Annotated in this window: 57 protein-coding genes, 3 tRNA genes, 1 other RNA gene and 1 other annotated feature (2 of these 62 only partly in view); of the genes, 53 read left to right on the plus strand and 8 right to left on the minus strand. The window is 38.5% G+C overall.

What is annotated here, in order from left to right; all coding sequences use genetic code 11:
* A protein-coding gene (locus KHA93_RS17540) for a hypothetical protein (protein WP_213111911.1) crosses the window boundary here: on the plus strand, window positions 1-113 show its 3' portion. Its footprint begins 85 nt before the window's first position; only the last 113 of its 198 coding nucleotides appear in the window; its start codon lies off the left edge, out of view; the stop codon is at window positions 111-113.
* Window positions 114-338: 225 nt separating this feature from the next.
* On the opposite strand, the gene KHA93_RS17545 is transcribed toward KHA93_RS17540, so the two are convergent.
* Window positions 339-1,289: a YaaC family protein gene (locus KHA93_RS17545; RefSeq protein WP_233711216.1), complete on the minus strand. Its 951-nt coding sequence runs from the start codon at window positions 1,287-1,289 to the stop codon at window positions 339-341.
* A gap of 109 nt (window positions 1,290-1,398) precedes the next feature.
* On the opposite strand from KHA93_RS17545, the gene guaB reads away from it, so the two are divergent.
* The 6 genes from guaB (at window position 1,399) to KHA93_RS17575 (ending at window position 7,936) form a co-directional block, all read left to right on the plus strand.
* Window positions 1,399-2,865, plus strand: a complete 1,467-nt coding sequence (gene guaB, locus KHA93_RS17550) for an IMP dehydrogenase (RefSeq protein ID WP_213111912.1) — start codon at window positions 1,399-1,401, stop codon at window positions 2,863-2,865.
* Window positions 2,866-3,105: 240 nt separating this feature from the next.
* Window positions 3,106-4,398 (plus strand): serine hydrolase, encoded by a 1,293-nt coding sequence (locus KHA93_RS17555; protein ID WP_213113013.1) that lies wholly within the window; start codon window positions 3,106-3,108, stop codon window positions 4,396-4,398.
* Between the two features lie 278 nt (window positions 4,399-4,676).
* Window positions 4,677-5,558: a pyridoxal 5'-phosphate synthase lyase subunit PdxS gene (gene pdxS / locus KHA93_RS17560; RefSeq protein WP_213111913.1), complete on the plus strand. Its 882-nt coding sequence runs from the start codon at window positions 4,677-4,679 to the stop codon at window positions 5,556-5,558.
* Window position 5,559: 1 nt separating this feature from the next.
* Window positions 5,560-6,192, plus strand: a complete 633-nt coding sequence (gene pdxT / locus KHA93_RS17565) for a pyridoxal 5'-phosphate synthase glutaminase subunit PdxT (protein ID WP_213111914.1) — start codon at window positions 5,560-5,562, stop codon at window positions 6,190-6,192.
* 24 nt (window positions 6,193-6,216) lie between these two features.
* Window positions 6,217-6,429 (plus strand) — a binding site (T-box leader).
* 50 nt (window positions 6,430-6,479) lie between these two features.
* A complete protein-coding gene (serS, locus tag KHA93_RS17570) occupies window positions 6,480-7,754 on the plus strand; it encodes a serine--tRNA ligase (protein ID WP_213111915.1) in 1,275 nt (424 codons plus the stop codon).
* Window positions 7,755-7,843: 89 nt separating this feature from the next.
* Window positions 7,844-7,936: transfer RNA gene (locus KHA93_RS17575), tRNA-Ser, on the plus strand.
* 181 nt (window positions 7,937-8,117) lie between these two features.
* Here the strand turns inward: KHA93_RS17575 and KHA93_RS17580 are convergent.
* The 3 genes from KHA93_RS17580 to KHA93_RS17590 form a co-directional block, all read right to left on the minus strand.
* Window positions 8,118-8,768, minus strand: a complete 651-nt coding sequence (locus tag KHA93_RS17580) for a deoxynucleoside kinase (RefSeq protein WP_233711217.1) — start codon at window positions 8,766-8,768, stop codon at window positions 8,118-8,120.
* On the minus strand, window positions 8,768-9,391 hold the full coding sequence (locus KHA93_RS17585; RefSeq protein WP_213111916.1) for a deoxynucleoside kinase: 624 nt from the start codon (window positions 9,389-9,391) through the stop codon (window positions 8,768-8,770). The genes KHA93_RS17580 and KHA93_RS17585 overlap by 1 nt, the downstream gene beginning before the upstream one ends.
* Window positions 9,392-9,473: 82 nt before the next feature.
* Window positions 9,474-10,757: a glycosyl hydrolase family 18 protein gene (locus KHA93_RS17590; protein ID WP_213111917.1), complete on the minus strand. Its 1,284-nt coding sequence runs from the start codon at window positions 10,755-10,757 to the stop codon at window positions 9,474-9,476.
* A gap of 257 nt (window positions 10,758-11,014) precedes the next feature.
* On the opposite strand from KHA93_RS17590, the gene tadA reads away from it, so the two are divergent.
* The 7 genes from tadA (at window position 11,015) to KHA93_RS17625 (ending at window position 15,331) form a co-directional block, all read left to right on the plus strand.
* Window positions 11,015-11,500 (plus strand): tRNA adenosine(34) deaminase TadA, encoded by a 486-nt coding sequence (gene tadA / locus KHA93_RS17595; RefSeq protein WP_213111918.1) that lies wholly within the window; start codon window positions 11,015-11,017, stop codon window positions 11,498-11,500.
* A gap of 89 nt (window positions 11,501-11,589) precedes the next feature.
* Window positions 11,590-11,855, plus strand: an RNA gene (gene ffs / locus KHA93_RS17600) — signal recognition particle sRNA large type.
* A gap of 262 nt (window positions 11,856-12,117) precedes the next feature.
* Entirely contained in the window at window positions 12,118-13,803 is a 1,686-nt protein-coding gene (gene dnaX / locus KHA93_RS17605; protein ID WP_213113015.1) for a DNA polymerase III subunit gamma/tau, read from the plus strand.
* Window positions 13,804-13,829: 26 nt separating this feature from the next.
* On the plus strand, window positions 13,830-14,147 hold the full coding sequence (locus KHA93_RS17610) for a YbaB/EbfC family nucleoid-associated protein (RefSeq protein ID WP_233711586.1): 318 nt from the start codon (window positions 13,830-13,832) through the stop codon (window positions 14,145-14,147).
* A gap of 11 nt (window positions 14,148-14,158) precedes the next feature.
* Window positions 14,159-14,755 carry a recombination mediator RecR gene (gene recR / locus KHA93_RS17615; RefSeq protein WP_213111920.1) on the plus strand — a complete coding sequence of 199 codons (597 nt, stop codon included), beginning with the start codon at window positions 14,159-14,161 and terminating at the stop codon, window positions 14,753-14,755.
* A gap of 18 nt (window positions 14,756-14,773) precedes the next feature.
* Window positions 14,774-14,989 (plus strand): YaaL family protein, encoded by a 216-nt coding sequence (locus KHA93_RS17620; RefSeq protein ID WP_213111921.1) that lies wholly within the window; start codon window positions 14,774-14,776, stop codon window positions 14,987-14,989.
* A 78-nt stretch (window positions 14,990-15,067) separates the two neighbouring features.
* Window positions 15,068-15,331, plus strand: a complete 264-nt coding sequence (locus KHA93_RS17625) for a pro-sigmaK processing inhibitor BofA family protein (protein ID WP_213111922.1) — start codon at window positions 15,068-15,070, stop codon at window positions 15,329-15,331.
* Window positions 15,332-15,555: 224 nt separating this feature from the next.
* Here the strand turns inward: KHA93_RS17625 and KHA93_RS17630 are convergent, their stop codons facing one another.
* Window positions 15,556-16,407: an aldo/keto reductase gene (locus KHA93_RS17630; protein ID WP_213111923.1), complete on the minus strand. Its 852-nt coding sequence runs from the start codon at window positions 16,405-16,407 to the stop codon at window positions 15,556-15,558.
* A gap of 298 nt (window positions 16,408-16,705) precedes the next feature.
* Between KHA93_RS17630 and KHA93_RS17635 the strand changes: the two genes are divergently transcribed.
* Both KHA93_RS17635 and KHA93_RS17640 read left to right on the plus strand, forming a co-directional pair.
* A tRNA-Ile gene (locus tag KHA93_RS17635) sits at window positions 16,706-16,779 on the plus strand.
* A 17-nt stretch (window positions 16,780-16,796) separates the two neighbouring features.
* Window positions 16,797-16,869, plus strand: a tRNA-Ala gene (locus KHA93_RS17640).
* 255 nt (window positions 16,870-17,124) lie between these two features.
* On the opposite strand, the gene KHA93_RS17645 is transcribed toward KHA93_RS17640, so the two are convergent.
* The gene (locus tag KHA93_RS17645; RefSeq protein WP_213111924.1) at window positions 17,125-17,394 is read right to left on the minus strand and encodes a hypothetical protein; all 270 of its coding nucleotides are present in this window, start codon (window positions 17,392-17,394) and stop codon (window positions 17,125-17,127) included.
* Between the two features lie 206 nt (window positions 17,395-17,600).
* Between KHA93_RS17645 and KHA93_RS17650 the strand changes: the two genes are divergently transcribed.
* The 15 genes from KHA93_RS17650 (at window position 17,601) to KHA93_RS17720 (ending at window position 29,476) form a co-directional block, all read left to right on the plus strand.
* Window positions 17,601-17,774 carry a sigma factor G inhibitor Gin gene (locus KHA93_RS17650; protein ID WP_432806325.1) on the plus strand — a complete coding sequence of 58 codons (174 nt, stop codon included), beginning with the start codon at window positions 17,601-17,603 and terminating at the stop codon, window positions 17,772-17,774.
* A 218-nt stretch (window positions 17,775-17,992) separates the two neighbouring features.
* Window positions 17,993-19,411, plus strand: a complete 1,419-nt coding sequence (locus KHA93_RS17655) for an aminotransferase class I/II-fold pyridoxal phosphate-dependent enzyme (protein ID WP_213111926.1) — start codon at window positions 17,993-17,995, stop codon at window positions 19,409-19,411.
* A gap of 660 nt (window positions 19,412-20,071) precedes the next feature.
* Complete coding sequence (gene tmk / locus KHA93_RS17660; RefSeq protein WP_213111927.1) at window positions 20,072-20,719, plus strand: dTMP kinase; 648 nt, start codon at window positions 20,072-20,074, stop codon at window positions 20,717-20,719.
* A 101-nt stretch (window positions 20,720-20,820) separates the two neighbouring features.
* Window positions 20,821-21,150, plus strand: a complete 330-nt coding sequence (gene darA, locus KHA93_RS17665; RefSeq protein WP_213111928.1) for a cyclic di-AMP receptor DarA — start codon at window positions 20,821-20,823, stop codon at window positions 21,148-21,150.
* Window positions 21,151-21,209: 59 nt separating this feature from the next.
* The gene (gene holB / locus KHA93_RS17670; RefSeq protein WP_213113016.1) at window positions 21,210-22,211 is read left to right on the plus strand and encodes a DNA polymerase III subunit delta'; all 1,002 of its coding nucleotides are present in this window, start codon (window positions 21,210-21,212) and stop codon (window positions 22,209-22,211) included.
* The gene (locus tag KHA93_RS17675) at window positions 22,204-23,031 is read left to right on the plus strand and encodes a PSP1 domain-containing protein (RefSeq protein ID WP_213111929.1); all 828 of its coding nucleotides are present in this window, start codon (window positions 22,204-22,206) and stop codon (window positions 23,029-23,031) included. Before holB ends, KHA93_RS17675 begins: the two co-directional genes overlap by 8 nt.
* Before the next feature lie 13 nt (window positions 23,032-23,044).
* The gene (gene yabA, locus KHA93_RS17680) at window positions 23,045-23,410 is read left to right on the plus strand and encodes a DNA replication initiation control protein YabA (RefSeq protein ID WP_213111930.1); all 366 of its coding nucleotides are present in this window, start codon (window positions 23,045-23,047) and stop codon (window positions 23,408-23,410) included.
* Between the two features lie 240 nt (window positions 23,411-23,650).
* Entirely contained in the window at window positions 23,651-24,394 is a 744-nt protein-coding gene (locus KHA93_RS17685; RefSeq protein WP_213111931.1) for a tRNA1(Val) (adenine(37)-N6)-methyltransferase, read from the plus strand.
* Complete coding sequence (locus tag KHA93_RS17690) at window positions 24,381-24,665, plus strand: GIY-YIG nuclease family protein (protein ID WP_213111932.1); 285 nt, start codon at window positions 24,381-24,383, stop codon at window positions 24,663-24,665. Before KHA93_RS17685 ends, KHA93_RS17690 begins: the two co-directional genes overlap by 14 nt.
* Window positions 24,643-25,521 carry a 16S rRNA (cytidine(1402)-2'-O)-methyltransferase gene (gene rsmI, locus KHA93_RS17695; protein ID WP_213111933.1) on the plus strand — a complete coding sequence of 293 codons (879 nt, stop codon included), beginning with the start codon at window positions 24,643-24,645 and terminating at the stop codon, window positions 25,519-25,521. Before KHA93_RS17690 ends, rsmI begins: the two co-directional genes overlap by 23 nt.
* A gap of 130 nt (window positions 25,522-25,651) precedes the next feature.
* Window positions 25,652-26,104, plus strand: coding sequence for an SRPBCC family protein (locus KHA93_RS17700; protein WP_213111934.1), 453 nt, complete (start codon window positions 25,652-25,654; stop codon window positions 26,102-26,104).
* Between the two features lie 183 nt (window positions 26,105-26,287).
* Window positions 26,288-26,938, plus strand: a complete 651-nt coding sequence (locus tag KHA93_RS17705) for a class I SAM-dependent DNA methyltransferase (protein ID WP_213111935.1) — start codon at window positions 26,288-26,290, stop codon at window positions 26,936-26,938.
* Window positions 26,938-27,405 (plus strand): S-ribosylhomocysteine lyase, encoded by a 468-nt coding sequence (locus KHA93_RS17710; protein ID WP_213111936.1) that lies wholly within the window; start codon window positions 26,938-26,940, stop codon window positions 27,403-27,405. The genes KHA93_RS17705 and KHA93_RS17710 overlap by 1 nt, the downstream gene beginning before the upstream one ends.
* Before the next feature lie 14 nt (window positions 27,406-27,419).
* Window positions 27,420-28,349 (plus strand): PLP-dependent cysteine synthase family protein, encoded by a 930-nt coding sequence (locus KHA93_RS17715; RefSeq protein ID WP_213111937.1) that lies wholly within the window; start codon window positions 27,420-27,422, stop codon window positions 28,347-28,349.
* Window positions 28,346-29,476 carry a bifunctional cystathionine gamma-lyase/homocysteine desulfhydrase gene (locus tag KHA93_RS17720; RefSeq protein WP_213111938.1) on the plus strand — a complete coding sequence of 377 codons (1,131 nt, stop codon included), beginning with the start codon at window positions 28,346-28,348 and terminating at the stop codon, window positions 29,474-29,476. The genes KHA93_RS17715 and KHA93_RS17720 overlap by 4 nt, the downstream gene beginning before the upstream one ends.
* A 70-nt stretch (window positions 29,477-29,546) precedes the next feature.
* On the opposite strand, the gene abrB is transcribed toward KHA93_RS17720, so the two are convergent.
* The gene (abrB, locus tag KHA93_RS17725; RefSeq protein ID WP_213111939.1) at window positions 29,547-29,825 is read right to left on the minus strand and encodes a transition state genes transcriptional regulator AbrB; all 279 of its coding nucleotides are present in this window, start codon (window positions 29,823-29,825) and stop codon (window positions 29,547-29,549) included.
* Window positions 29,826-30,597: 772 nt separating this feature from the next.
* Here abrB and metG point away from each other — a divergent pair.
* The 15 genes from metG (at window position 30,598) to KHA93_RS17800 (ending at window position 46,390) form a co-directional block, all read left to right on the plus strand.
* Entirely contained in the window at window positions 30,598-32,562 is a 1,965-nt protein-coding gene (metG, locus tag KHA93_RS17730; RefSeq protein ID WP_213111940.1) for a methionine--tRNA ligase, read from the plus strand.
* A gap of 176 nt (window positions 32,563-32,738) precedes the next feature.
* Window positions 32,739-33,506, plus strand: a complete 768-nt coding sequence (locus KHA93_RS17735; protein ID WP_213111941.1) for a TatD family hydrolase — start codon at window positions 32,739-32,741, stop codon at window positions 33,504-33,506.
* A gap of 227 nt (window positions 33,507-33,733) precedes the next feature.
* Window positions 33,734-34,945, plus strand: a complete 1,212-nt coding sequence (locus tag KHA93_RS17740) for a resuscitation-promoting factor (protein ID WP_213111942.1) — start codon at window positions 33,734-33,736, stop codon at window positions 34,943-34,945.
* Between the two features lie 205 nt (window positions 34,946-35,150).
* Window positions 35,151-35,708: a ribonuclease M5 gene (gene rnmV, locus KHA93_RS17745; RefSeq protein WP_213111943.1), complete on the plus strand. Its 558-nt coding sequence runs from the start codon at window positions 35,151-35,153 to the stop codon at window positions 35,706-35,708.
* Window positions 35,708-36,592: a 16S rRNA (adenine(1518)-N(6)/adenine(1519)-N(6))-dimethyltransferase RsmA gene (gene rsmA / locus KHA93_RS17750; RefSeq protein ID WP_349772312.1), complete on the plus strand. Its 885-nt coding sequence runs from the start codon at window positions 35,708-35,710 to the stop codon at window positions 36,590-36,592. Before rnmV ends, rsmA begins: the two co-directional genes overlap by 1 nt.
* Before the next feature lie 268 nt (window positions 36,593-36,860).
* Window positions 36,861-37,721, plus strand: a complete 861-nt coding sequence (gene yabG / locus KHA93_RS17755; RefSeq protein WP_213113017.1) for a sporulation peptidase YabG — start codon at window positions 36,861-36,863, stop codon at window positions 37,719-37,721.
* A gap of 370 nt (window positions 37,722-38,091) precedes the next feature.
* Window positions 38,092-38,361, plus strand: a complete 270-nt coding sequence (gene veg, locus KHA93_RS17760; RefSeq protein WP_213111945.1) for a biofilm formation stimulator Veg — start codon at window positions 38,092-38,094, stop codon at window positions 38,359-38,361.
* A gap of 551 nt (window positions 38,362-38,912) precedes the next feature.
* Window positions 38,913-40,178 (plus strand): group II intron reverse transcriptase/maturase, encoded by a 1,266-nt coding sequence (ltrA, locus tag KHA93_RS17765; RefSeq protein ID WP_213109101.1) that lies wholly within the window; start codon window positions 38,913-38,915, stop codon window positions 40,176-40,178.
* Between the two features lie 331 nt (window positions 40,179-40,509).
* Window positions 40,510-40,686: a small, acid-soluble spore protein, alpha/beta type gene (locus KHA93_RS17770; RefSeq protein WP_213111946.1), complete on the plus strand. Its 177-nt coding sequence runs from the start codon at window positions 40,510-40,512 to the stop codon at window positions 40,684-40,686.
* Window positions 40,687-40,842: 156 nt separating this feature from the next.
* A complete protein-coding gene (ispE, locus tag KHA93_RS17775) occupies window positions 40,843-41,697 on the plus strand; it encodes a 4-(cytidine 5'-diphospho)-2-C-methyl-D-erythritol kinase (protein WP_213111947.1) in 855 nt (284 codons plus the stop codon).
* 145 nt (window positions 41,698-41,842) lie between these two features.
* Window positions 41,843-42,685, plus strand: coding sequence for a pur operon repressor (gene purR, locus KHA93_RS17780; RefSeq protein ID WP_213111948.1), 843 nt, complete (start codon window positions 41,843-41,845; stop codon window positions 42,683-42,685).
* A gap of 22 nt (window positions 42,686-42,707) precedes the next feature.
* Entirely contained in the window at window positions 42,708-43,082 is a 375-nt protein-coding gene (locus KHA93_RS17785; RefSeq protein ID WP_213111949.1) for a RidA family protein, read from the plus strand.
* 170 nt (window positions 43,083-43,252) lie between these two features.
* Complete coding sequence (gene spoVG / locus KHA93_RS17790; protein WP_213113018.1) at window positions 43,253-43,546, plus strand: septation regulator SpoVG; 294 nt, start codon at window positions 43,253-43,255, stop codon at window positions 43,544-43,546.
* 496 nt (window positions 43,547-44,042) lie between these two features.
* On the plus strand, window positions 44,043-45,416 hold the full coding sequence (gene glmU / locus KHA93_RS17795) for a bifunctional UDP-N-acetylglucosamine diphosphorylase/glucosamine-1-phosphate N-acetyltransferase GlmU (protein ID WP_213111950.1): 1,374 nt from the start codon (window positions 44,043-44,045) through the stop codon (window positions 45,414-45,416).
* A gap of 14 nt (window positions 45,417-45,430) precedes the next feature.
* Window positions 45,431-46,390, plus strand: coding sequence for a ribose-phosphate diphosphokinase (locus KHA93_RS17800; RefSeq protein ID WP_213111951.1), 960 nt, complete (start codon window positions 45,431-45,433; stop codon window positions 46,388-46,390).
* Window positions 46,391-46,779: 389 nt separating this feature from the next.
* On the opposite strand, the gene KHA93_RS17805 is transcribed toward KHA93_RS17800, so the two are convergent.
* Entirely contained in the window at window positions 46,780-47,838 is a 1,059-nt protein-coding gene (locus KHA93_RS17805; protein WP_213111952.1) for a DUF4037 domain-containing protein, read from the minus strand.
* Window positions 47,839-48,329: 491 nt separating this feature from the next.
* On the opposite strand from KHA93_RS17805, the gene KHA93_RS17810 reads away from it, so the two are divergent.
* From KHA93_RS17810 to KHA93_RS17840, 7 genes are all read left to right on the plus strand, one after another.
* Window positions 48,330-48,965: a 50S ribosomal protein L25/general stress protein Ctc gene (locus tag KHA93_RS17810; RefSeq protein ID WP_213111953.1), complete on the plus strand. Its 636-nt coding sequence runs from the start codon at window positions 48,330-48,332 to the stop codon at window positions 48,963-48,965.
* A 225-nt stretch (window positions 48,966-49,190) separates the two neighbouring features.
* Window positions 49,191-49,751, plus strand: coding sequence for an aminoacyl-tRNA hydrolase (gene pth, locus KHA93_RS17815; RefSeq protein ID WP_213111954.1), 561 nt, complete (start codon window positions 49,191-49,193; stop codon window positions 49,749-49,751).
* 73 nt (window positions 49,752-49,824) lie between these two features.
* Window positions 49,825-50,049, plus strand: a complete 225-nt coding sequence (gene fin / locus KHA93_RS17820) for an anti-sigma-F factor Fin (RefSeq protein WP_432806354.1) — start codon at window positions 49,825-49,827, stop codon at window positions 50,047-50,049.
* Window positions 50,050-50,184: 135 nt separating this feature from the next.
* Window positions 50,185-53,697 carry a transcription-repair coupling factor gene (gene mfd, locus KHA93_RS17825; RefSeq protein ID WP_213111955.1) on the plus strand — a complete coding sequence of 1,171 codons (3,513 nt, stop codon included), beginning with the start codon at window positions 50,185-50,187 and terminating at the stop codon, window positions 53,695-53,697.
* A gap of 180 nt (window positions 53,698-53,877) precedes the next feature.
* A complete protein-coding gene (gene spoVT, locus KHA93_RS17830; RefSeq protein ID WP_213111956.1) occupies window positions 53,878-54,414 on the plus strand; it encodes a stage V sporulation protein T in 537 nt (178 codons plus the stop codon).
* 203 nt (window positions 54,415-54,617) lie between these two features.
* Window positions 54,618-55,535 (plus strand): nuclease-related domain-containing protein, encoded by a 918-nt coding sequence (locus KHA93_RS17835; RefSeq protein WP_213111957.1) that lies wholly within the window; start codon window positions 54,618-54,620, stop codon window positions 55,533-55,535.
* 944 nt (window positions 55,536-56,479) lie between these two features.
* Window positions 56,480-57,671: the 5' portion of a putative polysaccharide biosynthesis protein gene (locus KHA93_RS17840; protein ID WP_213111958.1), read on the plus strand. 428 nt of this gene lie beyond the right edge of the window; 1,192 of the gene's 1,620 nt are visible here — the first part of the coding sequence; the start codon lies at window positions 56,480-56,482; its stop codon lies off the right edge, out of view.

Genomic DNA, 57,671 nt, shown 5'->3' on the forward strand with positions numbered 1-57,671 from the left:
GACGTTGCCAGGCAACTAAAGACATTATTAGTGGATGTCTTTTTTTTTATTTGAAAGGGATTGATGACTTAAACATCACTGATTTGAATCCTAAGTCCTCTATCATCGGATAGTGCCCTAAGTCTCACTACTTTCGCAATGATAAGGTCACTAATCTGATTATTGACGCCCTAAGACCTGCTGTTTTCCACTTTAAAAGTCATCAATCCGGCTAGTGAAGCCTTAAGTACTACCAAGGTTTAAGATGAAGGTATAACCAATAATAGTTTAGCAGCCCTTTATGGCTAAAAAATGCGATTATTGAATCTTTCATCCTACAGTACTTGGAAATCCCCCTGTTACAATAGCTTCCTCCGTAAATACTCCTCTACTAGAAATGGGCCTTTTTTTTCAGTGATCTCTAGGAACGATTTAATTAAAGGGAAATCGGAGTTGGGTGATGTTTTTATTAAATCAATCCACCATTCCGTTTCGTATCGGGAAATCATGCTTAAATTATAAAGTAATAGATAATGTACAATCATATCTGGAAGTACCATATTAGGATATAGTTCTGCAGGCAGATAAAGATTTTGCTTAAAAATATGATAGCGAAAAGGAGGAGAAATGATTTTTTGTTTTTCAAAAGCAGGTAGCGCTAGCCTATCTTCTCTCCAAACTATTTTGCCTGCATATTTTCCCATCAAAAATTCCTTTAGTCTTTTTCCGTCCATAAAATACGATTCATGAATTGTTTTTGGGATTCTCCATTCTTTATCACAAATTTCAAGAGAAATCATATTAGGTTTCCCCAAAATATGCTGCATAGCATCGTCCAACTCGACAATGATGGATAGGAGATCTCCCATGATAAATTTTTCTCCTTCGAGGTGTTTCACGTGGAACAGTTGTTCCGAAAAGAACGTACATAGTCCATTTTTTTGTACTTTTATTTCATCATGTAAAAATTTATAATGGCGTTTTTTTCGTTTCCTCGTTGATACTCCATGTGCTAAAACAGTTGTTGAATTTGGGTAATACGGATCAACTGTAAGAAGACATGCCTTTATTAAGTGAATGAGGCCGTAAAATAACAAAATGGGTCTGATGGATAATGGCGATAAAGATGCTTGTTTATAAAATACTTCCCCTTGTTCAAGATAGAACATAAATGCATAGCAATTGTCATAGCTTTTTGATTCACTATCATCCATCTCCAACGCTACATAGCATTTTTTTAAGTAATGCTGAGTCGTTTCAGCGGATTGAAAGATAGTAAAGTGCTTCCAAATATCGTCTTCTATGTACAAGGTTATAACCCCCAAATTATTTGAAAAATGGAACATCACGTTATATTCTTGACAGTATTTTGTCCAATTGATAACCTACTAATAATATTTTGGGCAGGAGGACAAAAAAATGTGGGAATCAAAGTTCGCTAAAGAAGGTTTGACATTTGATGATGTGCTATTAATTCCAGCAAAATCGGAAGTTTTACCTAAGGACGTAAGTTTGAGAGTAGAGTTGACGAATACGTTAAAATTGAATGTTCCTATCATCAGTGCAGGAATGGATACTGTTACCGAATCTGAAATGGCAATTTCAATGGCTCGCCAAGGTGGCCTCGGAATTATTCATAAAAATATGAGCATCGAACAGCAGGCTGAGCAAGTGGATAAGGTAAAACGTTCTGAAAGTGGCGTTATTACGGATCCTTTCTTTTTAACTCCTGAACATAAAGTGTATGATGCCGAGCATTTAATGGGAAAATATCGAATTTCTGGTGTTCCTATTGTTAATAATGAAGAAGATCGAATTTTAGTAGGGATTATTACGAATCGCGATATGCGCTTTATTCAAGATTATTCTTTATTAATTTCTGATGTTATGACGAAGGAAAATCTTGTAACTGCACCAGTTGGTACATCACTTTCTGACGCAGAAAGTATTTTACAGCAGCATCGTATTGAAAAATTACCTCTTGTTGATGAAAAAGGTGTTTTACAAGGATTAATTACGATTAAAGACATTGAAAAAGTCATTGAATTCCCTAACTCTGCTAAAGATGAAAAGGGTAGATTATTAGTAGGTGCAGCTGTCGGGGTTACAAAGGATACGCTGAAACGAGTGGACTTGCTTGTTAGATCGCATGTTGATGTTATCGTTGTCGATACTGCTCATGGACATTCAGCGGGCGTTATATCGACTGTAAAGGAAATACGTAACCAATATCCAAATTTAAACATTATTGCAGGGAATGTTGCGACAGCTGAAGCAACAGCGGAATTATTTGATGCTGGGGCGGATATTGTCAAAGTTGGAATTGGACCAGGATCTATTTGTACAACTCGTGTTGTAGCGGGTGTTGGTGTACCACAAATTACAGCGGTATATGATTGTGCGACAGAAGCAAGAAAGCGCGGAAAAGCGATTATAGCGGACGGTGGAATCAAATACTCCGGAGATATCGTAAAAGCATTAGCCTCTGGTGGACATGCGGTCATGCTAGGAAGCATGCTTGCCGGAACGTCCGAAAGCCCTGGAGACACAGAAATTTTCCAAGGACGCCGTTTTAAAGTATATCGTGGTATGGGCTCAGAAGCCGCAATGGAAAAAGGTTCTAAGGATCGTTATTTCCAAGAGGATGCGAAAAAATTTGTTCCTGAAGGAATTGAAGGTCGTTTGCCATATAAAGGACCACTTGCAGATACACTTTACCAATTAACGGGTGGTCTTCGTTCTGGAATGGGTTATTGTGGAGCGGCAAGTTTGCAAGAACTCCGTGAAAATTCACAATTTATTAGAATGACAGGGGCAGGATTGCGTGAAAGCCATCCTCATGATGTGCAAATTACGAAAGAAGCTCCAAACTATTCAATCTCCTAATTTTTGTCGAAAAAAAGAATTTTATATCATTTTGATAACTCAATATTTTAATGGTAGAACCATGTGCTCCCATGCTCATGGGATTCTACCATTTTTTTGTTAGAGATGAATTACCATTGTCGTCTACAAAAACATCACTATCTATGTTAAAATGACAAAGGTGTACATATAAAGTTGGAGGGCTAACTTGTGAAAAAGAGATCGTACAAAATAATTATTGCTTTATCCTTGGCTATATTAATGCTATTAAGTTCGATACAATTACCAAATCGCGCTTTTGCGCAGGATTCTTTAAATATAAATGCTGATGCTGCTATTCTCATAGAAGCAAGTACAGGTAAAATTTTATACGCCAAAAATGAAGATACGGCCCTAGGCATTGCGTCTATGACGAAAATGATGACTGAATATATTATGTTTGAAGCGATCCATGATGGAAAAATTAAATGGGATCAAGAACAAACGATTAGTGATTATGTAAATAAAGTATCAGTTGATACAAATCTGTCCAATGCACCGCTTGAAAAAGGGGAAAAGTTTACGATTCGAGAGCTTTATGAAGCGATGGCGATTTATTCTGCAAACGGTGCAACAATTGCCATTGCTGAAGCGATTGCTGGTTCGGAAACAAAATTCGTTAAAATGATGAATAATAAAGCAAAAGAACTTGGGTTGAAAAATTATAAATTTGTTAACTCTACTGGTTTAAATAATCGTGATTTAAAAGGAATGCACGCTGAGGGTACGGGTCCAGAAGATGAAAACGTAATGTCCGCAAGGTCTACTGCGCAATTAGCCGCATATTTATTAAGAGACTATCCAGAAGTATTGGAAACGACTAGCATTACGAAAAAAGAATTCCGCACGATGCCTGGTAAAATGAATAACTGGAACTGGATGCTTCCAGGATTGGTTTACGGGTATGAAGGAGTCGATGGACTTAAAACGGGTACGACTGATTTTGCAGGATATTGCTTTACAGGTACAGCAAAACGCAAAGATTTAAGGGTAATCACCGTTGTCATGAACGCAAAAAATGCACAAGGACAAGGTGATTACAAATCTCGTTTTGATGAATCAAAAAAAATGATGGAATATGCTTTTACTAATTTCTCCATGAAGGAACTTTATCCAAAGCATTATACAATCAAGAAAAGCCAATCATTGCCTGTTACGAAAGGGAAGGAAAAGTCTGTAAATATTTACACAGACAAACCTGTAAAAGTAGTTGTCAAAAATGGTGAAGAAAAGTTATATAAACCAGTTTTTAAGGTTGAAAAAAAGAAACTGAATAAAGAAGGACAATTAACAGCTCCGATCAAGAAAAATGAAGAAGTAGGTACACTTGATCTTAAATATAGTGGCGAAAATGATTTTGGTTATTTATCAAAGAATTTTGCACCAAAAATTAAAGTGGTCACTCAAGATAAGGTCGAAAAGGCCAATTGGTTTGTTTTATCGATGAGAGGAATTGGTGGATTTTTCTCTGATATTTGGACAAGTGTCACGAAAACAGTGAAGGGCTGGTTCTAACCTAGTAGCAAAGCAGCTAATTTCAAACCTATGCAGGGATTGAAGTTGGCTGCTTCCCTATATTGACACAAAAGTATTTTTATAGTTAACTAAAGTTGGTATCATATAATTCCGATAGTTTAACTTAATATAGAAAAAGACGCGATTATATATAATCTTATACTTGCACATATTAAGTTAAAGCTGTCAGTAAATAGATGACGAGGCGCCAGAAAATTGGCGTCATATATTTTAAAAAGAAAAGAATGAACATTTAAACTTTAAAGGGGAGACTGGAAATGAAAACTGGAACAGATCGAGTGAAGCGCGGCATGGCAGAGATGCAAAAGGGCGGCGTAATCATGGACGTAGTCAATGCGGAACAGGCAAAGTTAGCAGAGGAAGCTGGAGCGGTAGCCGTTATGGCGCTTGAGCGTGTTCCGTCTGACATTAGGGCAGCGGGTGGAGTAGCTAGAATGGCCGATCCAACCATTGTTGAAGAAGTAATGAAGGCAGTTTCTATTCCAGTTATGGCAAAAGCGAGAATTGGTCATATTGTGGAAGCTCGCGTTTTGGAAGCGATGGGTGTTGACTATATCGATGAGAGTGAAGTTCTAACCCCTGCAGATGAAGAATTCCATTTAAATAAAAAGGAATATACTGTTCCATTTGTGTGCGGCTGCCGCGATTTGGGCGAAGCTGCTCGCCGTATCGGTGAAGGTACTTCGATGCTTAGAACAAAAGGAGAACCAGGAACAGGCAATATTGTTGAAGCGGTTCGCCATATTCGTAAAGTAAATGCGCAAGTGCGTAAAGTGGTAAATATGAATGAAGATGAATTGATGACGGAAGCGAAATTACTTGGCGCTCCGTATGAACTTTTACTTGAAATTAAGCGACTTGGCCGCTTACCGGTTGTGAATTTCGCAGCTGGTGGGGTAGCGACTCCTGCGGATGCAGCTTTAATGATGCAGCTTGGAGCTGATGGTGTATTTGTAGGATCAGGAATTTTCAAATCGGAAAACCCTGCTAAATTCGCTCGTGCCATTGTAGAAGCGACAACTCATTATCAAGATTATGAATTGATTGCAGAGCTTTCAAAAGGATTAGGTACTGCTATGAAAGGTATTGAAATTTCTACACTATCCAAAGAAAATCGTATGCAAGAGCGCGGGTGGTAATATGATTACGATCGGCATACTTGGATTGCAGGGAGCGGTTCGTGAACATGTAAACGCCGTAGAACAGTGTGGAGCGAAAGCAATCATTGTAAAAACGGTCGAACAATTAGCCGAACTTGACGGATTAATTCTTCCTGGCGGTGAAAGTACAACAATGCGCAGATTGCTCGATAAATATCATTTTATGGAGCCTTTAAAAGAATTTGCGGCAAGTGGAAAGCCGATGTTTGGTACATGCGCGGGGTTAATCCTACTAGCAAAGCGGATCGGCGAGGCTAATGATGTCCATTTAGGTCTCATGGATATCACGGTTGAACGGAATTCTTTTGGCCGCCAGGTAGACAGTTTCGAAGCTGATCTTACAGTAGCGGGAGTAGCAGACTCCATGACAGCCGTTTTCATTAGAGCGCCGCATATTGTTGAAGCTGGTGAAAATGTTGAAATTCTTGCTAAATATAACGGAAGAATTGTAGCGGCGAAAGAAGGACAGTTCCTTGGGTGTTCCTTCCATCCTGAATTAACGGATGATACACGTTTAACCCAGTATTTCATTGATATGTGTAAAGATGCTAAAGAAAATACTGAAAAAAATATTGATATCGATATAAATGTTGCAATCGACGTTTCGATATAGTATAGTATGAAGAAATTTATCATAAGTAATGCGATGAGAGGAAATAGTAGCAAGTATTGCAGTCTTAAGAGAGCCGATGGTTGGTGAAAATCGGCGGTGCATATTGTGAATCCATCCTCGAGCAAAATGCCGAACGCTATATGCCTGTAAGCATTTTCGGTTCAGAGCCGTTATCTAATAAGTGGAAGGCGCAAGCTTTCAATCTGGGTGGCAACGCGGGTAACTCTCGTCCCTATTTGGGGATGGGAGTTTTTTGTTGTTTTCGATAAAATAAAGGAGGAAATAAAATGCTTGATATTAAATTGTTGCGAAGCAATTTGGATGAAATTAAAGCTAAGTTACACCATCGTGGAGAAGATTTAACTGATTTGGACAAATTCGAAGAATTGGATCATAAGCGTCGTGAAGCCATTGTAAAAGTAGAACAGTTAAAAAGTAAGCGTAATGAAGTATCCCAACAAATTGCTTTGATGAAAAAGGAAAAGCAAAATGCGGATGATGTAATTGCAGAAATGCGTGCAGTAGGTGATGAAATAAAAGAGCTTGATACAATGATTCGTGAAGTGGAAGAAGAGTTGGATCATTTGATGCTATCCATTCCGAATATTCCTCATGAAAGTGTACCCGTTGGTGAGACGGAAGATGATAACGTGGAGATTCGCAAATGGGGAGAGGTTCGAGCGTTTGAATTTGAACCAAAGCCACACTGGGAAATTGCCGGAGAACTTGAGATTTTAGATTTCGAAAGAGCAGCGAAAGTGACTGGTAGCCGCTTTGTTTTTTATAAGGGCTTGGGAGCACGTTTGGAGCGTGCGCTAGTTAGCTTTATGCTCGATCTTCATATTGAAGAGCATGGATATGAGGAAATTATGCCGCCTTATCTCGTGAATCGCACAAGCTTGACAGGAACTGGGCAGCTTCCAAAATTTGAAGAAGATGCATTCCTTGTAGAGAGTGAAGATTATTTCTTAATTCCAACAGCGGAAGTACCTGTTACAAATTATCATCGGGATGAAATTTTAAGTGCGGATCAATTGCCTTTAAACTACGCTGCATTCAGCGCTTGCTTCCGTTCTGAAGCTGGATCTGCTGGTCGAGATACACGTGGTCTCATCCGTCAGCATCAATTTAATAAAGTGGAGTTAGTAAAGTTTGTAAAACCAGACGACTCTTATGCGGAGCTTGAGAAATTAACAAGTCATGCGGAAAAAGTGCTGCAGCTTCTTAATTTGCCATACCGAGTGTTAAGCATGTGTACAGCAGATCTTGGGTTTACAGCAGCTAAAAAATATGACATTGAAGTATGGATCCCAAGCCAACAAACGTATCGTGAAATTTCTTCTTGTTCAAACTTTGAAGCATTCCAGGCTAGACGTGCAAATATTCGCTTCCGCCCAGAGCCAAATGCGAAACCACAGCATGTTCATACATTAAATGGTTCTGGTTTGGCGATTGGAAGAACAGTAGCGGCTATTTTGGAGAACTTCCAGCAAGCTGATGGCACTGTAGTGATACCGGAAGTACTTCGTCCATATATGAGAAATAAGGAAGTAATTGGTTAATAAGAGAACCCTGTGAAAAAATCTCACAGGGTTTATCTTTTTAGGTTGACTTTATACTTTATCGTTGGTACAATATTTTTTGTTGCTATGGAGGAATACCCAAGTCTGGCTGAAGGGATCGGTCTTGAAAACCGACAGGCGGGTTAAACCGCGCGGGGGTTCGAATCCCTCTTCCTCCGCCATAACTAACATGCATAATATTGGAGATAGAAAACCCGTTGTGAACAGACAACGGGTTTTTTTTATTTTCTTATTAAAAAGGCTATAGTCTAGTACCAAGACTTTGTCCCTTTTCCTAGGATAAGTCAACATCGACAGACCAATATCCCTGCACCAAAAACTATGTAGATGAACAATGCTTTTCTAATGCTTTTGGATTTTATTTGAAATTTGTTCCACAATGGACTCCAAAGAAGTTTGATCATTTAGTAAATCATAATCCTTAATATTCAACTTCATCACTGGGCATAAATCGAAGCAACGAATCCAGTTTTCATATCGATTATGTAATTCAATCCAATATTCATCTGATGTTTTTGTTTCCATAGGCCTTCCTCGCAAGTGTATGCGCTCTAAAATATATTCAAGCGGACCATCGAGATAAATGAGCAAGTCTGGCTGAGGAAAATAAGGGGTAAGCACCATCGCTTCAAATAAATTTACATATGTCTGATAATCAATTTCCGTCATCGTCCCATTTTCGTAATGCATTCTTGCAAAAATATCGGCATCTTCATAAATGGAGCGGTCTTGAACAAATCCTCCACCTGCATCATATATCCGTTTTTGCTCCTTAAAGCGTTCAGCTAAAAAATATATTTGTAAGTGGAAACTCCAACTTTTAAAATCCTCGTAAAACAGATGAAGATAAGGATTCACGTCTACTTGTTCAAAAGAAGTTTGAAATTGTAGAGCATTAGCTAGTCGTTTCGTCATCGTCGTTTTCCCTACACCGACTGTTCCGGCAATTGTAATAATGGAGTTTTCAGGTATATGGTATTTACGTATATCCATTAAATAGAGCTCCTTTTTTCTATTGCTGGTTGCATGAATGAAAATATCGTTTTTAGATCATCTGGATTCCCTACAAAGTCTATATCGGTTACATCAATTCGAAGTACTGGTGCAGGGAACTTTTCCATAAACTCTTCGTAATCAACTGATAGCTGTTGAAGATAAAACGGATCCATATTATGTTCAAAGTGCCTTCCTCGCTTTTTTATTCTATCCATTAATATATTTATGTCTGCGGTCAAATAAATAATCAAATTAGGTTTAGCAAAATCATGGGTGAGGATATGGTAAATTTGTTCGTATTTTTGATATTGATTGGGATTTAACGTTCTTTTAGCAAAAATGATGTTTTTTAAAATGTGATAATCGGCAACAACAGGGCGTCCGACACGTAAATAATCCTTTTCCATATCACTTAGCTGTTTATAGCGATTGCAGAGAAAAAACATTTCTGTTTGAAAAGCCCATTCGTTAATATTTTCATAAAACTTATGCAAGAATGGATTTTCTTCCACAATTTCTTGTAAAAAATAATAACCAAATTGTTTGGATATCGTACTTGCTAAAGAAGTTTTCCCAACCCCAATAGGTCCCTCAACAGCGATAAAAGGAATTCGTTCCATTAAAAAACCTCCCCATGTTTTATATACATGATATCATTGGGAGGAATTGGGAGAAACGATTGTGAATGAATCTCCCTCAATATTATTTTTTGACTACGTTAAAATTATCCGTAATTAATAGCCAGTTTTGTGGGAAGGATAGTCCAAGCTTCCAATAACTTACCCCTCGAAGCTTTAGCTCTTTTACGAGGTCAAATTTAGCTTGTATCGATCTTGCATCTTCGAACCATACTTCATGCTTTTTCCCGTCCTGTGCTGTATACGTAAAAAAGGGTGCCTGGGCTTTTTGATCGTATTGGATAGAGACATTGTTGGCAGCTGCTATTTCAATTGCTCGTTGCGGACTAACTGCTTTGGCCGTTGTTCCTTGTACAAACGGGAGTGTCCAATCGTATCCGTATAAATTTTGTCCCATAAATATTTTGTTCGAAGGGATTTCGGTAATTGCATATTCCAATACATCACGGACTGGTCCTATAGGAGAGACCGCCATCGCTGGCCCACCACTATAACCCCACTCATACGTCATGATGACAACATAATCTACAATTTCCCCATGTGCCTTATAATCATGTGCTTCATACCATTCCCCTTTTTGAGTGGCGCTTGTTTTTGGAGCAAGTGCAGTCGAAATCATTAAACCCTCATTATGGAATCGGTCTCGGGCAGTACGTAAAAAACGATTATACGCTTCACGATCCGTAGGTAAGATTCGTTCCAAGTCAAAGTGGACATCACCGAAGCCAACACGTTTTGCTTCTTTAATAATATTATTTAAAAATGTGTTTTGAACCTGTTGATTCGTAAGGAGAACATGACCTAATTCAGAACTGAATTGCCCAGCTTCCTGATTGGCAACGACCATTACTAAAGTGTTCCGATTTGCACTAGCGATGGATGGGAAATTATTCAGTGGAGGGGCTGTCAATGACCCATCCTTCTTTGCTAAATACCCAAAAGGTGATAAATACGTTAAATATGGAGCAGCTTGCCTTGCACTCGTTTCTAGAGTTGGAGAGACCGTTTTACCTAATGGTTCAACATAGGCATTGAATTCTCGATCTGATTTTGGTTTTTCAGGAATGTATAGACGTAAGCCAACATAAATCGGTTGATTCACTTGAATTCCATTAATACGGGCTAATTCTTCGTAGGGAATTCCAAATTTGCGCCCAATCGACCAGAGGCTGTCCCCACTTTTGACCCAATAGAAACTACCTACGATTGGAATGACTAAAGCCTGGCCAACGACAAGTTTATCTGGATTCGGAAGATCGTTTGCTTCTGAAATAGTGTTGGCTGGTAGACTGTACATTGAAGCAATGGATGTCAATGTCTGATTAGCCTCAACAATATGAATTTGCATGGAATACCTCCTTTAACATAGAAAAGTGCAAGCGCCTTGCTCATCGACGTACAAACCCACAGGATGTAGGTCCGTCGATAGGCGCTGGAGCTAGACACTACAACTTAAATTAACAATAAAAGCTATTGTAGATTTTATTATCCTTAGAACCAAAGTAATGGTTATAACCATTTTATGAAGGGAAAATTGGGAATAGACATGATTTCAATAAAGATGTTTTGTAAAATAAAGATATTGACCGTATAAGGAGAAACTAAATGGAATTAATAGATGAAAAGTTGATGAGAGCGGCGATAAAGGAAGCTGAAAAGGCGAGAGACAGTCATGAAGTACCAATTGGAGCTGTTATTGTGTTAGATGGAGAAATTATAGCAGCCGCCCATAATTTACGGGAAACGGAGCAAAATGCTACTGCTCATGCTGAGATTTTAGCGATTGAGGAAGCTTGTAAAAGATTAGGAACATGGAGATTAGAAAATGCTGAGTTATACGTGACTCTTGAACCATGTCCGATGTGCAGTGGGGCGATCATTTTATCAAGGATAAAAAAAGTCGTATATGGGGCAGCGGATCCAAAAGCCGGTTGTGCAGGAACATTGATGAACTTACTCCAAGACAGCCGTTTTAATCATCAGAGTGAAGTTGTGGAAGGTGTATTGAAGGATGAGTGCGGGGCACTTTTAAGTCGATTTTTCCGAGAGTTGAGAGAAAAAAAGAAAATGGAAAAACAAAACAATCAGTAATCCCGTTGAAACATTGATTTTTTAGAGGGAAAATAGTATACTAAATTATGCGCTAACTACTTGCGCAATTGAATATGGTATCAATTTTGCCGTGCTAGACGGGGAAGTAGCGGAGCCCTGTAACCCGCAATCCGCTCCAGCGGGGTTGAATTCCTTCCCGAGGCTGTTGTACTGTAGGGTCTGCCTCAAGTAAGTGGTGTTGACATCTGGGTCCTGCGCAATGGGAATCCATGAACCATGTCAGGTCCGGAAGGAAGCAGCATTAAGTGGAACCTCTCATGTGCCGCAGGGCAGCCTGGATTGAGCTAACTGCTTGAGTAACGCTTATGGTACACAGTCAGAGGAAGGTGTGCGGCAGTTTAAATTGTATATAAAAACCCATTCACTTGTGAATGGGTTTTTTTGCATATTAAAGTAAAATAAATTGTCATTCCCCGGGAAATAAACTCGAAAAATGGTGAAAATGTGAAATTACTGATGAACATAATTGAAAAATAGGGGTTATAATAAAAAGATTCTTTTCAACATCATTGGGATATTCATTTTGTAAATACCTCCATGGATAAGGTATAATAAAAGGACGAGAACAGAATGGAACGTAAAAAGAGGAGGGGAGTATCGTGTACCAAGCACTATATAGAGTATGGAGACCACAATCATTTGCAGATGTGATTGGACAGGAACATGTAACGAAAACATTGCAAAATGCTCTCCTCCAACAAAAAACTACCCATGCTTATTTATTTTCGGGGCCACGAGGTACGGGTAAAACGAGTGCAGCTAAAATTTTAGCTAAGGCAGTCAATTGCGAAAGAATGCCAATAGCTGAACCTTGTAATGAATGCTCTGCTTGTCTTGGGATTACAGATGGGTCGATTCCGGATGTAATTGAAATTGATGCTGCCTCAAATAATGGGGTCGAAGAAATACGGGATATCCGTGATAAAGTAAAATATGCGCCTAATGCTGTACCGTATAAGGTCTATATCATCGATGAGGTGCATATGCTTTCCATCGGTGCATTTAATGCCCTTTTAAAAACATTGGAAGAACCACCAAAACACGTGATTTTTATATTGGCGACTACAGAGCCTCATAAAATACCGCTGACGATTATTTCCCGATGCCAACGCTTTGATTTTAAACGGATTACAGCTCAAGATATTGTTGGGAGAATGGCTCATATTGCTACAGAATCCGGCCTTCAGTATGAAGATAAAGCGTTGCACATTATTGCGCGAGCTGCAGGCGGTGGAATGAGGGATGCGTTAAGTCTACTCGACCAAGCTGTTTCTTTTAGCACAGATCGTGTCAAGGTGGAAGATGCTTTAACGGTAACAGGTTCCGTTTCTCACCATTATTTGAATAAAATAGGCAGAGCTGTTTATGAAAAAAATATTCCAGAGGCTTTGGCCTCGCTCGAGGAATTAATGCTAGAAGGAAAAGATCCGGCTAGATTTGCTGAAGATTTGATTTTGTATTTTCGCGATGCCCTCCTTTACAAAACGGCTCCAAACCTAGAGGAATCGTTGGAGCGTGCCATGCTTGATGAGGATTTTACGAAGCTTGCGAATGGAATTCAACCGGAGCAAATATATGATTATATAGATATACTAAATCATACTCAACAAGAAATGAAATTTTCCAACCATGCACGTATTTACTTGGAAGTCAGTTTAGTCAAGCTATGCCAAGCGGAAACAAAAAAAGCAATAGAAGTGGTTGGAATTCAAGAATTGCATGCTAAAATAGAGTCACTTGAAAAAGAACTTACTTTATTACGAACAAATCACAAGCCCATGGAGGAAGAATCAAAAGCTCAGTCTCCTAATAAGAAAGCAGCTCGTCAGTCAAAAGAATTCCGAGTAAATACGAGGATGATAAGGGAAATATTGACTGGCGCGACGAGAGAGGATTTAAATTCTGTTAAGAGCCATTGGGGTGAATTGCTGGAGGCACTCAATAGTAGGCAAATGCGCTCCCAGTCAGCCTTATTAAATGATGCAGAACCGGCAGCTGCTTCACCAAATGGATTCATATTAAAATTTAAATATGAAATACATTGTAAAATGGCGATGGAAAATCAAACATTCCTTGAGATTACATCAAATATCCTTGAAGAAATTACTGGGAAACGGCTTCAATTTGTAGGAGTTCCAGAAGACCAGTGGACGGAAATTCGTGAAGAATTTTTACAAAACCATAGTCAGGATGGAAAGAAAAACGATGAAGAACACGAAGATCCACTTATATCTGAAGCGATGAAGTTAGTAGGTGCCGATCTTATTGAAATTAAAAATTAATGATTATTTGGAGGTAGTGTAAGATGATGCGTGGAATGGGAAATATGCAAGGTATGATGAAGCAAATGCAAAAAATGCAAAAGAAAATGGCTGAGGCTCAAGAAAAACTTGGAGAAGAGCGAATTGAAGGTACTGCTGGAGGCGGCATGGTAACGGTTGTTGTATCTGGCCATAAAGAAGTTATTGAAGTAAATATTAAAGAGGAAGTAGTAGATCCTGAAGATATTGAAATGCTACAAGATCTTGTTCTTGCTGCAACGAATGACGCATTAAAGAAAGCTGAGGATTTAACAAATCAAACAATGGGACAATTCACTAAAGGAATGAACCTTCCAGGGTTTTAGGAGGTTTTTTGATGCATTACCCAGAACCGATATCGAAGCTGATCGACAGCTTTATGAAGTTGCCGGGAATTGGGCCGAAAACAGCTGCCCGCCTGGCGTTTTTTGTTCTTACTATGAAGGAAGATACTGTGTTGGACTTTGCTAAGGCTCTTGTCAATGCGAAACGGGATTTAGGCTATTGTTCTGTTTGTGGTCATATCACTGATCAAGATCCATGTTATATTTGTAAGGACCCGCGCCGTGACCGTAGTGTCATTTGTACAGTTCAAGAGCCAAAAGATGTCATCGCGATGGAAAAGATGAAGGAATTTAATGGCCTTTACCATGTTTTGCATGGCTCTATTTCTCCGATGGAAGGAATCGGCCCTGAAGATATTAACATTCCGGATTTACTAAAAAGGCTTCAAGACGAAACTGTTCAAGAGGTTATTTTAGCGACAAATCCGAATATTGAAGGGGAAGCGACAGCCATGTATATCTCACGTCTTTTGAAGCCATCAGGCATTAAAGTAACAAGAATAGCTCACGGACTACCGGTTGGCGGAGACTTAGAGTATGCGGATGAAGTCACCCTTTCAAAAGCACTAGAAGGCAGAAGAGAAATCTAGAGGCGGAGGAATCTTAGTGTGTTTAAGAAAAAGCAAAAACTCCGTAAGGAATATGATCGAAAATTGATTGAGCTGATGGATACAACAAAAAAAGACTGGATGATTCAATCCCAGCTCATAGACTTGAGTTTCGAGAAAAGTGATGATTTACAAGCAATTACTCAGCTAGCAAAAGCGAAATATTTTTTCTTATTTCAAGAAGCAAAGGTAAGAAAAATTGCCATCAATAAATAACGGTTTCAAACAAAAAGTTCTTTTCGGACAAACCTTTCATACAATGAATTAAAAGGATAGATCCGGGAGGGACGGGATTTGAATTCAGTTATTATCATATCCGCAATTTGTGGGTTGATTATTTTCTTGTTAATGGCTGGTTTACCTGGTAAGGCTTTAAGGTGGATCGGCCAAGCATGTATGAAACTTGTGATTGGGGCATTGTTTTTATTTTTCTTGAATGCAATTGGAAATCAATTCGGGCTTTTTGTACCGATAAACTTTGCCACTTCCGCTATATCAGGATTTTTAGGAATACCTGGTGTAGCCGCTTTAACCATGATTCAATTATGGATTTTATAATCTTCCACTCCATCGAGAGTGGATTTATTTTTTGCTTTGAAAAGGGGATAGTTGTCTCCCTGACATTTTGCTTCCAAAGCCTTTTTCCTAGAAATTAGTCAAAATATTAATTCCGCTAGGTTAATGGAATTAGAACTGAATCATTTAATTTTAAAAAACAGCCAGATATGTAACCTGGCTGTTTTTTAAAATTATATAGTCTTGTATAAGAAGGATCATTAATATTAAATATCAAGTTTACGGGTGCCAATCCATTTAACAATTTCAGGGTCGTTATGTGAAAAGAATAAGCTTTTTTTTGTATCTAAAGAGGCGATTTTCTCCATATCATCTTGGCCTAATTCAAAGTCAAAGATATTGAAGTTTTCGATGATTCTTTCCTTACGAATAGACTTTGGAATTGCAACGATTCCTCTTTGAGTCAACCAACGTAAAATCACTTGGGCAACTGATTTGTAATGCTTTTCAGCTATTGATATTAATACTTCATTCTCGAACATGTTGTTTCTTCCCTCAGCAAAAGGTCCCCAGGATTGTATCTGAACATTGTTCTCTTTCATAAATGTAGCGCTTTCTATTTGTTGGCAGAAAGGATGTGTTTCAACCTGGTTTACGGCAGGAATTACTTCATTGTGAATCATTAAATCCACGAGACGATCCATCTGGAAATTACTAACTCCAATAGCCCGAATTTTCCCCTCATGGTACAATTCTTCCATTGCACGCCAAGAACCATATATATCGCCGTATGGCTGATGAATTAAGTACAAATCCAGATAGTCCAATTGCAGTCTTTCCAGTGATCTTGCGAATGCTTTCTTTGTGCTCTCATAACCAGTATCCTGAACCCAGAGTTTTGTTGTAATAAACAATTCCTCTCTTGGAATACTACTTTGCTTAATTGCTCTTCCGACTGCTTCTTCATTTAGATAAGAGGCAGCTGTATCAATTAGACGATAGCCTGCCGTAATAGCTTCATAAACACTTTTTTCACATTCACTAGCATCTTGAATCTGAAAAACACCAAAGCCAAGAATAGGCATCTCCACACCATTATTCAAAATTACTTTCTGCATATGTAAGCCTCCAGTTAATTCTATATTATTAGTCTAATTCAGAGTTAGTTCATGGTGTTCTATTAATTATGCAACAAGTGAAAAATTTTCTAGTATCACATTCGTATCAAATGATTGCTTATTTCTCTCAGAACTATGGCCAAACGATAAATCATTGCTTGGGGAGGGAACAGAATATTTATATTCCGGTTGTTTTTTTGAAATGAATATAATAGGTACAACAATTATTTAACAGAGTAATTGACACGAAATTTCTACCGTGTTAGACTATAAAAGTCGTTTGTAGACTTTCTAATGTGGGCCTGTAGCTCAGCTGGTTAGAGCACACGCCTGATAAGCGTGAGGTCGGTGGTTCGAGTCCACTCAGGCCCATCACTCCACATTATAACGGGGCCTTAGCTCAGCTGGGAGAGCGCCTGCTTTGCACGCAGGAGGTCAGCGGTTCGATCCCGCTAGGCTCCATTCATTTTTGCAATAAGCATTAAAAGACATGATTTGGTGAATGCCATATCATGTCTTTTTTATTGGAAAATGACTCTATATCTATTTAATCGTCGGGATGTACTATTCGGTTATGCCGTTTGGTTGCAAATCACAGGTAAACACTTCGTATCCTGGTTTTGATAAATCAATTTAATAATATTTTTGGTTTTCTTCAGTGCAAATAGAATTCCAAAAGTCTCCAATGTATTTTTCTTCAAACCTAAACATCACATATTAGTCTTCAGGAATTATAAAAGCAGTCATAACATCTGGGATGAACTTTACATCATTCCTTTCAATTGCAACTACAGAAATTAATTCAGGCAATATGACCAAATATTGATTCGCTGTCTTTTTTGTTAAAAGGTCATTCACTTTTTCGTTCAAATCACTGAAAAGAGTATGTTGGTCATCTAATCTGCCTTGAAAACCAATTAATTGGATAGATGGAAGCCATTCCGTACGCACTTGTAAAATATCTTGAAGAATTACTTTGCAGTGCATAAAAACCCTCCTCGTATACTACAAAATGATAATACAGGGTTCCTAATCCGAATAATTATTCCCTCCTTTTTAATGTCAGTACAAACACAGCAACTGTCCCAATTGCATAGAATTAGAATGCAGGAGTTTCAAAATATGAAAAATGTTGAAAATAGTGTATACAAATAAAGGGAAATGCGCAAACTGATATGTATGGAGGTGGAGTCGTGGAAAAATGTATAATTTGTGAGGAAACGGGGAAACAAGGTATTCATCTTTATACATCTTTTATTTGCACAGATTGCGAGAAAGCTATGATTGCCACAAGTACAAAGGATCCAATTTATAAATATTATATTAAACAATTAAAAGCGATTACAGACACGAAGATATTTTCATAAGGCTCTTGGCTCTTTTCTAAACATTGTTGCTATTAAGAGCTACCTACTTCATAAGAACAGCCAAACTTGCTATTAAGGTGTAAAAGCAGGCTTTTGGGCTCAAACTTTAAGAAAATGTCCTTTCATAAACTTCTTCCTTAGGCTAAAAAGACAGCCTGTTTTTTTTCTGTCTAAATAGTACAATATAAGGAAAGACATGAAGTAAGAGAGGTTTTTACATGCATCAAAAGAATATGCCTCTATATCAAAGCTTGGTCGCCCACATTTCAAAAAAACCGATTTCCTTCCATGTACCTGGACATAAGAATGGTGAAATATTTGGAGAGGATAGCCCGTTTAAGGACTTTTCCAAATATGATGTCACGGAACTTACAGGATTGGATGATTTACATGATCCGCAAGAAGCTATTAAGGAAGCTCAGGATTTACTGACAGAATTATATCGGTCTAGGAAAAGCTATTTTCTTGTAAATGGAAGTACGGTTGGAAATTTAGCGATGATTTTAGCTTCTTGTCATGAAGATGATACAGTGCTAGTACAGCGAAACTGTCACAAATCCATCTTGAATGGCCTGATGCTTGCAAAAGTAAAACCGATTTTCTTTTCACCGGAAATCAATAAAAAGCTATCAATTCCATCCGGACCAAGTAAGAAACTTATCCAGTATGCCATAGAGCAAAATCGACATGCAAAAATATTGATACTCACTTACCCCGATTATTACGGACAAGCCTATGATATTAAGGAAATCATTGATTTTGCACACGAACATAACATAATCGTACTTGTAGATGAGGCTCATGGTGCCCATTTTCAATTAGGGGATCCATTTCCACCATCTTCACTTCAGCTTGGGGCTGATATCGTTGTGCATTCCGCTCATAAATCATTACCAGCGATGACGATGGGATCATTCTTACATATTAATAGTGAAAGAATTTCGGAGCAAACAGTTGAATTTTATTTACATGCCCTGCAATCAAGCAGTCCTTCTTATCCGATTATGGCTTCACTTGATTTTGCACGTTATTATATAGGTAACTACACAAAAGAGGATATAGCTTTTTTCACCCAAGAGAGACAATCGTTTATTAGAAAATTGCAGGAAGTTTCTGGACTCACTGTCATCACAAGCGATGATCCACTTAAATTAATTTTACGCCACGAAAGCTTATCTGGCTTTGAATTACAGGAACATCTTGAAAAGGTAAGTGTATTTTCTGAACTGGCTGACCCTTATCAAGTTTTGCTCATCCTTCCTTTAATAAAACAAGGGATGAGTTTTCCATTCGAGGAAGCCATTGAAAGATTACGTCAGCTTTCTTCAAAATCACCTAGGGCATCAAAAGAAATCAATATTCTTTTAGAAATAGAAAATCCTATTGATTTAATAGAATTAACCTATTCTTATAAAGAAATGTTCAATATGCCGTATGAGTGGGTATATATAGATCAATCTATAGGAAGGATAGCAGCCAAAATGATTATTCCGTACCCACCAGGGATTCCATTATTTTTACCTGGTGAAAAAATTACGGATGAGCATATTATCCATCTTCAAAAACTCATTCATGCCGGTGCGCGTTTTCAAGGTGATACGGAGTTAAAACAAGGGAAGATTGCCGTTTTTTCTTGAAAGATAAGGAAGAAAGCATAAAATATTTAGTATACATTTTTTCAATAAGAGCTCATTTGTCTAGCGTAAGCAGTTGTCGACTAGCAAACTTCTTGTCCTTTTCCCTACGATAGTCAACATCGATTCGCCTTGACAGGCTTATCGTGTTTCCTTTATCTCAGTCGAAGTCCAAGAAGGAACGTCGACTAAAACCGCCGCGTTCTGTGGCAACGTCGACGGACAGGCGCTTTCGCTTTTCTTATTGTCTAGCTCCAGCGCCTATCGACTAGCAAACTTCTTGTCCTTTTCCCTACGATAAGTCAACATCGATTCGCCTTGACAGGCTTATCGTGTTTCCTTTATCTCAGTAAAAGTCCAAGAAGGAACGTCGACTAAAACCGCCACGTCCTTATGTCTTCGTCGACGGACCCACATCCTGTGGGCCTGTACGTCGATAGACAGGCGCTTTCGCTTTTCTTATAGTCTAGCTCCAGCGCCTATCGACTAGCAAACTTCTTGTCCTTCTCCCTACGATAAGTCAACATCGATTCGCCTTAACAGGCTCATCGTGTTTCCTTTATCTCAGTCAAAGTCCCTGAAGTTTGTACGTCGATAGACAGGCGCTTTCACTTTTCTTATAGTATACTTAAACACATCTAGCACTGCTTTTGGAGGAAAATAATGCAGGGATTATTTATTACAATTGAAGGGCCTGAGGGGGCCGGGAAATCAACTATTCTTCAAAAACTTGCAAATGAAATGGAAGAGCGTAAGTTTGATGTCGTGTTGACTCGGGAACCGGGCGGAATTCAAATATCAGAACAAATCAGACAAGTTATTCTTGATCCGAAACATACAGCGATGGATAGTCGTACAGAGGCATTATTGTATGCAGCGGCGCGAAGGCAGCATTTAATAGAAAAGGTTGTTCCTGCGTTGGAACGTGGTGCCATTGTGCTATGTGATCGATTTATTGATAGTTCGCTCGCTTATCAGGGTTACGCAAGAGGACTTGGGATTGATGAAATATTTACGATTAATCAATTTGCTATACAAGATCTAATGCCGGATAAGACTTTATATTTTGATGTTGAACCAGAAGTTGGATTGAAGAGAATTGAAAAACATAGAGGACGGGAAATAAATCGTCTTGATTTAGAAAAATTAGATTTTCACTATCGAGTAAGGGAAGGGTATAAAACTCTATTAAATATGTTTCCTGATCGCATTGTGGAAATAGATGCAAGTCAATCATTTGAAGCGGTTTATACACATGCAAAAAGGTTAGTAGAAGAGCTTATTGCAAAAAAAGATAAAATAGGTCATTAAATTCGTTAGAAAATTCATGAATATCGATGTAACATACTGAGAATTGCTGATATAATAAGTAATAAGAAGATAGTAGCAAATTTATGGAGGGGTGAATGTTTATGAAATTAATAATGGCAGTTGTACAAGATCAGGATAGCAATCGTTTAATGAGTGCGTTAGTTGAGAATAACTTTAGAGCAACTAAATTAGCAACGACAGGCGGCTTTTTAAAATCTGGAAACACGACGTTTATGATTGGAACGGAAGATGTTAGGGTTAACAAAGCTCTTCAGGTCATTCGAGATAATTGTAAATCACGTGAACAGCTGATGGCTCCGGTATCTCCGATGGGCGGCAACGCAGATTCATACATTCCCTATCCCGTAGAGGTTTCAGTCGGAGGAGCAACAGTATTTGTTCTTCCAATCGAGCAGTTCCATCAATTTTAACTACAATGATTGGATTTTATTATAGCTATATTTTAAAAGTTAGCGAGTGAATGGATGGCATGAATTGGCAAGACTTTGAACAAGAGCAGCCCTTTGCAGCGAAAATGTTAAAAAGCAGCATTGAAAAGAATCGTGTAGCCCATGCCTATTTATATGAAGGGGAACGCGGTACTGGCAAGCGTTCTGCAAGCACATTAGTAGCTGCAAGTTTGTTTTGCGACAATCTACAAAGTAATTTCATTCCGTGCGGCGACTGTGTGAATTGTAAAAGGATTAAAAATGGCAATCATCCTGATATTCATATAGTAGAGCCGGACGGATTATCAATAAAGATTGAACAAATTCGTTCACTGCGGACGGAGTTTAGTAAATCTGGAGTAGAATCAAAGAAAAAATTATATATCATCATAGATGCAGAGAAAATGACAATTCCAGCGGCCAATAGCTTGTTGAAATTTCTAGAAGAACCAAATGTGGAGACAACAGCTATTCTCGTTACAGAACAACCTCAGCGCATTCTTCCGACCATTTTATCGCGCTGTCAAACGGTATCTTTTAAAGCAATACCAGTTGAAGTATTTACTAAAAAACTAAAGGAAGCTGGAATTAACAATACAAAGGCCCCGCTTTTAGCGACAATTACCAACCATTTACAGGAAGCTTTGGCGTTAGATGGGGATGATTGGTTTGCACAAGCGAGAAAAATAGTGTTAAACTTATATGAAGTCCAGAAGAAGGGTGCGCTCTACGCCATGACTTCTCTCCAGGATGAATGGATACACCATTTTAAAGAGAAAGCCCAAATAGATTTGGGACTAAATCTTTTGCTTCTCATATATAAAGATATACTTTATATTCAATTGGGAAAAGAAGAAAGGCTTGTCTTTCCCGATTGGCGGGAAAAATTTGCGGCGGATGCGTTGCAAACCTCTTCAAGAAGGTTGTCTGAACAAATGAGTGCAATTTTGGAAGCCAAACGGAAATTAAATGCAAATATGAATCCCCATCTTTTGATGGAACAGCTTGTGCTGAATTTGCAGGGGGGACCTTCTTGTGTATAATGTTGTAGGTGTCCGGTTTAAGAAAGCCGGTAAAATATATTATTTTGATCCAGGCGATCACCCAATTCGTAAGAATGACTTTGTGATTGTGGAAACGGCTCGTGGAATTGAATACGGAAAAGCTGTTACAGAAAAAAAACAAGTACATGATCATGATGTTGTTCTTCCACTAAAAAAAGTGGTACGGATGGCGGATCAAAAAGATCAATTAAATGTTGATGAAAATAAAATGGCGGCAGCGGAGGCATATCAAGTTTGCAATGAGAAAATCATTGAGCATAGTCTTGATATGAAACTTGTAGATGTCGAATATACATTTGATCGTAATAAAGTCATTTTTTATTTTACAGCTGATGGAAGGATCGATTTTCGCGATCTCGTAAAAGACTTAGCGGCTATTTTTAGAACGAGAATTGAGCTAAGACAAATCGGTGTAAGGGACGAAGCGAAAATGTTGGGTGGTATTGGCCCTTGTGGTCGAATGCTATGTTGTTCCACGTTTTTAGGTGATTTTGAACCAGTTTCAATTAAAATGGCGAAAGATCAAAATTTGTCTCTAAATCCAACTAAAATCTCTGGGCTTTGCGGGAGGCTCATGTGCTGTTTAAAATATGAAAATGATGAATATGAGGCAGCTAAAGCAGAATTACCGGATGTTGGTGACAATATTAATACGCCTGATGGATCAGGGAAGGTCATTGGGTTGAATATATTAGAGCGCATCATTCAGGTAGAATTACCAGAGCAAGATCGCATATTGGAATATACACTAGAAGACATTTCTGGTGAAAGTGCAACATCTATCCCGGCTAGGGAATAATGAGGTGTAAGTCATGGATAAAAAGGAGTTCTTCGATTCAGTCAGTAGCATGGAAATGCAAATTGGCCATTTATATCAGCAGCTTGGTGAACTAAAACAATATCTAGCTGAATTAATTGAAGAAAACCATGTGTTGAAACTTGAAAACGACCATTTGCGCAAAGCTATGGAAAAAGAAACTCCAGAATCAGATGCCTCATCTGACCAAGGGAATAGTCCGGGAAAAAGTGTGTACGATAAGATATCTGAAATTGGCGAAGGCTATGATAATTTGGCTAGACTCTATCAAGAAGGCTTCCATATTTGCAATGTCCATTTTGGCAGCCCCCGTCGTGATGAAGATTGTTTGTTTTGCTTATCTTTTTTGAATAAAAAATAATACAAGGTTAAGCCTTCCTCTTCTATATGAGGAGGGTTCTTTTATTTAAAGATCATAAAATATAAAATGTTATAAATGATAAGTTATGAAAAGCGAAAAGTGTTTTTGATTTCCAGTTGCAGTCGCCAGCCCCCTCGAGGTCAAAAACTAGCGTCGATAAAGTCAAAGAGCGACTTTTTTTCCTCAGAATATTTGGGACTAATCAGGCGCCTTCCGCTTTTCTATTTGGAGAGTGTGTTAATGGTAAATCTTTATGAAGATGAACGGTTAGATTATTTACTGGCGGAAAATTTGCGGATTATTCAAAGTCCATCTGTATTTGCTTTTTCGTTAGATGCTGTTTTATTGGCACGCTTTACATATTTGCCGATTCAAAAAGGGAACATCATTGACCTATGCAGTGGAAATGGTGTTATTCCTCTTTTGCTTAGTCCTAGAACGAAAGCTAAGATTATAGGAGTAGAAATCCAGGAAAGGCTATATGATATGGCCATTCGCAGTATATCTTATAACAAGTTAGATGACAGAATTGAAATGATCCATGGTGATATAAAAGATATGCCAAAGCAGCTCGGACATGATCAATATGATGTCGTAACATGTAATCCTCCGTATTTTTTATCACCGTCGCCTGATGTGATCAATTCAAATGAGCACTTAGCCATTGCTCGTCATGAAATTCTTTGTACACTTGAAGATGCCGTTAAGACGAGTAGCCAACTTCTTAGGCAAGGTGGTAAAGCGGCGTTTGTACATAGGCCAGAACGATTAATGGACATTTTAACATTAATGAGGGAATATCGCTTGGAGCCGAAAAGACTTCGATTCGTATTTCCAAAGGCAGGGAAAGAAGCAAATACGATCTTAGTTGAAGGGATTAAGGATGGGAATGCAGGATTGAAGGTATTGCCACCTCTGTTTGTTTATAATGAAGAGAATGAATATACAGATGAAGTGAGAGACATTTTATATGGAAGCGAATGACCATTATTTTTACGTATTGGAATGTAATGATGGGTCTTATTATGGCGGATACACGATCGACCTTTCTCGTAGACTTGCCCAGCATAATAGTGGGAAAGGGGCAAAATATACGAGAGTGCGAAAGCCTGTGAAGATGATTTATGCTGAAAAATACGAAAATAAAAGTGAAGCGCTTCGGGCGGAATATGCGTTTAAACGATTGCCAAGAAAGAAAAAAGAACAATTTTTAAGTGAAACGGGTGAGTGGGATGCAAATTCAGAAAAGTTTTAGCCAATCGGAAAAAGGAATTCTGTATTTGGTGCCGACTCCAATTGGAAATCTTGAGGATATGACATTCAGAGCAATACGTATGATGAAAGAAGCGGATGTAATTGCCGCTGAGGATACGAGGAATACAAAAAAGCTTTGTAATTATTTTGAAATTAGCACTCCTTTAGTCAGTTACCATGAACATAATAAGGATAGCAGTGGTAAAGAGCTCATAAGACGGTTAGAGGTAGGAGAAACGGTTGCTTTAGTGAGTGATGCAGGTATGCCTTGCATTTCCGATCCAGGATTCGAGCTTGCTGCAGAAGCGATTAAAGTAGGTATTACAGTCGTTCCTTTACCGGGAGCGAATGCGGCTTTAACCGCCTTGATTGCCTCAGGCATTAAGTCCCAGCCTTTTTATTTTTATGGTTTTTTACCGAGAGGAAAAAAAGAGAAGAAGCAAGAATTGGAAGGATTAAAAAAACAACATGCTGCTCTCATTTTTTATGAAGCACCGCACCGTTTGAAAGAAACATTGAAATCGATGCATGATATATTAGGAAATCGTAATGTCGTTCTCTGTCGGGAGCTGACCAAAAAATTCGAAGAGTTTATACGAGGAACACTGGAAGAGGCCATCACTTGGGCAGATACAGGGGAAGTTCGCGGTGAATTTTGTCTGATACTAGAAGGAAGCGCCGAAAATAATGAACTCGAGGAAGAGTCAGAATGGTGGTTTTTCATGGATGTGAAAACCCATGTGCAACATTATATCGATGAAAAAAATCTGACTTCCAAAGAAGCTATTAAAGAAACAGCAAAAGACCGTAATCTGCCAAAACGTGAAGTATATCAAGCATTTCACGTGGATGAATAATGTTAATCTTAAGAAAGAATGTCCGGCATAACCGAACATTCTTTTTTATTAAAGCTCTGTTAAAGAACCGATACTTATGATAGTCTGCGCTATCTGTCTTCAATACTAATAAATGAAAGGTAAACAAAATATGCCTATTATTAAACACGATATTTATATCAATGCACCAATCAATGTTTGTTTTGACCTTGCGAGAAACGTAGAAGTACACACAGAAACAACAAGTAAAACAAAGGAAAGAGCAATTGATGGTGTTACAGGTGGACTGATGGAAAATGGCGATACAGTTACTTGGGAAGCCACCCATTTCGGAGTAAAACAAAAATTAACAGCTAAGATAATAGATATGGAAAAACCATATAAATTTACAGATATTATGGTGAAGGGAGCATTCCACTCTTTTACACATACACACGAATTTATAGAAAGTGGCAAAGGAACTATTATGAAAGATACCTTTTCTTATAAATCTCCTTTTGGCATTCTTGGAAAAATAGCTGATACATTATTTTTAGAAAAATATATGAGAAATTTTATTTTAAATCGTGCTAAAGGGTTAAAAAAGATAGCTGAAAAAAAGTAATGGAACCACTTCATTATTTTTTTTTGAGTAAAATCATGTAACAGAGCCTTTTTATTTAAAAAACGATCAACGGGTTTCCTATTTCTGGGAATGCTCATTTTTATGATTGTCATTTTAGGCAACAAATGATAAATTAAGTAATATAATAATTCCGAGTAATTTTATCCGAAAAGGAGGATAAATATGTCCACCGATTTTACTGCATTATTTGATGAATGGTCTGATTCCTATGATGAAACGGTAGCGGGGCATGATCCAGAATATAATGAAGTTTTTCGAAATTATCTTCATATATTAGAAGAGGTCGTGAAAAAATCAAAGGGAAATACAATCGAATTTGGGGTTGGAACAGGAAATTTAACACAATTGTTAGTAAAGAGCGGGAAAAGAGTATGTGGCATTGAACCTTCAGCGGGAATGAGAAAAGTGGCAAAGCAAAAATTACCGGAAGTAAAGATTTTACAAGGAGATTTTCTATCGTTTACACATCCATTTCAATTTGTCGATACGATTGTCAGCACGTATGCCTTTCATCATTTGACAGATGATGAAAAGGAAACAGCGATAAGAAATTATAGTTCAATTTTGGGGAACGATGGCAAAATAGTATTTGCTGATACATTGTTTGAAGATGAAAATGCTAAAAGTAATATGATACTAAAAGCGGAGAATAGTAGATTTCATCGATTGGCAAATGATTTACGTACAGAATATTATACAACTATCCCTGTTATGAAAGATCTTTTCGAACAAAACGATTTCACGGTTACTTTTACGCAAAAAAATGATTTCGTATGGATAATCGAAGCAAAAAAACGAAGGAGAGAATCATAATGACAGTGAAAAAAACGATGAACGTGGAGAGCTTTAATTTAGATCATACAAAGGTAAAAGCCCCTTATATTCGCCTTGCGGGCGTGAAAACGGGATATAACGGAGATGAAATTCGTAAATATGATATCCGTTTTTGCCAGCCAAATAAAGAGCATATGGAAATGCCGTCCTTACATTCATTGGAACATATGATGGCGGAATTTAGTAGGAATTATTCGGATAGCATTGTCGACATTAGTCCAATGGGGTGCCAAACAGGTTTTTACCTATCAGTCGTTAATCATGATGACTATGACGATGTATTGTCCCTCGTGGAGAAGACGTTACAGGATGTACTGACGGCAACGGAAGTTCCAGCTTGCAATGAAGTTCAATGTGGCTGGGCAGCAAGCCATAGTCTAGAAGGGGCAAAGGAAATTGCTGAAAAAATGCTTTCAAGACGAGATGAATGGACAGAAGTTTTTTAAGAAGGGATACTAATATGAAATATGCTAGGAGTATTCATGAATTAGTTGGGAATACGCCGTTATTGGAAATAACATCTTTTACACTTCCTGATGGAGTGAAGCTTTTTGCAAAATTGGAGTTTTTCAACCCTGGAGGAAGTGTTAAGGATCGACTTGGTCAATATATACTTAAGCAAGCGATTCAAGAGGGCCGCTTACAAAAAGGCGGCACTATCATTGAACCAACTGCAGGCAATACTGGAATTGGACTCGCTCTTGCAGCGATTAAATATGGCGTTAAAGCTATCTTTGTAACTCCTAAAAAATTTAGTAGGGAAAAGCAAACGCTAATGCGCGCACTTGGAGCGGAAGTAATCAATACGCCTACAGAACTCGGGATGGAAGGTGCGATTCAAAAAGCGAAGGAGCTTCTAGCAGAGATTCCGGATGCTTTTTATCCTGGCCAATTTCACAATCCCAATAATCCAGCTACGTATTATGAAACGATAGGTCCCGAATTGTATGAAGCACTGGATGGCAAAATTGATATTTTTGTCGCTGGAGCGGGTTCGGGTGGAACCTTTATGGGGACTGCTACATATTTGAAAGAGCGGATTCGTGAAGTCAAATGTGTGGTCGTTGAACCTGAAGGGTCGATTCTAAATGGAGGGGAGCCAGGCTCTCATCGAACGGAAGGAATTGGCATGGAATTTATTCCTCCTTTTATGGATACATCCATATTTGATGAAATATATACGATTTCCGATCAGGAAGCCTTTTATACTCTTAAAGAGGCAGCAAGACTGGAAGGATTATTAATAGGAAGTTCATCAGGCGCGGCACTTGCAGCGTCGTTAAAAGAAGCAAGAAAAGCAAAACCAGGTACAAATATTGTAACGATTTTTCCGGATAGTAGTGAACGATATATAAGCAGTGATATATATGACGGAGGTGAAGTTAGTTGAAAAAGAAAACGAAATTGATTCACGGTGGAGTTGGCAGGGATCCGTATACAGGTGCTGTTTCAATTCCAATCTACCAAGCTAGTACATTTAAACAAGATGGAGTCGGAAATTTCAAATATGAATATGCGAGAACTGGAAATCCAACACGGGAAGCATTGGAAAAATTAATAGCGGATATTGAAGGTGGAGTTAGAGGGCTGGCGTTTGGCTCAGGTATGGCAGCCATTACGGCGGTTGTCCAGCTTTTTTCTGCAGGCGATCATCTCATCTTAACGGATGACGTATATGGTGGAACATTTAGAGTCATGACGAAAGTGTTCAACCGTTTTGGAATTGACGTTTCATTTGTAGATACTACTGATTTAGATAAGGTAGAAAAAGCAATATTACCAAATACAAAAGCCATTTATATTGAAACTCCAACGAACCCATTATTGAAAATTACGGATTTACAAGCAGTTAGTACAATCGCTAAAGAACAAGAGCTATTACTTATTGTCGACAATACGTTTAGCACTCCTTATTGGCAAACTCCTATCGAACTTGGTGCCGATATTGTTCTTCATAGTGCAACGAAATATCTCGGGGGACATAGTGATGTAGTCGCAGGTCTTGTCGTTGCTGCGAATGATAAACTGGGTGAAGAGCTGCACTTTATTCAAAATTCAACAGGTGGTGTTCTTGGGCCGCAAGATAGCTGGTTATTAATGCGTGGAATCAAAACGCTAGGGATAAGGATGGAAGAAATCGAAGCAAATACAAGAGTAATTGCGTCTTTTCTAGTAGAACATCCTTCAGTCGGAAAAGTATACTACCCAGGATTTGAAGATCATCCAGGTCATACTGTTCACAAAAAGCAAGCAGGGGGCTTTGGAGGAATGATTTCCTTCACGGTCAAAAGTGAAGAAAAAGCATTGGATTTATTAAAAAGGGTCCAATATTTTACCCTTGCCGAAAGCTTAGGTGCAGTAGAAAGCTTAATATCGATACCAGCATTGATGACACATGCTTCTATTCCACGAGAAAGAAGACTAGAGCTAGGAATTGAGGATGGCTTAGTGCGGATTTCTGTTGGTCTTGAGGATGTGGAGGACTTATTGGACGATCTTGGAAAAGCAATGGAATAAATAAGTACTGTTTTATTTAATTCTATAAAAATACTAAAATGCCAGCTCATATCGAGCTGGCATTCATTGATTATTTTTTAAATGCATTTTGAATTTCTGAAATAAGCTCATCAGCACCTTCGCGGCTAAGTACTAATTTTCCTCCCGCTAGGACTACGTTGTCTTCTGAAACATTACCTGTAATATGGCATGTCATGCTTGGTTTATATTTCTTCAAGATGATTTTATCATCATCAACATAAATTTCCAACGCATCTTTTTCCCCTATTCCTAAAGTGCGTCGAAGTTCTATTGGAATTACTACACGGCCAAGCTCATCAACTTTACGGACAATACCAGTGGACTTCATATACTTCTGTTCCTCCCCATATATATTGGATGTCTATTTTTTTAGTTTTTTCGTCATTTTTCGACAAAGTTCTTCTTTCTTTATGATAACAGTTCTTCCAATTAAAGTCAATCAGAAAGCGGATCGCCTTGCTCATCAACATCCGAATTTCGGGGTCTAGAACTTGCGATAAAGGACACACAATGAGTACTCGAAAAGCGGATGGCGCCTGAAGTGAAAGGAAGGCTACAGGCGCAATTTTTTGTTGCAGGGTTAGGCAGCACGTGCTGTCGCTTCGCCTGCACTAGTACATCCGTGTACGTCGCAACACCTTCTTTCATTGTATCCTGCGGTTATTCGACAAGCGCATCTTCTGAGGATGAAAAAAGTCGTTTTTTGACTTATTATCTCGATGGATTGTAGGTGAATCGATTCTGACTTATTGTTGGAAAGGGGACAAGAAGTTTGCGAGTCATATGCACTGGAGTTGGACAAATAAGTACGTTTAAAAAGTTGTTTTCTATAAATAACTTATACATTCTTCAACAATTGAAAAAATGAGCATGCCTAAGTTGCGTAAATACTATTTTTCACGTATATTTTGATGATATAAGAGGTAATCATGCGTATATTGGAAGGAAAGTGAAAGGCGTCTGATCAGCCCTGACAAGCAAATGTTCTAAGTTAAAAAAAGTCCGTATTTTGACTTTTATTGACGCTGGCTTTTGACCTCGAAGGGCAGGTTCTGCAGCTGGACAGCGAAACTCAAAAAACTTGATGGAGGGGAATTTTCATGAAAGAAAAATTAAAAACATTTTATATAACAACCCCGATCTATTATCCAAGCGGGAATTTACATATAGGTCATGCCTATACATCAGTAGCGGGAGATGCGATGGCGCGTTATAAGAGAATGCGTGGATACGATGTCATGTACTTAACCGGAACGGATGAACACGGACAAAAAATTCAACAAAAGGCAGAAGAGAGTGGCTTAACCCCTCAAGCCTACGTGGATGAAATTGTCAGTGGCATTCAAGACTTGTGGAAAAAACTCGATATTTCATATGACGATTTTATTCGGACAACTGAAACTCGACATAAACAAGTGGTGGAGAAAATATTTAAGCGCCTTCTTGATCAAGGTGACATTTATTTAGATGTTTATGAAGGTTGGTACTGTACACCATGTGAATCTTTCTTTACTGAGCGTCAACTAGAAAATGGGAATTGCCCCGATTGTGGTCGTCCAGTAGAAAAAGTGAAGGAAGAATCGTATTTCTTCAAAATGAGCAAATATGTCGATCGCCTTTTGAAATATTACGAGGAAAATCCTCAGTTTATCCAGCCAGAGTCTCGTAAAAATGAAATGATTAATAATTTCATTAAGCCAGGATTAGAAGATTTGGCAGTTTCAAGAACGACCTTTGACTGGGGAATTAAAGTTCCAGGAAATCCAAAACATGTTATATATGTGTGGATTGATGCACTTACAAACTATATTACAGCACTTGGATATGGAACAGATGATGATTCTAAATATGTTAAATATTGGCCAGCTGATGTTCATCTTGTCGGTAAAGAAATTGTTCGTTTCCACACGATTTATTGGCCGATTATGTTAATGGCACTTGATTTACCGTTGCCTAAAAAAGTATTTGCCCATGGTTGGCTGCTTATGAAGGACGGAAAAATGTCTAAATCTAAAGGAAATGTAGTGGATCCTGTCACACTAATTGATCGTTATGGACTTGACGCACTTCGATACTACTTACTGCGCGAAGTTCCGTTTGGAGCAGATGGAGTGTTTACACCAGAAGGTTTTGTCGAAAGAATCAATTTTGATTTAGCGAATGATTTAGGAAATTTATTAAATCGAACTGTGGCGATGATCAATAAGTATTTTGACGGAGAAATTCCAACTTACGAAGGCTCTATTACAGCATTCGATGATGATTTACAAAAAGTAAATAAAGAAACCATTACACAATATGAAGAAGCAATGGAAAATATGGAGTATTCTGTCGCCCTTACTTCTGTTTGGCAGTTAATTAGTAGAACGAATAAATATATAGATGAAACTCAGCCTTGGGCTTTGGCGAAAGATGAAGAAAAGCGCAAAGAATTGGGCAGCGTCATGGTTCATTTGGCAGAATCGTTAAGAAGAGTATCAATTTTATTGAAGCCATTTTTAACAGAAACTCCGAATAAAATCCTTCGTCAGTTAAATATTACAAATGAACAATTTTCTTCATGGGAAAGTTTGGAGACATTTGGCTCCATTCCGGAAGGTACATCCGTTGTCGAAAAGGGAGAACCGATTTTCCCACGTCTAGATATGGAAGAAGAAATAAGCTACATCAAAAATCAAATGCAAGGTGGTTCTGCACCTGCTGAAGAACAAAAAGCGGAGGAAGTTGAAGAGGAACGGCTCCCAGAAATTACAATTGATGATTTTAAGAAGATTGAATTACGCGTTGCAGAAGTCATTCACTGTGAGCCCGTAAAAAAAGCGAATAAACTTCTGAAGCTTCAACTAGATCTTGGATTTGAAAAGCGCCAAGTTATTTCGGGTATCGCTGAATTTTACAAACCTGAAGAGTTGATTGGAAAAAAAGTGATTGTCATCGCCAATTTGAAACCAGTAAAGCTGCGTGGTGAATTATCACAAGGGATGATTCTTGCAGGAGAGAAAAACGGAGTTCTATCTGTTGCAAGCGTGGATCAAAATCTAGAAAACGGAGCAATTGTAAAGTAAATTTAATATTTCTGTTCATTCGGAAGATTGAACAAATGCAGATAACATAGAGAGAATTCAACGATAAAGCGGTTTTAATATGCTCTCTATGTTATTTCATTTTGTAATCCAAATGTTAGTTAGCTGTGATAAATGTTACGAAATAAAAGAGTATACTCATTAAAGGAGTCTAAATTATGCTATTTGATACACACGTTCACCTAAATGATGACCAATATGCTGAAGACTTGGATGAAGTCATCGCCCGCGCGAAAAATACGGGTGTTGAATATATGGTTGTAGTGGGGTTTGACCGAAAAACAATCCAAAAAGCATTGGAGATCATTAGTGAGCACGAATTTATTTATGCTAGTGTTGGATGGCATCCAGTTGACGCAATTGATATGACAGAAGAAGATCTTATATGGCTTGAAGAGGTTGCGGCACATCCTAAAGTGGTGGCCTTAGGCGAAATGGGGCTTGACTATCATTGGGACAAATCGCCAAAGGAGATCCAGAAGGAAGTATTCCGTAAACAAATCAGGCTAGCTAAAAAAATAAACATGCCAATCATTATACATAACCGAGATGCTACGCAAGACATCATCCAAATTTTACAGGAAGAAAATGCAGAAGAAGTTGGGGGCATTATGCATTGTTTCAGTGGAAGTGCTGAGGTGGCGAAACAATGTCTGGATTTAAATTTTTATATTTCTCTCGGTGGTCCTGTAACATTTAAAAATGCGAAAAAGCCGAAGGAAGTTGCAATTCAAGTCCCACTAGACCGTCTATTGATCGAGACGGATTGCCCGTATTTAGCACCGCATCCTTACAGGGGCAAAAGAAACGAGCCTAGTTATGTAAGGCTTGTTGCTGAGCAAATTGCCGATTTAAAAGGATTAAATTTGGAAGAAGTAGCACAAATCACAACAGCAAATGCAAAAAAAGTATTCGGCATCGATTGACAAAATCTAGTAATGGCAAATGCTAGAGTACTTCCAGTTTTTTAATAGGGGTTCCAGTAATTTCTACAAAACTTTACTTCTTCCTAGACAGGGGTTGTCGATAACTCTCTCTTTTCATTTCGGTTCTATCTGTGCATAATAGAGCTTACCTCGTGAAAAGGAGTGAGGGTTGACAATTTGCAAACGATGTTTGTATAATCTCTCGAAGAAGAAGGAGGCGTGTTTGTATGAACACAAAACCCGCAATATACTCTTATTTTTCTTCAATTACCCGAAAGAAATTAGGCCTTTTTGTTGCTAGTTTTATAGTCTTTATAGCCACTTTAACGATACTTGCGTATGAAGGAACAAAGAAAACGGTCGCTCTTTCGGTTGATGGAGAAAAAATGATAGTAAAAACCCACGCTGATACAGTAGGGGATATGCTGAAAGATTTAAACGTCGTAGTCGAAAAAGATGATTATATATCACATTCTTTAAATACTGTTGTAAAAAATAAGCTAAACGTGGTGTGGGAACCGGCAAAGACAGTTACAATTCAAGACGGCGACCACGAAAAAGCTGTATATACTACAGCTAAATCCGTAAAAGATTTTATGAAAAGTCAGGGGTTACTCATAGAGGATCACGATAAAATCAATTATTCTCTTGATGATCCGATTTATGAAAATATGAAACTGGTAATTGATCGAGCTTTTCTCCTTGTATTAAAAAACGGGAAACAAGAGGAAAAAGTATGGAGCACTTCGACTACGGTCGCTGACTTTTTAGCGCAACAAGGGATTACACTAGGCAAATTAGACCGTGTGGAGCCAGATTTAAACAAAAAAGTGAAACCAAACGGTAAAATAAAAATTGTCCGAGTTGAAAAGGTCACCGATGTAGTGGAAGAACCAATTGATTACGCGGTAGTAACGAAAAAAGACTCCACTATGGCAGAAGGTACTGAGAAAGTCGTACAACAAGGCAAGGAAGGCATGTTGAAAAAAGAGTTTGAAGTAACGAAGGAAAATGGCAAAGAAGTTAAGCGGAAATTAATTGCGGAAACAAAAATAAAAGATAGTGTAAACAAAGTAGTTGCTGTCGGTACGAAAGTAATGGTTGCACAAGTATCGCGCGGCAAATCGGCATCAGCTGCACCGAGCGGTGGTAAAGAAATGTATATGAATGCAACAGCATATACTGCCTATTGCAACGGTTGTTCTGGTATTACGGCTACGGGCATTAACTTACGGGCAAACCCAAACCTTAAAGTGATTGCTGTTGATCCTAATGTTATCCCACTTGGTTCTAAAGTGTGGGTAGAGGGTTATGGATACGCAGTGGCAGGAGATACAGGCGGCGCAATAAAAGGCAATCGCATCGATATCTTTGTTGCTTCTAAAGAAGAAGCCTACCGTTTTGGCAGAAGGCAAGTTAAAATTCGAGTTTTAAATTAGCTATATGATTTATGCAGGGGAAGTGTCCTCTGCTTTTTTCTTTTTATTAAATAAGGATATAATGATTAAGATTAAAAAAGCGTCGATCATCTCCTGAACCGTTTGTAGAGATGCAAAAGATAATCGACAAAGAAGATAGGGGAAAACTATCTTACTTTATTAGACGTTCTTATTACAAAAATGTTTCAATTATTTTGGAGGAAAAATGAAAATAAAAGAAATTATCGTGGTCGAGGGAAAAGATGATACACAGGCCATAAAAAAATCGGTAGATGCTGACACCATCGAAACGAATGGTTCGGCCATTTCGATGGAAACAATTGAAAAAATAAAGCTCGCCCAACAAGTAAGAGGAGTCATTATTTTTACAGACCCTGACTTTCCGGGTGAAAAAATCCGTAAAACGATCGCAGAGCATGTGCCTGGGTGCATGCACGCTTTTATTGATAAAAAATTTGCGAAGCGCAAAAATGGTCGTGGTCTTGGGGTGGAGCATGCTTCTCGAGAAGCCATTCGAGAAGCTTTGAAAGAAGCGCAAACAATGACTGAAATGACCGATGAATTAATATCAAAAGAAGATTTAATCGATGCAGGTCTAATCGGAGGCCCTAAAGCGAAGGGGCGTAGAGAGAGACTGGGAGAATTGCTTAAAATTGGCTATACGAATGGTAAGCAGCTGCATAAGCGATTAATGATGTTTCAAATAACGAAGGAAGATTTTATTGAGGCGTTAAAATGCGTCTTACAGGAGGAAAAGTCATAGTGCAAAAAGACATTGCCACACCAATACGTACGAAAGAAATTTTAAATAAATATGGATTTTCGTTTAAAAAAAGCCTTGGGCAAAATTTCTTAATTGATCCGAACATTTTACGCAATATTACTAAATTTGCTGGTTTGACAAAGGAAACAGGAGCGATTGAAATCGGGCCGGGGATCGGTGCGTTGACAGAGCATTTAGCCAGAGAAAGTAAAAAGGTTGTTGCATTCGAAATCGATGGTAGATTATTTCCTATTCTTGAGGATACCCTTTCTCCTTACGATAATGTTGAAATTCTCCATCAGGATATTCTAGAGGCGAATTTACAAGAAATTATTCCGGAGAAGTTTTCGACGATACAAGATGTAATGGTTGTCGCAAACCTTCCGTATTATGTCACGACACCAATCATTTTAAAATTGCTAGAAAATAACCTTCCGATCCGTGGAATGGTCGTAATGCTGCAAAAAGAAGTGGCAGATCGAATTGCCGCAAAGCCTGGTACAAAGGATTATGGGTCACTGTCGATTGCGATTCAATATTACACAACGGCTGAAACGGTCATGATTGTGCCAAAAACAGTTTTCATGCCGCAGCCGAATGTAGATTCCGCTGTCATTCGATTAATAAAAAGGGAACAACCAGCAGTGGAAGTTTTGGATGAGTCATTTTTCTTCCACATAATCCGAATATCGTTTTCTCAGCGCCGAAAAACGATTTTGAATAATTTAACGAATGGACTTGAAAAGGGGAAGGAAAAAAAGGAAGATATTCTGAAAGCTTTAAATGTGGCAGGGATTGACCCTTCGAGAAGAGGGGAAACCCTTTCGATTCAAGAATTTGGATTGTTGAGCGATACTCTTTTGCCAATATTTAGTGGGAATTAAAGAAAGTACAAGTTTTTTATATTGGTCAGGAAGGCATTGCAACTGGACGTTGCGCTTTAGCCTTCCTTCTTTTTTTGGCTCATCATCGTTCCTTATCCTAGTGGAAGCCTGAGATTGAGCGTTAATGAGTAAGGGGCTAAAACTTTTCTTAGCACTAGATCGCTATTCGCGAATAGTCACATGGATCAAGTCGTCTGCATAGCCTAATCCATGAGGAATCTAATTTATTTGCTGTTTATTGGAGTTGACGACCGTGATTGAAATCAATATGATTGTCGGCCGCTTGTCCTATCAATGTGACATTTTATTTAGAGTCATCGATATCATGGAGATTGACGGTCAAAGGACTGCTATATTATCCGGCGAAGATTACCGTCTTGCAGCAGACGCACCTATTGATGACTTAGTCCCTATAAGTGAATCAGAACGTTTTGAGAGGACGTCAGAAGTACGTTCTCTTGAGGAGCAATCATTTGAATTGTTTAGGCAAGATATTGATCTAATTCGGCATGAACAAGAATACAAACTAACGTCAGGCTATAAACGGGATTTCAATTACTTTCAAATGCCTGGGCGTGTCCTTCATCTTGATGGTGATCCCAACTATTTGAAAAAATGTCTAGATTTATATGAGAAGCTTGGTGTATCGGTAATCGGCATCCATTGTAATGAAAAAGAAATGCATCTCCGTGTCGGTCCATTAATCGAAGAATATCGCCCTGATATCCTCGTGATTACTGGGCATGACTCTTATTCAAAATCGAAAGGAAAAAAAATTGATCTGAATGCCTATCGACATTCGAAGTTTTTTGTAGAAACTGTTAAAGAGGCTAGGAAAAAGGTTCCTAATTTGGATCAGCTCGTCATTTTTGCGGGTGCCTGCCAATCGCATTTTGAATCACTTATTTTTGCTGGATCCAATTTTGCCAGTTCCCCACTCCGTGTTAATATCCATGCCCTAGACCCTGTTTATATCGTTGCTAAAATCAGCATTACGCCATTTATGGAAAGGATTAATGTGTGGGATGTTTTGCGTAATACTCTCACTGGGGAAAAGGGACTTGGCGGGGTGGAGACAAAAGGTGTGTTGCGTACGGGAATGCCTTTTAAACCGCCAATTGATGACTGAAGCATTGGAGAATCACATCCAGTGCTTTTTCTATAATTCGGGATATGTCTTTAATGCTCTCGAAAAATTTGTTAGGAAATCGTTTATTATTAGCCATCGACTAGCAAACTTCTCGCCTTTTTCCACACTACGAAAGGTCAACAGCACTGAAGTTTGAGCGCTGATAGAGGCGCTTTTACTTTGTTCTGAGTAATATTCTAAATCTATACATAATTATTTTAGAACGGTGCATAATAAAAAATGTTGGAAAAGAGAACAAAATGTAGATAAAAAACCGTTGACAGATAGCAGGGTTCACTGATAAAATAAATAATTTATTTGACTTTAGCTGTTCGCCGTGTTACAATAAATTACAGTGAGGTGGAACGCAATGCCAAAAACATTAGCAAGCATTAAAAAATCCCTTGATTCTAACTTGGGTAAAAGATTAATGTTAAAAGCCAATGGAGGCCGCAGGAAAACAATTGAACGTTCTGGGGTTTTGGCAGAAACTTATCCATCGGTTTTTGTCATCGAATTAGACCAAGAGGAAAATTCCTTTGAGCGAGTTTCCTACAGCTATGCAGATGTACTTACTGAAACGGTTGAACTTACATTTTTTGAAGATACAGCAGGAAATCTAGCGCTGGGACAGCAGTAAACATACATTGTTTACTGCTGTTTTGTGTGCCAGGCATGTTCATCAACTAGACGGTGAAAGTCCGTTATGGGCGTAGGGATATGCGAACCATTAGTCGAAGGCAAGGGTGTCCACGGCGACGTGGAATCTGAAGGAAGCTCTAGGCAAATCCTCGGTCTGAGGTATACGAATCACATTCGAGGTTATTATTTCAGGATGAGTCTGCAAAACAAGATAAAGTCCAAAATATCCCCAGATGAAATAATAATAAATGTGGCAGATATATGAGGAGAAAGTTGATGTACTTACCCTGGGAGATCTCTTAGTACCTCGTACAAGAGAACCTATTCAGCGATGAATAGTTGAACTAAGAGAAGTCAGCAGATGTCGTAGTACCAACACATAGAGTTGGGAAGGACGGAACGAAAGGAGAGACTATGTTAGGGTCATTTACGAGATAACCATGACACAGCCAACCTCTAGGACTATTGAGAGGCAGAATGTTCGGAAAACAGGAGCACCCTCAATAGAGTGGAGTTATCCTCGTACAACCCCCATAACATAGGAACAGTATGCAATTTACTAAAACTCTGATAGAGATAATTCTAGATAGAGATAATCTAAACCAAGCCTTTGAAAGGGTTAGAAGAAACAAAGGAGCAGCAGGAGTCGATGCGAAAGATATTGAAGCTACTCGCCATTATTTAAAGGAAAATGGTGCGGAAATTATCCAATTAATTAAAGCTGGAAAATATAAACCTCAGCCTGTTAGAAGAGTTCAAATACCAAAGCCCAACGGTGGAATTCGAAACTTAGGAATTCCTACTGTAACTGACAGGGTCTTTCAACAAGCGATAGTTCAAGCTCTAACTCCAATATTCGAACCGCAGTTTAGTCAATATAGCTATGGATTTAGACCGAATAAAAGTGCTCATCAAGCCATTGAGCAAGCTAGACAATACATTGAGAATGGCTACAACTTCGTCGTAGACATAGACCTGGAGAAATTCTTTGACAGAGTCCAACATGACAAACTGATGTCCCTTGTGGCAAAGTCCATTACAGACAAGCCTGCTTTGAAACTAATTAGACGGTATCTTCAAGCAGGAGTCATGGAAAACGGAGTGGTTACAGTTAATCGAGAAGGAACACCGCAAGGTGGTCCACTAAGTCCTCTTCTAAGTAATATCATTCTTAATGAATTGGATAAAGAACTGGAGAAGCGCGGACACAGGTTTGTCAGGTACGCAGATGATTGTAATATCTACGTTAAAACTCAAAAGGCTGGAGAAAGAGTTAAGAAAGGTATTACAGAGTTCATTGAAAAGAAACTAAAGCTCAAGGTTAATGAAGAGAAAAGTGCAGTGGGAAAGCCGAGGGCACGTGTATTCTTAGGAGTGAGTTTCTACAAAATTAAGAAGCATACGAGGGTATATGTGCCTAAGAAATCAAAGAAGAGGTTTGAAGATAAGTTAAAGAGACTAACCAATCGTAATTGGGGAGTAAGTATGGAGTATCGAATTGTGCGACTTAATCAGTTAATCCAAGGATGGGGCAACTATTTTAAAATCGGCGATATAAAGAAATACGCAAAACTTTTAGATGCGCATATCCGAAGAAGATTAAGAGCATGTCGCTGGAAGGAATGGAAGAAAACTCATACAAAATACAAGAACCTTATAAAGTTAGGCATTTCAAGAAAGGAAGCTTGGAGGAATTCCAACTCAAGGAAAGGTTATTGGAGAATATCTAAATCTCCTTACCTAGATATAGCTTTAAACAAGGAATATTGGCAACAATTAGGATTGAAATCTCTATCATCAATTGTAAATTCATAAACTTTCGAACCGCCGTATACCGAACGGTACGTACGGTGGTGTGAGAGGTCGGCGCCGTGAGGCGCCTCCTACTCGATTATTTGGCCTTGTTAAAGCACGCTATTGCCTCACGCTTTATTGTTTGAAGGCAAGCGCGAGACTTCTGAGGGAAAAACGGAGCACACGAGAAACTACAACCCGTGTCAAGCGACGCCTAGAGCGGAAATCAACAACAAGGTTTAACAGAACCTTTTTATGAAAGAGATCTCACCAGACGATATTGTTAAGAATTAACTCAATAATTCTCTTCCTTTTGCCTACACTATTAAAGCGGGTATAAGGAGGAATTTTTTTGGGGCGAAGAAGAGGAATTATGTCGGATCAGATGAAAGTAGAACTGGCAAAAGAGCTAGGATTTTATGATGTTGTTCAGGAAGAAGGATGGGGCGGCATAAAAGCCCGCGATGCAGGGAATATGGTTAAACGTGCAATCGAAATAGCCGAGCAACAGCTTGCCAATAAACAATGACATTGAGTTATTCAACTGCCTAAAGATTTTCAACTACCCGCAGCCGAAGCACTTGCTTCGGTTTTTTTATCGCTTTTATAAGAGAAGTTTATGTGTTTATAACATTTATGTTAAAATGAGAAAAGCGAAAAGACGGATAGACAAGCAGGTGATAACATGGGACTGTTAATAAAAGCTCCAGCCAAAATAAATTTAACGTTAGATGTCCTTGGAAAGCGATCGGATGGTTATCATGAAGTTGAAATGGTCATGACAACAATAGATTTAGCTGACAGGATAGAATTAGACAGTAGAGATGATAGCCAAATCATTATAGTATCGCATAGCCGATTTGTACCGGAAGATCAAAGGAATCTTGCTTTTCAAGCGGCCAAACTCCTTAAAGAACGCTTTAATATCCATCAAGGCGTGACAATCACCATCGATAAAACAATCCCAGTTGCAGCAGGTCTTGCAGGTGGGAGTAGTGATGCAGCCGCCACTTTAAGAGGATTGAATACTTTATGGAAGCTTAACCTATCTATGGACGAGTTGGCGGAAATCGGATCGGAAATTGGCTCCGACGTTGCTTTTTGTGTCTATGGCGGCACAGGATTGGCGCGTGGAAGAGGGGAAAAAGTAACGAAAATACCGGCACCTCCAAATTGCTGGGTTATTTTAGCGAAGCCTTCCATAGGAGTTTCAACCGCGGATGTATACCGAAATGTCGATTTGGAAAAAATCGATCATCCCAATACGGAAGCGATGGTAAAAGCCATTCAGAATCAACAATACGATGAAGTATGCCGTCATCTAGGAAATGCTCTAGAAAAGGTTACATTACATATGTATCCAGAGGTCCAACATATTAAAGAGCAAATGGAAAAGTTTGGTGCAGATGCAGTGTTAATGAGTGGCAGTGGGCCGACTGTATTTGGATTTGTTCAACATGACTCACGCATGCAAAGAATTTATAACGGTCTTCGAGGATTTTGTGACCAAGTTTTTGCAGTGAGGATGTTAGGCGAGTGAAATACACGATGATGGAATCATTATTTTTACATTATCATTGTGTTTCAATCAATCGTTAAATCCTCCTAAACCTTGCCAATACACGTACAATCATGTATATTTACAATAAAAATATTCGCATTTAGGATGTTTAGGAGGTTTAAAGATGAAATTTCGCCGTAGCGAGCGACTTGTGGATATGACTCATTACTTAATGAATCACCCTCGTGAGCTTGTTTCGTTGACCTATTTTTCACAACGATATCAATCAGCTAAGTCATCTATTAGTGAGGATTTAGTGATTATTAAAGATACATTTGAAAGTCAAGGAATTGGAACATTGCAAACCCTTCCAGGGGCTGCAGGAGGAGTTAAATATATTCCTAAAGTCAAAAAAGAATACGCAGAGGTATTTATTCATCATTTATGTCAATTAATCGCAGACCCGAGTCGGCTTCTTCCAGGTGGATACTTATATATGACCGACTTGTTGGGAGATCCACAAATTTTAAATGAAGTAGGCAAGCATCTTGCCTCTGCTGTATCCGATCGTGATATTGATGTTGTTATGACTGTTGCCACGAAGGGAATTCCAATTGCGCAAACGGTTGCCCATCATTTAAATGTCCCTTTTATCATCGTTAGACGTGATAATATTGTTACGGAAGGCTCTACAGTAAGCATCAATTATGTATCAGGTTCATCAAAACGTCTACAAATGATGTCCCTATCAAAACGAAGCTTAAAAGAAGGTGCCAAAGTATTAATCGTGGATGATTTCATGAAAGCAGGAGGAACAATCAATGGAATGGTGAACCTTCTTGCAGAGTTTAATGCGATCGTAGCGGGTACTGCAGTACTAGTTGAATCTGAATATGAGGAAGAACGTTTAGTCGATGATTATATATCGCTTATTAAGCTAACAGATGTTAATGTCAAAGAAAGTAAAATTAACGTAGCTGCAGGAAATTATTTTACGGATCAATCTAATTTTCTATATGGTAAATAAATACATTTAAGGAGAGATTAAAATGCGCATCGTATCAACAGACAAAGCACCAGCTGCAATTGGACCATATTCACAAGGAATAGTTGTCAATAATATGTTTTATAGTTCAGGCCAAATTCCTTTAACACCGGAAGGCATCGTAGTGTCAGGGGGCGTCGTCGAACAAAGTCATCAGGTGTTTAAAAACCTTCAAGCAGTGCTAGAAGAGGCAGGGGCTTCATTTGATTCCGTAGTAAAAGCAACGGTTTTCATTAAAAATATGGATGATTTTGCAACAATCAATGAAGTGTATGGTGAATATTTCTCTGAACATAAACCCGCTCGTTCATGTGTCGAGGTTGCAAGATTACCGAAAGATGTATTACTTGAAATTGAGGTCATTGCACTTGTTAAATGATTTGATTTACATTTTTCAAGTCAAAAACAAGGAATATCAAATTACAAAAACGCTTACAAACCTGCAAATTATAAATATTAAAAAAATTTAACAAATAAAGAAGGAGATTTCTAATCTGTGTTGAATACATAAGTTATGATTCTATCTAGGAGAAGAAGGTGGTGAGCACAATGGAAGTAACAGATGTGAGATTACGCCGCGTCAACACAGAGGGTAGAATGAGAGCGATTGCTTCAATTACCCTAGATAATGAATTTGTCGTCCACGATATTCGAGTTATAGACGGTAATAATGGTCTATTCGTGGCGATGCCAAGCAAACGCACTCCGGACGGAGAATTTCGCGATATTGCTCATCCAATTAACTCCAATACAAGGAGTAAAATCCAGGATGTCGTATTGACAGAATACCATCGTTTAGGAGAAGTAGAAGAACCGGAACTAGAAGAAGCCGGCGCTTCCTAAAATAAGAAGAACAACGAGAGCCCTACTACATAAGTATGGCTCTTTTAAATTTGCTTTTAAAATTTTCCCTCTTAATATTTATCCTCTCAAAAAAATACCTTGGACTAGCGCCTTCCGCATTTCTATTGTTTAGTTGCAGGCGCTAGCCCCTCGAAATCAAATAACCTGAGGCAATAAAAGTCAAAGACCAGACTTTTTTGCCTCAGAACATTTGCTTGTCGGAGGCCCGCAGGATGCGGGTCAGGAAGGCGTTGCAACAGGATGTTGCGCCCTTAGCCTTTCTTCCACTTCAAGCGCCTTCCGCTTTTCTATTGCCTAGTTACTGCGCCTATCGACTAGCAAACTGTCAAAGTTCCTGAAGTTTTTACGTCGATGAACAGGTGCTTCCGCATTTTTTATTTTATGAACACTTTATATACATTCTCTAGTTTTCTTGAAAAAAAACTGTAATTAAGATATATTCATTATGGAAAAAAAGGTTATTGGGGGCCCGTTTATGACAAATAGATTCGCTGTAATATTGGCTGCTGGCCAAGGAACACGAATGAAGTCAAAACTTTATAAAGTACTACATTCTATATGTGGGAAGCCAATGGTTGAGCACGTCCTGGACAACATTTTGAAAGTGAACACTGACAAAATCGTTACGGTTGTTGGACATGGGGCGGAGCTTGTAAAGACTAGTTTGGGAGGAAAAAGTGACTTTGTTCTGCAGGAGGAACAGCTTGGAACTGCCCATGCGGTCATACAAGCGAAAGAAGTGCTAGGAAATCAGAATGGAACAACTTTAGTCATATGCGGTGATACACCTCTTATTACAGCTGAAACGATGGAAGCGTTGATTAAACTGCATGAATCACAAGATGCAGCTGCGACAATTTTATCAGCTTATACAGAAAAACCCGACGGCTATGGAAGGGTCATCCGTAATACTAATAGAACTGTTGAAAAAGTCGTTGAACATAAAGATGCTAGTGAAGATGAGCGGAAAGTGAAAGAAATCAATACAGGAACGTATTGTTTTGACAATCAAGCATTGTTTGAGGCGCTTGAAGAAGTTTCAAATGACAATGCTCAAGGAGAATATTACCTTCCTGATGTGATTGAAATTTTAAAGGCAAAGGGGAAAAAGGTCTTTGCATTTCAAACACCAGATTTTGATGAAACTATGGGTATCAATGATCGTGTAGCGCTTGCCGAAGCGGAAAGACTTATGAGAAATAGAATTAATAACATTCATATGAAAAATGGCGTTACGATTATTGATCCTACAAATACGTATGTTGATTCAGATGTAAAAATTGGTATGGACACAATTTTGTATCCAGGTACAATTATAAAAGGACAAACTGTAATCGGGGAAGATTGTCAAATTGGTCCAAACAGTGAGTTGGTCAATGCTAAAATTGGATCCGAAACAGTGATTAGACAATCTGTTGTACATGATAGTTTGGTTGGAGAAAAAGTCCAAATCGGGCCTTTTGCGCATATTCGTCCACAATCCAATATTCACGATGATGTAAAAGTAGGAAACTTTGTCGAAATTAAAAAATCGGAAATTGGAAAAGGTAGTAAAGCGTCTCATTTGAGCTATATTGGCGATGCTGAGGTTGGTTCAAATGTGAACCTTGGCTGTGGTTCCATTACGGTTAATTATAATGGAAAAAGTAAATTTTTAACGAAAATAGAAGACAATGTGTTTGTTGGCTGTAACTCTAACCTTGTTGCACCTGTAACAATTGGGGAGGGCGCTTATATCGCCGCAGGTTCCACCATAACGAAAGATGTACCGGGAGAATCTCTTTCCATCGCGCGCGCCAGGCAGGTTAATAAAGAAAATTACGTCAAGAAACTAAATTTGAATAACTAATATGGAGGTTCAACATGTCAAATCAATATCTTGACCCTAGCTTGAAAATATTCTCATTAAGTTCAAATCGTGCTTTGGCGCAAGAAATTGCTAAATTTATCGGTGTGGAACTTGGAAAATGTTCTGTTAATAGATTTAGTGATGGAGAAATTCAAATTAATATTGAGGAAAGTATACGTGGTTGCGATGTTTACGTTGTTCAATCTACGAGTGATCCCGTCAACGACCATTTGATGGAGCTCCTCATCATGATTGATGCACTAAAACGAGCTTCTGCTAAAACAATCAATCTTGTTATGCCTTATTATGGATATGCACGTCAAGATCGAAAAGCGAGAGCACGTGAACCGATCACAGCAAAACTAGTTGCTAATCTTATTGAGACAGCTGGGGCGACACGGATGATTAATCTTGACCTCCACGCACCTCAGATTCAAGGGTTTTTTGATATTCCTAATGACCATTTAATGGGTGTTCCTATTTTAGGAGATTATTTTAAGACGAAAAATTTATATAAAGATGATATTGTGATTGTTTCACCTGATCATGGCGGAGTTACGCGTGCTAGAAGACTGGCAGATCGTTTAAAGGCACCAATCGCCATTATTGATAAACGCCGCCCTCGTCCGAACGTGGCGGAAGTAATGAATATCGTAGGTAATGTAGATGGAAAAATTGCTATCTTAATCGATGATATTATTGATACAGCTGGTACGATTACGCTTGCGGCAAATGCTCTTACAGAAAATGGTGCTAAGGAAGTATATGCTTGCTGTACACATCCAGTTCTATCAGGACCTGCAATTGAAAGAATTCAAAATTCTAATATTAAAGAGCTAGTTGTAACAAACTCAATTGTCCTTCCAGAAGAAAAGAAAATCGCAAAAATTAAAGAACTCTCTGTAGCTCCTTTATTAGGAGAAGCGATTATTCGAGTTCACGAAAATCAATCAGTAAGTACATTGTTTGATTAAGATATATGAAAAAAACCTGTATTCCAGTATGCGGATCAGGAGTGAAGAAAATCACAAACTAAGTTTCATATAAACCAAAAAAATTTATGAATCTTATGTTTAAGCGAATTATTATAATGTCGATCATTATATAAGGTGAAAAGGAAAGGATAGATGAACAGGGATCGTACCTGTTTACATCTATCCTTTTTGTATAACATATGACCTCATTTACTACTACAACATCAAAATTTCATACAACAAAATCTCATCTTTCTTCAGAACTTATAATTGAAGAAGACAATTATGTATATTTATCTGTTTCCTTTTTGCACATCCGAACTGATTTGTTAAAACGCTAATCTTTTTGCATCCTAAAAGACAGTCTTTGCAACTTAGTGTCGATCCCCTTAGGAAGTCTGAAATAATCTTTTCAGTGCCTTTCTAGCATGGTTGCCCTCAAGACCAGACTCACGAATTATATTTCTGAAATTGGTATTGTCAGTAATCTGATCAATGTTACCGATTGGGCGTCTAGAGGCTAACTCGCGAATAAATTCATTTTTAATATGTTTCAAAATAACTTTCGCAATTCTTTCGCCATTCATTACTTTGAATGGACGGTCATAGAAGTATGAAACTTCAATAGGAATCATTTCCGTAATTCCTAATCTATTATGCATACTTGATAAATGCTTATAAGCATTATTAAATGCGTTCTCACGTTCTCTCCATGTAGCTGCCGTTTGAGCTGTCCAAAGATAAGGCATCAGTTGATCAGAGCATTTCAAATGCATAAAAGCAGTACCAAACCATTTTGGATAAGGGGCATATTGACGCTCCAACAGAAAGCAGAGATTGATGATGTCACGGACAATACGTGAGGCAATAATAGAGGAGCCAAGTTTATCACCAGTAAAACCCGAACGAAGCATCAGATGTTCTTCTTGACCGATTCGTTGCCAATTTGTTGCCATTAGGTACAACCAAATATCATGAGGATAATAACTAAATTGATTGCGTAATGCGGAAAGGTTACCCGTATCATCCCTATAGACTGCTCCCTTGTTTATCTCGAGAAGCGTCTGCGAGGGAAATGAAAGCCAATCTTCTATACCTATAGGTTCATCTATGTTAACACCCAAACAGCTTTCAATAAATTTCGGCAACGTTGTAATTACGCTCATTCTTATATCAACCGGAAAGCCATAGAACTGTTTCGGTACTCGCTCAGTCAGAGATTTCTCTATTTCCTCGGAACTCCCTATATCTTCTTTACTGAGAAAAAGATATACCCGTGGTCCCCAATCATGATCGGTTGACATTTCTGTATCGTAGCCGAGCACTTCACTCCCAGGACCAATTAGAGCAGATGAATAGAGCAAGTCCGGATAGTCGTCTGACAGTATAGACTCAACGACTTCTCTATGAAACCGACGACATAATTCTACCCCTTTAATAAAGGACACTCTTTATTTCTCCTTTCGTATTTCACTTTGTAAAACACAAAAACCGTCAATCCGTTGTGTTTGGATTAATAGTATACGGTTCGATATCCTTTTGAACTGCTGGAGGCCACTTTCCACATCTGACTGATTACCACTGTAACCTATATAATCTAATTTTTGACCTTCGATGGATTTGGTAGGTGAAACAACAATATCCTTGAAAGCACAACCAGCGAGTAAGATACTTAACATTAGTGACAATAAAACATTATAGTATGATTTTATAATAATCATCACCTCAAACGAATCAAGTTGACGGAATTTTCTTTATTGCATTTTACCATATTCTAAGTGGTTGTTTAAAAAATTTAATGTGTTAAGGCTGTATGGGCTTATAAAAAGGAACCCGTTAGATTTAGTTGTTTTTTTCGTTTAATTAGAAGTTTATTTTTACTTATGTTAGGGTATTAATAGAGATGCATTACATAATAGGGAGAGGGAGTGTCATACTTATGAGTACAGTACTAGTGGCAAAAAGCCGTACGAATGGGCAACGTTCACAATTGACGGACATTCGTATGCAAGGTGGAATTCCAGCGGTAGTTTATGGGTACCAGGTAGAAAATACCCCAATTTCTGTAAATAGTGCCGAGTTTATGAAAACTATGCGAGAAGTCGGCCGAAATGGTGTTATTTCTCTAGATCTCGAAGGGAAAAAGGTAAATGTTCTTTTACATGAATATCAAGAAGACCCTTTGAGAAATGAAATTGTGCATGCAGATTTTCTAGCAATTGACTTAAATCAAGAAATTGAAGCAAATGTAAGGGTAGAAATATCGGAAGACTCAGCAGGTGTCAAGAGTGGTGGGGTTCTTCAGGTTTTGTTGCATGAACTTTCTGTAACGGCTGTTCCTGAAAAAATTCCGGAGGTCATCCATATTGATATTCCTGATTTAAACATTGGCGAAGCAGTAACAGTTGGAGAAATACGCGGTAATTTCTCATGCACGATCAATCACGAGGATGATGAGCCTATTGCTAATATCCAACCTCCACGTACAGAAGAAGAAACTCCAGACGGAGGAGTACGTGAAGAAAATCCACCTGAAAACAGCAACGACGACAAAGCTGAAGGTGAAGATGTATAATTTAACATAATAAAGTATTTTGTTATATATTGGTAATCCATTGTTGATTTCAATGCTATGTTGATTGTAACGTAAGGCGAGCACCTGAAGCGAAAATCAATGTATAGAATAAAATAGCTTTTATAATAAAAATTGAGAAGCGCAGCCAAAGGGTTGCGCTTTTGTTTCCGTTTATGTATTTTTAACGTATAATAGATGAAATAGGTGTAACTTGGGGTGTTAGGGATGAAATTAATTGTAGGGTTAGGAAATCCCGGTCTTTCATATAATAAAACTCGCCATAATATTGGATTTATGATTGTGGATGAGTTAGCAAAAAGACTCGGAACAACCCTGTCCGAGAAAAAATTCAACGGAATCTATTCTATTATTCATAAAAATGGTGAAAAGGTCATTTTACTAAAACCTTTAACATATATGAATTTATCAGGAGATTGTATCCGTCCACTTATGGATTACTATGACATACCGGTGGAAGACTTGCTTGTGATTTACGATGATCTTGATTTACCAGTTGGAAAAATACGACTAAGACAAAAAGGCAGCGCCGGTGGACATAATGGTATAAAGTCTACCATCGCGAATCTTGGTACTCAAGAATTCAAACGGATACGCGTGGGAATCGATCGCCCTCCGGTTGGTGTAACAGTACCTGATTATGTCTTAAGTAAATTTCGCAAAGACGAAAAAGATGATATCCAATCTGTCGTTGAGAAATGTGTAGATGCTTGCGAAGAGTGGTTGGATAAGCCTTTTCTAGAAATCATGAATCAATTTAATGGTTAGTACGAATAACTCCTTATAAAGGTGTTCATACTATATGAACGGATTGCTTTTGTAAGGAGGGTTTACTATACCAATTCATTATTATTGTCGCCATTGTTCTTCCAAAATGGGAACGATTGATGATTCCGTTTTTGAAGAAGAACAACTAGGCATTCATACATTAACAGATAAGGAAAGACAAGAAATGGTCACGTATGGATCAAATGGAGAGATATTTATCCAGGCAATATGCGATGATTGCCACGAAGCGTTTATAAATAATCCCGATTTGCATCAATATGATTATCTTATTCATTAAAAAGCTTTGGAGAGAAATCCAAAGCATTTTTCCATTGGCTATTTATCATGTAAAAGCAACCCAGCCATAATAAAATAAGATGGATTCAAGTTAACCTCTTAAATACCTGCCATTTTTTATGAAGAGGAGATAAACATGCAAGGCATAAAAAATTTAATTATACAGCAAAATGAAATTCAATCGATTCTTTCTGGCATTGAAGAAAACCTTCGAGAACAACTAATAGCTGGATTATCAGGTTCGGCAAGAGCTGCATTCATTGCGGCAGCTGCAGAAAAAACCGGAAAATCGATTATCGTTATTACCCATAATCTTTTGCAGGCACAAAAGCTTTACGAGGATCTCACTCAATTTATAGATGAAGATGAGCTTTTTCTTTATCCTGCCAATGAATTGATTGCTGCAGAACTTAGTATTGCAAGTCCTGAACTGCGCGCCCAACGAATTGAAACACTTAATTACATGGTGTCGGGTGGTCGCGGTGTTTTTGTCGTTCCTATTGCTAGTTTAAGAAAAATATTACCTCCCCCATCCATTTGGCAAGGATATCAATTGCTTATTGAATTGGGGCAAGATTTAGATCTTGAACAAGATTTATTAAAGTTTATTCAAATGGGATATAGCAGAACGGACATGGTTAGTGCACCTGGTGAATTTAGTATTCGTGGAGGAATATTAGATATTTATCCTCTTACGGAAACGGATCCGATTCGCATAGAGCTCTTTGATACGGAAGTTGATTCGATACGAACTTTTTCCTTAGATGATCAGCGTTCTAAAGATAAAAGGAAGAGTGTGCTAATTGGTCCTGCTACCGAAACACCAATAAATAGTAATCAATTAGTGAAAATGGCAGATCAACTGGAAGCCGGGCTTTCACGCTCCTTGAAAAAGTTGAGAAATGAAAAAGCAAAGGAACTTTTATCCGAAAATATTGGATATGATCTAGAACAACTTCGTAACGGGCAAAAGCCAGAGCAATTTTATAAATATATATCTTATGCCTATGAGCCTGCTGCAAGTTTACTAGATTATCTTTCGGAGAATGGATTGCTCATTTTTGATGAATTAAGCCGTATTCAGGAAATGAATGAAAGCCTGGAAAAGGAAGAAGCGGAATGGCAAACATCCCTACTTGAACAAGGGGAAATTATTCACGACCTTCCTGTGTCAAATCCATTTTCTCAATTATTATCTAAACATCAGATCCCTAAAGTATATTTGTCTTTATTTATGAGACATATCTCGAATACAAATCCACAAAACATCTCCAATATTCCATGTAGGCTTATGCAAAATTTCCATGGTCAAATGCATTTGCTCAAAGGGGAAGTGGAGCGTTGGCAGAAAAATCGGTATTCCATTATTTTTCTAGCTCCTAATGCTGAGAGGGCGAAGAAAGTACAATCCGTTTTATATGATTATGAAGTGGAAGCATCCATTGTAAAGGATCCAGATCAAACGGTATCGGGGATCCAAATAATTGAAGGTGCTTTAAATACGGGTTTTGAGCTGCCATTAGCCAAAGTGGCTGTCATTACAGAAGAAGAAATATTTAATAAGAGAACTCGCAAATCAAAGCGCAGGCAAAAACTATCAAATGCTGAACGGATTAAAAGTTATTCCGAATTGCAGGTAGGAGATTATGTTGTCCACGTCAATCATGGGATAGGAAAGTATTTAGGGATTGAAACCCTTTTAATCAATGGGGTTCATAAAGATTATTTGAATTTAAGATATCAAGCGAATGATAAGCTGTATGTACCAGTTGAACAAATTGATCTCGTTCAAAAATATGTGGGCTCTGAAGGAAAGGAGCCAAAGGTATATAAATTAGGTGGAAGCGATTGGAAGCGTGTAAAGAAAAAGGTAGAGTCTTCAGTCAAGGATATCGCGGATGACTTGATTAAATTATACGCAGAAAGGGAAGCCGCCAAAGGGTACGCTTTTTCACCAGATAGTGATTTACAACGGGAGTTGGAATCTTCTTTTCCTTACCAAGAAACAGATGATCAGTTGCGTTCAATCGTGGAGATCAAACGAGATATGGAAAGAGAAAGACCAATGGATCGCCTACTCTGTGGGGATGTCGGTTATGGAAAAACAGAAGTCGCAATTCGTGCGGCGTTCAAGGCGATCATGGATGGAAAGCAAGTCGCTGTATTAGTGCCGACAACGATTTTGGCACAACAGCATTTCGAAACTATTAAGGAGAGATTTCAAGATTACCCAATTAATATAGGACTTCTAAGCCGTTTTCGTACTAAAAAACAGCAAACTGAGACGGCGAAAGGCTTAAAAAACGGTACAGTTGATATCGTAATTGGGACTCATCGTCTTTTATCAAAAGATATCCAATATGCGGAACTAGGTCTTTTAATTGTTGATGAAGAGCAGCGGTTTGGCGTTACACATAAAGAAAAAATTAAACAGATAAAAACAAATATTGATGTGCTGACATTGACGGCGACACCTATCCCAAGAACACTTCATATGTCCATGCTAGGGGTTCGTGATTTATCAGTCATTGAAACACCTCCGGAAAATCGCTTCCCTGTGCAAACATATGTAATGGAATATAATGGTGCACTTGTAAAGGAATCCATTGAGCGTGAGTTGGCGAGGGGCGGTCAAGTTTATTTTCTTTATAACCGAGTTGAGGACATTGAGAGAAAAACAGAGGAAATTTCAATGCTTGTCCCAGATGCACGGGTGGCGTATGCTCATGGGCAAATGACTGAAACAGAGCTGGAATCTGTTATTCTAAGTTTTCTTGACGGAGAATTCGATGTACTTGTGACAACAACAATTATTGAAACGGGTGTCGATATCCCGAATGTGAATACTTTGATCGTTCATGACGCGGATCGAATGGGACTTTCCCAACTTTATCAATTAAGGGGGCGTGTCGGTCGTTCCAATCGTATTGCGTACGCGTATTTTACGTATAGACGAAACAAAGTTCTCACTGAAGTAGCGGAAAAGCGATTACAGGCAATCAAAGAATTTACCGAGCTAGGTTCCGGTTTTAAAATTGCTATGCGCGACTTATCGATAAGAGGTGCCGGTAATTTGCTCGGTGCCCAACAGCACGGCTTTATTGATTCCGTTGGATTCGATTTGTACTCTCAAATGCTTAAAGATGCTATCGATGAACGGAAAGGAACGCTTCACGAACAAAAAGTCCCAACATTTGAAGTAGAGCTTGAATTAGACGCATATATTCCGGATTCGTATATTCGAGACGGTCATCAAAAAATAGAGATGTACAAACGCTTTAGAAATATTGATTCTCTTGATGAACTAGAAGAATTACAAGAGGAGATGATCGATCGTTTTGGAGACTATCCGAAACAAGTCGGATATTTATTTACTGTCGCTGAAATGAAAGTGTACGCTCGTCAATCCAAACTAGAGCTTATTAAGCAATCAAAATCTGAGATATCCATTTATATGTCAGAAGAAGGTACGAAAGAAATAGATGGAACAAAAGTCTTTGCGATATGCAACAGACACGGACGGATTGTTGGCCTCGGCATGGATGGTTCACGTTTGAAAATTACAATCCAAATAAATCGACTACAAACAGAAGAATGGCTCACGATTTCAACAGAAATTATGAAAGAATTGCAGAACGCTAAAAAGTAAAAAATTTGCTTTCATCTTCAAAAAAATGACTTAGAATGTATAGAACTCTCTAACTGAAAGATACTAAATTCAACTACCGATGGTAATGAATTGTAAAAACGGAAGCTTTTCTATAAATATTACGCTTAATTATTCTGAAAGCTTCCGAGAAATCATCTGATGAAAGAGAGGCAACTTAGGATGAAAGCAACTGGAATTGTTCGTCGAATTGATGATTTAGGAAGGGTAGTAATTCCAAAGGAAATTCGGAGAACCCTTAGAATTCGTGAAGGTGATCCATTGGAAATTTTTGTAGATCGTGATGGCGAAGTCATTTTGAAAAAATATTCACCAATCAATGAATTAGGCGATTTTGCTAAAGAATATGGTGAAGCACTATATGAAAGCTTGGGCAGCTCTATTTTGATTTGTGATAGGGATGCTGTCATCGCTGTTAGCGGCGGATCGAAAAAAGAATATTTGAATAAAAGTAATGGCGAAATCATAGAAAAAGCGATGTCGGATCGTACTTCCCATCTTGAGAAAAATCCTAGTAAAATTGCCTTAGTTGAGGGGCATGAGGAAGAACTATCCTCCTATACAATATCTCCAATCATCGCCAGTGGCGATCCAATTGGAGCGGTTGTAATATTCTCGAAAGACCAATCCATCGGTGATATAGAAAAAAAATCAGCGGAAACTGCAGCGAGCTTCCTTGCAAGACAAATGGAATCATAAAAGAAATAAAGAGAACCCGGAGAGAAATTCTTCGGGTTTTTGTGTGTTGTTAAATGGTGGATTATTTTTTGAATGACGGTCTGGTCAAATATCCATTAGGGAACATTATTTTTTTAACGGACATGCTCATTGTTTTATATCTCCTTGTACAATTTTTCTTTATTGCCTACAATGGGGATAATAGTTGAGGAAGGATGTGGAAAATGTTCATAAAATCTCGAACTGAAAGTAATGAGTTGCAGGTGTACAAGCTTTTAGACAAAAGGAAAGTTTTATCGATTGATGATGCGGTCCATTATGCTAGACTTGAAAAAGGCTATCAAGGAGAATTATCCTTCGATGAAAGAGTGGGAGGAATTTCGAAGGATTGGCTTGTTCTCAATGATTTACAACTAGAAAGTAACAGCACTCACTTCCAAATTGATTCAACCATCATATCGCAAAAATCAATATTGTTATTAGACATTAAAAATCACGAAGGAGATTATTATATCGAAGATGGCAGATGGTATTCCATCAACGGCAAAGAAATTTATAATCCAGTGCCTCGATTGGAAAGAAGTGAATTCCTCCTTCGGAGATTACTTCAAGATCACGGATATACGATCCCTATCCAAGCCTATCTTGTGTACGTTAACCCCGATTTCCACTTATACAACACCACCCGAAATCTACCTATTATTTTCCCAACTCAATTAAATCGTTTTTTTCATAAGCTACATAATATCCCATCAAATATAAATGAGCACCACAAGAATTTAGCACATAAATTGACTTCACTGCATAAAGAAGAATCACCTTTTACAAAACTACCGAAATATCATTATGAAGAACTTCGGAAAGGGGTTATGTGTGCTGTCTGTGATTCATTTTCTATTGAAGACAAGCGAATCGCCATAGTCTGTAAGAAATGCGGTCATATCGAAAATGTGGACTCGGCAATAATAAGAAGCGCAATGGAATATACTCTTTTATTTCCTCAACGAAAAATAACAACAAACGATCTGTATGACTGGTGTAAAGGATTAAAAACAAAGAGAACAATTCGAATGATTATATCGAAGCACTTTCAACATATTGGGCATGCAAAATCTTCATATTATGTAATCCGTAACGCTTAAGTCAAAAAACAACTTGAACGAATTTACTATCCCAAGACATTAATAAAAAACCTCTGTTTGAAGATTTAAGTAGCGGATAAGTTGCTCGCTCAGGTCCTCAAAGAGTAGATAGAGGTCTTAAGTACGGTAGAACTCGAGGTCTCAAGGCCACAAAGCGTCGAAAGAGGTCTTGACCATGGTAGAAGTCGCCGGCTCACGACCTCAAAGGGTATAGGGGTCTTGAGCACGGTAGAAATCGCGGTCTCACGACTTCAAAGCGCGATTGAGGTCTTAAGTACGGTAGAAAACGTTGGCTTAGGTCCACAAAGCGTCGATTGAGGTCTTGACCATGGTAGAAGTCGCCGGCTCACGACCTCAAAGAGTAGATAGGGTCTTGAGCACGGTAGAAAACGTTGGCTCACGACCTCAAAGAGTAGATAGAGGTCTTGAGTACGGTAGAAATCACTGTCTCACGACCTCAAAGAGTAGATAGGGGTTTTGAGTACGGTAGAAGTCGCGGGCTCAGGTCCTCAAAGAGTAGATAGAGGTCTTAAGTACGGTAGAAAACGTTGGCTTAGGTCCACAAAGCGTCGAAAGAGGTCTTGACCATGGTAGAAGTCGCCGGCTCACGACCTCAAAGAGTAGATAGGGGTCTTGAGCACGGTAGAAAACGTTGGCTTAGGTCCACAAAGCTTCGATTGAGGACTTGACCATGGCAGAAGTCGTCGGCTCACGACCTCAAAGAGTAGATGGGGTCTTGAGCACAGTGGAACCCGCGGTCTCACGACTTCAAAGCGCCGATTGAGGTCTTGACCATGGTAGAAGTCGCCGGCTTTACGACCTCAAAGAGTATATAGAGGTCTTGAGCACGATAGAAATCACCTGCTCACTAGATTAATTATGACAATCAATTTCTTTTATAAAGGAAATTAATGGATGAGGGCCGATATGCTATAATATTTTTTGTGAAGATTTTACGCAGAAAGGCGAGGGCGCGTTTGCCTAAAGAACAATCAAGTCAGTATATGCACGGAGCACTTATTTTAACGATGGCTGCTTTTATTGTTAAATTATTGAGTGCTGTATATCGGGTGCCTTTTCAAAACATAGTAGGTGACGTCGGTTTTTACATATATCAACAAGTTTATCCGATTTATGGAATTGCAGCTGTTCTTGCAAGTTCCGGTTTTCCAGTTATTATTTCTAAATTGGCGGCGGAAAGTGAGGGTGGGAAACGAAACCATCTTGCACATGGTTTGCAGGCTGCTTTTCTTACCCTTCTGCTTGTTGGAGTTGCGCTTTTTTCTTTCTTTTTTTTCGGGGCAAATTACATATCTATTTGGATGGGGGATGCTGCGCTAGCCCCTCTAATTAAAGTTTCTGCCTTTATGTTTTTGTTTTTACCGTTTTTATCAATATGGAGAGGTTATTTTCAAAGTATAGGAAATATGAAACCGACCGCTATTAGCCAAGTGGTTGAGCAACTAGCAAGGGTTACAGCTATCTTGCTTTTCGCTTCTATACTTATGTCAAAAGGATATTCCTTGTATGAGGTTGGAAGCGGTGCTGTGGCGGGGTCTGTACTAGGTACGGTTTTTGGACTTCTTATTCTTACTTTCTTTGTATGGAAACATAAAGCGATCCGACTATTGTTTGCAAAAGGGTTGTCTTTTCGTAAATTTTATAAAACAGCTCAAATCGTCCTCATTCACGGAACGGCTATTTGTTTAAGCGGGATGATTCTTATCCTTTTTCAAATGATTGATTCATTTAGTCTATATTCTTTACTCGTTCAATCAGGTGTAAGTGAAGAAGAAGCGAAAGTGTTGAAGGGGGTCTTTGATCGAGGACAGCCTTTATTGCAGCTAGGAACAGTAGCGGCTTCATCCTTTTCCCTAGCTTTAGTTCCGCTCATAGCATCCGCATGGTTGAGAGATGATGAGGAACTCATTTACAATAAAGCAACCAGCGCCATTAAAATAACTATGGTTATAGGCTTGGGGGCTGCTATAGGATTAGTAAACATTATGAGGCCAACGAATACCATGCTATTCGCAAATGGCGATGGGTCATCCGTTCTCGGTGTTTTAGCAATAGCGATTTTTTTTACCTCTATTATTTTGGTTTGTTCGGGAATTTTACAAGGATTGGGGCATG

The sequence above is a fragment of the Lederbergia citrisecunda genome (assembly GCF_018343695.1).
GTDB lineage: Bacteria > Bacillota > Bacilli > Bacillales > Bacillaceae_C > Lederbergia > Lederbergia citrisecunda.

What these genes read in the sequence shown, in the direction of transcription:
- purR (WP_213111948.1), top strand. Translation starts at nt 41,843, where the DNA reads ATGAAATTTCGCCGTAGCGAGCGACTTGTGGATATGACTCATTACTTA.
- KHA93_RS17590 (WP_213111917.1), bottom strand. Translation starts at nt 10,757, where the DNA reads ATGCAAATTCATATTGTTGAGGCTAATCAGACATTGACATCCATTGCT.
- KHA93_RS17585 (WP_213111916.1), bottom strand. Translation starts at nt 9,391, where the DNA reads ATGGAACGAATTCCTTTTATCGCTGTTGAGGGACCTATTGGGGTTGGG.
- KHA93_RS17715 (WP_213111937.1), top strand. Translation starts at nt 27,420, where the DNA reads ATGAAATATGCTAGGAGTATTCATGAATTAGTTGGGAATACGCCGTTA.
- yabA (WP_213111930.1), top strand. Translation starts at nt 23,045, where the DNA reads ATGGATAAAAAGGAGTTCTTCGATTCAGTCAGTAGCATGGAAATGCAA.
- pdxS (WP_213111913.1), top strand. Translation starts at nt 4,677, where the DNA reads ATGAAAACTGGAACAGATCGAGTGAAGCGCGGCATGGCAGAGATGCAA.
- spoVT (WP_213111956.1), top strand. Translation starts at nt 53,878, where the DNA reads ATGAAAGCAACTGGAATTGTTCGTCGAATTGATGATTTAGGAAGGGTA.
- holB (WP_213113016.1), top strand. Translation starts at nt 21,210, where the DNA reads ATGAATTGGCAAGACTTTGAACAAGAGCAGCCCTTTGCAGCGAAAATG.
- ispE (WP_213111947.1), top strand. Translation starts at nt 40,843, where the DNA reads ATGGGACTGTTAATAAAAGCTCCAGCCAAAATAAATTTAACGTTAGAT.
- KHA93_RS17690 (WP_213111932.1), top strand. Translation starts at nt 24,381, where the DNA reads ATGGAAGCGAATGACCATTATTTTTACGTATTGGAATGTAATGATGGG.
- KHA93_RS17630 (WP_213111923.1), bottom strand. Translation starts at nt 16,407, where the DNA reads ATGCAGAAAGTAATTTTGAATAATGGTGTGGAGATGCCTATTCTTGGC.
- KHA93_RS17735 (WP_213111941.1), top strand. Translation starts at nt 32,739, where the DNA reads ATGCTATTTGATACACACGTTCACCTAAATGATGACCAATATGCTGAA.
- KHA93_RS17610 (WP_233711586.1), top strand. Translation starts at nt 13,830, where the DNA reads ATGCGTGGAATGGGAAATATGCAAGGTATGATGAAGCAAATGCAAAAA.
- glmU (WP_213111950.1), top strand. Translation starts at nt 44,043, where the DNA reads ATGACAAATAGATTCGCTGTAATATTGGCTGCTGGCCAAGGAACACGA.
- recR (WP_213111920.1), top strand. Translation starts at nt 14,159, where the DNA reads ATGCATTACCCAGAACCGATATCGAAGCTGATCGACAGCTTTATGAAG.
- veg (WP_213111945.1), top strand. Translation starts at nt 38,092, where the DNA reads ATGCCAAAAACATTAGCAAGCATTAAAAAATCCCTTGATTCTAACTTG.
- pdxT (WP_213111914.1), top strand. Translation starts at nt 5,560, where the DNA reads ATGATTACGATCGGCATACTTGGATTGCAGGGAGCGGTTCGTGAACAT.
- KHA93_RS17700 (WP_213111934.1), top strand. Translation starts at nt 25,652, where the DNA reads ATGCCTATTATTAAACACGATATTTATATCAATGCACCAATCAATGTT.
- pth (WP_213111954.1), top strand. Translation starts at nt 49,191, where the DNA reads ATGAAATTAATTGTAGGGTTAGGAAATCCCGGTCTTTCATATAATAAA.
- rnmV (WP_213111943.1), top strand. Translation starts at nt 35,151, where the DNA reads ATGAAAATAAAAGAAATTATCGTGGTCGAGGGAAAAGATGATACACAG.
- KHA93_RS17835 (WP_213111957.1), top strand. Translation starts at nt 54,618, where the DNA reads ATGTTCATAAAATCTCGAACTGAAAGTAATGAGTTGCAGGTGTACAAG.
- rsmI (WP_213111933.1), top strand. Translation starts at nt 24,643, where the DNA reads ATGCAAATTCAGAAAAGTTTTAGCCAATCGGAAAAAGGAATTCTGTAT.
- KHA93_RS17710 (WP_213111936.1), top strand. Translation starts at nt 26,938, where the DNA reads ATGACAGTGAAAAAAACGATGAACGTGGAGAGCTTTAATTTAGATCAT.
- abrB (WP_213111939.1), bottom strand. Translation starts at nt 29,825, where the DNA reads ATGAAGTCCACTGGTATTGTCCGTAAAGTTGATGAGCTTGGCCGTGTA.
- spoVG (WP_213113018.1), top strand. Translation starts at nt 43,253, where the DNA reads ATGGAAGTAACAGATGTGAGATTACGCCGCGTCAACACAGAGGGTAGA.
- KHA93_RS17800 (WP_213111951.1), top strand. Translation starts at nt 45,431, where the DNA reads ATGTCAAATCAATATCTTGACCCTAGCTTGAAAATATTCTCATTAAGT.
- KHA93_RS17555 (WP_213113013.1), top strand. Translation starts at nt 3,106, where the DNA reads ATGCTATTAAGTTCGATACAATTACCAAATCGCGCTTTTGCGCAGGAT.
- yabG (WP_213113017.1), top strand. Translation starts at nt 36,861, where the DNA reads ATGATTGTCGGCCGCTTGTCCTATCAATGTGACATTTTATTTAGAGTC.
- mfd (WP_213111955.1), top strand. Translation starts at nt 50,185, where the DNA reads ATGCAAGGCATAAAAAATTTAATTATACAGCAAAATGAAATTCAATCG.
- serS (WP_213111915.1), top strand. Translation starts at nt 6,480, where the DNA reads ATGCTTGATATTAAATTGTTGCGAAGCAATTTGGATGAAATTAAAGCT.
- KHA93_RS17580 (WP_233711217.1), bottom strand. Translation starts at nt 8,768, where the DNA reads ATGGATATACGTAAATACCATATACCTGAAAACTCCATTATTACAATT.
- metG (WP_213111940.1), top strand. Translation starts at nt 30,598, where the DNA reads ATGAAAGAAAAATTAAAAACATTTTATATAACAACCCCGATCTATTAT.
- ltrA (WP_213109101.1), top strand. Translation starts at nt 38,913, where the DNA reads ATGCAATTTACTAAAACTCTGATAGAGATAATTCTAGATAGAGATAAT.
- tadA (WP_213111918.1), top strand. Translation starts at nt 11,015, where the DNA reads ATGGAATTAATAGATGAAAAGTTGATGAGAGCGGCGATAAAGGAAGCT.
- guaB (WP_213111912.1), top strand. Translation starts at nt 1,399, where the DNA reads ATGTGGGAATCAAAGTTCGCTAAAGAAGGTTTGACATTTGATGATGTG.
- KHA93_RS17740 (WP_213111942.1), top strand. Translation starts at nt 33,734, where the DNA reads ATGAACACAAAACCCGCAATATACTCTTATTTTTCTTCAATTACCCGA.
- KHA93_RS17645 (WP_213111924.1), bottom strand. Translation starts at nt 17,394, where the DNA reads ATGCACTGCAAAGTAATTCTTCAAGATATTTTACAAGTGCGTACGGAA.
- darA (WP_213111928.1), top strand. Translation starts at nt 20,821, where the DNA reads ATGAAATTAATAATGGCAGTTGTACAAGATCAGGATAGCAATCGTTTA.
- KHA93_RS17705 (WP_213111935.1), top strand. Translation starts at nt 26,288, where the DNA reads ATGTCCACCGATTTTACTGCATTATTTGATGAATGGTCTGATTCCTAT.
- KHA93_RS17655 (WP_213111926.1), top strand. Translation starts at nt 17,993, where the DNA reads ATGCATCAAAAGAATATGCCTCTATATCAAAGCTTGGTCGCCCACATT.
- tmk (WP_213111927.1), top strand. Translation starts at nt 20,072, where the DNA reads ATGCAGGGATTATTTATTACAATTGAAGGGCCTGAGGGGGCCGGGAAA.
- KHA93_RS17785 (WP_213111949.1), top strand. Translation starts at nt 42,708, where the DNA reads ATGCGCATCGTATCAACAGACAAAGCACCAGCTGCAATTGGACCATAT.
- KHA93_RS17810 (WP_213111953.1), top strand. Translation starts at nt 48,330, where the DNA reads ATGAGTACAGTACTAGTGGCAAAAAGCCGTACGAATGGGCAACGTTCA.
- KHA93_RS17685 (WP_213111931.1), top strand. Translation starts at nt 23,651, where the DNA reads ATGGTAAATCTTTATGAAGATGAACGGTTAGATTATTTACTGGCGGAA.